A 57671-nucleotide genomic window follows, 5' to 3' on the forward strand; every position below is an offset into this window, starting at 1 on the left:
CGACCGATCGGCGAAGCCGATTCCGCTGGTGGGGGCTCTACACCCAGCGCGCACCTGGCATCGAGGGCGGCCGAACCGCCACGTTGCCGCCGGAAGAGCTCGAGGACGAGCACTTCATGCTCCGCATCCGCATCGACGGAGGGGCACTGACCACTGAACAGTTGCGCGTCGTCGGTGAAGTCTCCCGACTGTTCGCCCGCGACACCGCGGATCTCACCGACCGCCAGAACATTCAGCTGCACTGGATCAGGGTCGAGGACCTACCCGAAATCTGGCGGCGACTCGAAGGGGTAGGCCTCACGACCGCCGAATCCGCAGGCGACACCCCGCGCGTGGTCCTCGGCTCGCCGATGGCCGGCATCGCCGTCGACGAGGTTCTCGACGCCACACCCGCTCTGCGCGAGATCACCCGCCGATTGATCGCAAACCCCGAGTACTCCAACCTGCCGCGCAAGTTCAAAACCGCCATCTCCGGCCTCCAAGACGTGGTCCACGAGATCAACGATGTGGCGTTCATCGGTGTCGACCATCCGGTTCATGGCCCGGGACTGGATGTCTGGGTCGGCGGCGGCCTGTCGACGAATCCGCGGATCGGCGAGCGCCTCGGCGCATGGGTACCACTGGAAGACGTGCCCGACGTGTGGATCGGAATTGTCTCCCTCTTCCGCGACTACGGGTATCGGCGACTGCGGGCGAAGGCGCGCCTGAAGTTCCTCGTCTCGGACTGGGGTGTCGAGAAGTTCCGCAACGTGCTCGAAAAGGAATACCTCGGACGCGCGATGCTCGATGGACCAGCACCCGAACCGCTCGACGAACCCCGCGATCACGTCGGTATCCAGCGTCAGAAGAACGGTCTCAACGCCGTCGGGATCGCACCCGTCGTGGGCAGGGTCGGAGGCACCGTGCTGACCGACTTGGCACGAGCAGCGGAAGCATCCGGATCCCGGCGGGTCCGCATCACCCCGATGCAGAAACTCGTCATCCTCGATGTGCCCGACGAACAGGTCGGCTCACTTCGATCGAGTCTCGACGCTCTCGGGTTCCCGTCGAGCCCGTCACCGTGGCGACGGAGCACCATGGCCTGCACGGGCATCGAATTCTGCAAGTTCGGGATCGTCGAGACCAAGGCGCGAGCCGCCGCACTCATCACAGACGTCGAGAAGCGATTGGCCGACGTCCAGGATCAGCTCGAGCACCCGATCACAGTGCACCTCAATGGATGCCCCAACTCGTGCGCCCGCATCCAGGTCGCCGACATCGGCCTCAAGGGCATGATCGTGACCGATGACGATTCCAACCAGGTCGAGGGATTCCAGGTTCATCTCGGCGGCGGCCTCGGGCTGGATACGAGCTTCGGGCGCAAATTGCGCGGCCACAAGCTTCCAGCCACCGAGGTGCCCGACTACGTCGAGCGGATCGTTCGACGGTACGTGGTCGACCGCGAGGGCTCCGAGAAATTCGCGGCCTGGGTCCAACGCGCCACCGAAGCCGATCTCGCATGATCGGCTGGCACCGCCGGCCACCACGTAATCGCGGCTGAGACCAGACCTCCCGGAGCGCCCGTCAGTCGAGGTCCGCTACTTGCCGGCGTCGGTGAGGGGTCGCGTCAACTCGCCTGCGCGTGTCGGCGGGGAGGAAGCTGGTTGACCAACTGCTCCCACTCTTCGAATCGGGCGGCTTCGGGCGAGCGCAGACGGGGCGAGGGTCCGGCGGCGAGGTCTACCAGGCTCCGGGCAGCGCCGAGGACGGTCAGATGATGACGCCGGGCGACGTCGAGGAGTTCGTCGAAAGCCTGGGCGTCACTGCAGCCGCGACCGGCGATCAGGATTCCCTTCGCCGTGCCGAGAAGTTCACGTCCGTCGGGACGCCTACGAGGGATCAGGCGTGTCGGGCCGGGAGTCGGAGTCAGTAGTTCGGTGCTGTCCTCGATCATTCCGCGATGCTCCTTCGCTCTCGTGCATCGACCGCCGACCCGCCGGTGTGCCGACGATCCAGTCCGGACGCAAAATGTGAGTCACGTCACTGTCGATGCCTCAACAGTTGTAGCCCACGGCGCCGCGCCTGTCATCTAGACGGATGTCCAGCTGTGCCGTCACATGACAAAGCTCTCAGGTAGGGCCACCAACAGGTCTTCTCCACTCGACGGGCGCAGGCCGTCGGATCGATCGGCGAAGTAGCGCTCGGCGAGTGAAGTTCCCGCCACATGCTGCGCGCCGTCGAAGCCGGCCTCGCGGGCCAGGGTCAGCATTTCCGGCGGGGTGTAGAAACTGACGAACGGTGTTCTGGCCGCCCGCGCACCGCTCTCGGACGCCCGGAATCCGGGGCGATCGGCGTCGTCGAAACGAGCACGCGCGACAATGGGCCGCCCGAAACCCACTGGTGCCGGCCGGGTCCATGTCCGGGCGAGCCCGCCAGCCGTCGCCCGGAGACGCGAGCTGCAGGCCGATCTCGTCGACGAGCACGTGTGGCGGCGCGTCGACCTGTACGTGCATCGCCCGCCACAGGGCAACTCGCTCGGCCGTACCGTCCGGTCCGTCCGTCTGCTCGCCTGCCGTCGCCATGACGTTCTCGCTCCTCAGGGTCAGTTCTCGAGCATCCGATGCCACGCCCAGCTAACCCACACCGTTCCCAGCGTATATGCCTCGTATGAAACGTTCAGTGAAGCGAGCCACCAGCCTGTCCACGGCTACAGCAGCCGCTCTCCTCGCGTTCGCAACACCCGCACAGGCAGACTCCCCCACCCCCGTCTACTTCCGTGTGGGGAACTTCAACTGCTCGATCGCACCCGACGACAGCGTGGGATGCGATCTGCCACAACCATTGCCGATGGACTTCCCGATCCTCGGCGAGTTCGGACTGCCGTGGCTGGGACCCGTCCAGTACGTCGTCATCGACCTTCCCTGGCTTCCCGCTCACCCCACCTACCCGCCCGGCACCCCGTTCACCCTGCCCGGCGGCAACCCCGACATCTCCGAGGTCGCCACCAGCCAGAGCTTGTACCAGAAAACGATCACCCACGGGGGAACCACCTGTCTCGCAGGGTTCATGGGAGACGTCACCTGCACCGCCAAGGGACACAGCTTCGTCGTCACCGTCTACGGAATCCACGCCCACTGAACCGGTAGCACACGAACCGGATACCGACTTCGTCGCTCACATGCGCACCCTCACACGGCGAGATGCCGAGCGAGATAAGCGGCGGTGGCGGAGCCGGCCGTCTCGGCAACGACCGTCGGTGGTCCCGAGGCGATGATCCGGCCGCCGTTGTCTCCCCCGCCGGGCCCGAGATCGATCATCCAGTCCGCCGCGGCAATGACCGGCATGTCGTGTTCGACGAGTACGACGGTATTTCCCGCCGCGACGAGCCGTCGCAACACCACCATGAGGCGATCGACGTCGGCAGGGTGCAATCCGGTGGTCGGTTCGTCGAGTACGTAGAGCGTGTGCCCGGATCGGAGGCGCTGCAGTTCGCTGGCGAGTTTGACGCGTTGCGCCTCCCCGCCGGACAGGGTGGTGGCGGATTGGCCGAGCCGCAGATATCCGAGACCGACTTCGACGAGCATGTCAAGGCTTTTCGCCGCCGCCGGGACGTGACTCAGGAAAGCACGGGCGTCGTCGACCGTCATCGCGAGGACGTCGGCGATCGTCCGGCCGTCGACGAGGACCTCGAGGGTCTCCGCGTTGTACCGTGCGCCCGCGCAGGCCGGGCACGGTGCGGAGGCCTCGGGCAGAAACAGCATGCCGATGGTGATCGAACCGGCTCCCTCGCATTCCTCGCAACGGCCGCCACTGACATTGAATGAGAATCGGCCCGGACTGTATCCGCGTTCACGGGCAACGGGGTGTGCGGCGAAGAGTTTCCGGATCACATCGAAGAGGCCGGTGTAGGTCGCAAGATTCGAGCGCGGGGTCCGCCCGATCGGGGTCTGGTCCACGCGCACCAGCCGGTTGATGTGTCCGAGCCCGTGGGCGGCCACGACCGTCGGCTCGGCGTTCTTCTCGCGCTCCTCGGTCAGTACGACCGTGGAGTCGTCGGCGTCGTCTCCCCCGGTGTCGGCGCCGGGTTCGCTGTCGACGCCGAGGTGTTGGGCGACGACGTCGGTGAGAACCCGGCTCACGAGTGTGGATTTGCCCGATCCGGACACACCCGTGACCGCGGTGAGCACCCCGAGCGGGATTCGCACGGTCAGATCCCGCAGGTTGTGCATCGTGATGCCGGCGAGTTCGATCCACCTGCTCGGCGGTCCGGGCTCGGGGTAACTCTCGGCGGTTCCGAAAAGGTATCGGCGAGTTATGGATTCGGGGACGTGCGCGAGACCGTCCACCTCACCGCTGTAGAGTACCCGCCCGCCGTGCTCCCCGGCTCCGGGACCGACGTCGACGATCCAATCTGCCGCGCGGACGACGTCGAGGTTGTGTTCGATGACGAAGACGGAGTTTCCTGCCGCGCGTAGCCGCCGCACGGCGGTGACCAGTGCCTCGGTGTCGGCGGGATGCAGGCCTGCGGACGGTTCGTCGAGGACGTACAGCACTCCGAACAGACCTGATTGCAGCTGGGTGGCCAGCCGCAGGCGCTGAAGTTCGCCCGGCGAGAGGGTGGTGGTCGAACGGGCGAGACTCAGGTATCCCAGCCCGAGCTCCGTCAGACCCGCGAGGCGGCCGCGAAGGTTGTCTACCAGCGCCGCGGATGCTCGTTCGGTTGCGTCGCTTGCGGCGGAATCGCGGGATACGACGACGGCGTCGAGGACCGAGGCCAGATCGGCCAGTGACAGTTCCGTGGCGTCGGCTATGTCGAGGCCGGCGAACCGGACGGCCAGCGCCTCGGGGCGCAGCCGTTTGCCGTTGCAGGCACTGCAGGGCCGGGACACCAGATATCGGGCGACCTTCGCCCGCTGGGTTGCGCTCTTCGTCGTCGCGTAGGTGTGCAGAACGTAGGTGCGGGCGCTCGAGAACGTTCCCTGGTAGTCGCGCACCATCTTGCCCGGGTCGCGCACGGGTGACACCGTGACCGTGGGTTGTTCCTCGGTCGTGAGGATCCACTCACGCTGGTCTTCCGGGAGCTCGGACCAGGGGCGGTCCACGTCGATACCGAGTGTGTCGAGGATGTCGCGGTAGTTCTTGCCCAGCCAGGCGCCGGGCCATGCGGCGACGGCACCGCCGCGGATACTTCGGCTCGGGTCCGGCACCAGGGCATCGATATCGACGTCGTGGGTGCGTCCGAGTCCGTGGCAGGCTGGGCATCCGCCTTCGGGTGTGTTGGGCGAGAACGCGTTCGAGTCGAGGACGGGGGCACCCGGCGGGTAGGTACCGACTCGGGAGAACAGCATCCGCAACACGTTCGAGATGTGGGTGAGGGTGCCGACCGACGATCGGGCGGAGGTGTGACCGCGGGCCTGCTGCAAGGCAACCGCTGGTGGAAGCCCGGTGATGTCCCCAACCCTGGGCGCTCCGATCTGATCCATCAGCCTGCGTGCGTACGGGGTGACGGACTCGAGGAACCGCCGTTGCGCTTCGGCGTAAATGGTGCCGAAGGCCAACGACGACTTGCCCGATCCCGAGACTCCGGTGAACGCGACGATGCAGTCCCGGGGAATGACCACATCGACGTGGGCGAGGTTGTGTTCGCTGGCGTCGAACACTGCGATGCCGTTGAGGTCCTGGGCACGTGGCGCTGCAGCCTGCGGTGCGGGATCGAAGGTGGGCACAACTGCTCCCGGTGTCGGTTCGTGCTCGGACAGGTTACGTCCCAGTCTTACTCGAGGGGTGGAACCATGTGTACTGGCGACGTTCTTTCGGCGAGAGTCCGCCCCGGATTCCGGCCCGACCAATGCCATCAGCTCACCTGTGCCAACTTGATCGCCGCGGCCTCGATGGTGTCTTCGGAGAGCAGGACCCCGAGGGCGGCATCGCCGAGCGGGATGAAACTGTCCTCACTGGCTACTCGCGCGAGACGGCCGGTGAAACCTTCGTCGATCAGGGCGGTGACGACTCCCTCCGCGACGCCCCCGGAAGATCGGGTTTCGTCGACGACGAGCACCCGTCCGGTGGCGTTCGCCTCTCCGAGGATGTCGTGCACGGGTAGCGGTGCGAGCCACCGCATGTCCACCACACGCGCGGCGATGTGTGCCTTCTCGAGCCGGCGCGCGACCCGCAGACTCATGTACACCCCGTTGCCGAACGTGACGATCGTCAGGTCGGTGCCGTCACCGTACGTGCGGGCGGAGCCGATCGGCACGTGATTCTCGGCCCGCTTCACCGGATCCGGATACGCGGCCAGCCACTGCTCGTCACCGTCCTCGTACAGATCCCGGGTGTGATACAGCGCAATCGGTTCCAGATACACACACACCGCCCCCGCGGTCCGCGCGGCCGCCGCGCACGTGTGCATCATGGCCGCGGCGTCGTCGGGGCGCGCCGGCGACGCCACGACGATACCGGGGATGTCACGCAATGCGGCGACGGCATTGTCGTTGTGGAAATGACCGCCGAACCCCTTCTGATACCCGTATCCCGCGACCCGCACCACCATCGGATTGCGATACTGACGGTCGGAGAAGAACTGCAACGTCGCACCCTCCCCGCGGATCTGATCGGCGGCATTGTGCAGATACGCCAGGTACTGGATCTCCGGGATCGGCAACAACCCGGACACCCCCGCGCCCAGCGCCAGTCCCAGGATCGCCTGCTCGTCGAGAAGCGTGTCGAACACGCGCGCCGACCCCGCCTTCTTCATCAGACCCCGCGTCACCCCGTAGACCCCGCCCTTGCGGGCCACGTCCTCACCGAACACCAGCGCCTCGGGGTACTCGATGAGAACATCGAGCAGGGCGCGGTTGATCGAGAGGGCGAGAGTCAGTAGGCCCTCGTGTTCGGGCATTGGGCTGCCGACGATCAGGGCTCGGCGGGCCGGGTAGGTCCGTCGTGGTTCGGCCGCCATCGCCTCGTCGAGTCCCTCGGTCAGTGGCCGCATCACTGCGGCAGGACTGTCGAGTTGCGGCAGCTCGCTGACTTCCTCTGCGAGCGTGGACACCTCGGCGCGCTTGTCGTCGTAGAGCGCGAGGACGTCGTTGGGGCTCAGGTTCCCTCGCTCGATCAGCAGCTTCGCCGTGCACAGCACCGGATCCCGGTCGAAGTCTGCGGTGATCTCGGTCGTGGTGCGATAGGCGGCTTCGAAGTCGGAGCCGGCGTGGCCCATCAACCGCACGGTGCGCAGGTGCAGGAACGCCGGCTTGCGGTGCCTGCGAACCCAGTCGGCGGCATGCTTCGCGGTGGCGTAGGCCATCGGGAGGTCGGATCCATCGACCGTGAAGTACTCGAGACCCTCACGGTTGCCGAAGTTCGCGGAGATCCACCCCTTCGGCGTCCTGGTGCTGATGCCGATCCCGTTGTCTTCGCAGACGAACAACAGCGGAAGCGGAAGTCCCTGGAAGGCCGAGTGGATGGCGGTGTTGATCGCGCCGATCGCGGTCGAGTGATTCGCCGAGGCGTCGCCGAAACTGCATACCGCGATCGCGTCCTCGGGCCACGCGGAGAGCACGTTCAGTTTGGCGGCGCGGGCGATGGAGAAGGCGACGCCGACCGCGCGGGGCAGGTGAGATGCGATCGTCGAGGTCTGGGGAATGATATTGAGGTCGTGGCGGCCGAACACCTTGTGCCGGCCGCCGGACATCGGTTCCTCGGTGGCGGCGACGACGCCGAGAAGCACATCGCGCAGCGGGTTGCTGCCCCGGACCTGCCGGGCGCGTTGGAGGAAGAACGCACCGGAACGGTAGTGCAGCAGCGCCGGGTCGGTGGGTCGGAGGGCTCCCGCGACGACGGCGTTGCCTTCGTGCCCGGACGAGCCGATCGTGTAGAAGCCCTTGCCCTTCGCGCGAAGCCGTCGGGCAACCAGATCCAGGTGCCGACTGCCCAATTGAGAATCGAACAGGTCCAGGGTTTGCTGCACGAACAGGCTCGACGCTGTCTCGACGGGCTGGTCGTGATCGCTCGCTCCCGGACGTGTCGTATCGGCCATCGCGGCGACGGTGGTGGTGAAGTGATCATCGATCTGTTCGGCCATGAGTCCGGCTCCTGAGGGGCAGGTGATCGTCGTCTGCTGGGCGGTGCAACGGGTGGGGTCAGACGATGTTTGTCTCGCCTGCGCCGATACCGGCCTGCGCGAAACGGTCCAGGGTGAACGAGCTGATGTCGTATCCGGGCTCTTTGCTGTGGTAGAGGTCGCGCACGATCTCGCCGGTCGCCGGTCCCATCAGGAAGCCGTGGCCGGAGTAGCCGGTGGCGATGAGCAGGCCCTCGACCTCGGTGGAGCGGTCGATGATCTGGTTGCGGTCGGGGGTGACCTCGTAGAGGCCGGCCCAACCGGTGCTGATGCCGTAGTCCAGTACGGCCGGCACCCGGGTCTCGGCGATGGCGCCCAGTCCCATCAGCCAGTCCTCGAGTTCGAACTTGAGGTTGAACCCTTCGCGCTCGTTCGGGTCGGACCAGCCCAGAAGCAGGCCTTTACCTTCCGGGTGGAAGTAGAAGTTCGACGGGAAGTCGATGGTCAGCGACGGCGAGGATGCGGGCAACTCGGACAGCGGCTCGGTGAAGGCGATCTGTCGGCGGACGGGAACGACGGGGATGTTCACCCCGAGCATGTTGCCGATGCCGGCCGACCAGGCTCCGGCGGCGCAGACCACGGTGTCGGTCTCGATGCGTCCGTGTTCGGTCACGACTGCGGTAATGGTGCCGCCGGTGCTCTCGATGTCGGTGACCGCGCAGTGGCGGACGATGCGGGCGCCGTGTCGACGGGCAGCGGCGGCGTATCCCATCACGACCGATTCTGGGGTGGCCTTGCCGTCCTGGGGTGACCAGGAGGCGGCGAGGAGTCCGTCTGTGCTGATGAGCGGCGAGATCTTCTGTGCTTCTTCGGGGGTGACCATGCGGCTCGGAACGCCGTGGCGGTTCTGCAGTGCGACGCTTTCGGTGAAGATGTCGACGTTGGCCTGGTCCGAGAGGAGATAGAGGTAGCCGTCGCGGCTGAAGTCGATCTCCTGGTGGTACTCCTGCGCGAATCGCGAATACACGTCGAGGCCGCGCAGACCGATCGCGATGTTGGCTTCGTTGCTGAAGGAGGCGCGAACACCGCCGGCGGCCTTGCACGTCGACCCGCAGGCCAACTCGTCCTTTTCCAGGAGGACAACATCGGAGACCCCCGATTCGGCGAGGTGGAACGCAATGCTGGCGCCGATGACGCCGCCGCCGATCACGACGACGGACGCCTGTTCGGGGAGTTCCTTGCTCATGTCGTCCTCTTCTTTCCTTCGAGAGTAGTGATGTAATGCCCTACCGGTTTCGGGGACACCCGACGAACGACCAGGTCGATGCATTTGCCTGAATGAATGGGGCGCGCCCGCTGACCGGAGTGGGTCACACAGTTGCGCGTGGTTGGTGTCGAACCTTCTAGAACGCGGCGGTGTGCGGGGCACGACCGCGGAGCACCATGGCTTCGCGCACGCGCTCCTGGGCGGTGGTGCGGGCTACCTCGTGGGTGGTCCGCCCCTGCACCTTCGACGCATCGAGGGTGTCGATGGTGCTGGCGCGCAGCTTGTTCGAGATGTTGTCGAACACGGCAGCCGGTTCCGGACGGATTCCGGAGTAGCGGGCGTCCATCGCCACGGCTGCGGCAACCACGCCGCCGGCGTTGGCGATGAAATCCGGAACCACGGTCACGCCGCGGTCGAACAGCACCGACTGTGCTTCGGGGTTGCTCGGCAGGTTCGCGCCTTCGACAACGATCTTGGCCGGCAACGTCCGGGCGAGATCGACGTCGATGACGTCCTGCAACGCTGCCGGGATCAGGACGTCCGCGGTCACCGAGAGTTCTTCCCCGGCAGCGAGAGGCTTCGCGTCGGAGTACTGGTCGACGAGACCGTCACCGTACTGATCACGCAGGTCGAGCAAGGTGGCGACGTCGAGCCCGTCCGGGTTGTGGAGGCCACCCTGCGAGGTGGACACAGCGACGACGGTGGCCCCGAGTTCGGCGAGGCGCTTCGCGCTCGCCGCTCCGACCGCTCCGAAGCCCTGGATGGACACGCTCAGCGAACCGGTGGACAGGCCGAGGGTCTGCGCGGCGGCGTCCGCCGACTCCGCGACACCGTGGCCGGTGACCCCGAGCTGGTCGTACGGGAGCCCGCCGAGCGCGTGAGGGGTGCCCACCGCGCCGCCGCGACCGTCGACCTCGTCGAGCATGATCGCGGCGTCCTTCTCGGTCAATCCCACGTCGAGCCCGAAGACGTACTCGTCGGGGACCTCGTTGCGCAGTGCCCGGACGAAGGCACGCAGCACCGCTTCCTTGGAGGAGGCAGTCGGGTCGGCCCAGATGCCGGCTTTGGCGCCGCCGTAGAAGAGGTCGACCCCCGCCCATTTCCAGGTCATGTTGCGGGCCAGCCTGGCGACCTCGCCGACACTGACCGTGGTGGACATGCGGGTGCCGCCCTTGCCCATTCCGCGGGCGGTGTTGTCGATGACCAGAACGCCGCGCATGCCGGTGCGTGCGTCGGAGACACACACGACCTTCTCCGGGCCCCATTCGTCGATCAATTCGAACATCGTCGTTGCTCCTCGTGCGATTCGAAAGGGGGATGTCAGCCGAAGTTGACGCCCTGAGCCAGGGGCAGCTCGCGGGAGTAGTTGATGGTGTTGGTTGCCCGGCGCATGTAGGCGCGCCAAGCGTCCGAGCCGGATTCGCGGCCGCCGCCGGTGGTCTTCTCGCCGCCGAATGCGCCGCCGATCTCGGCGCCGGATGTGCCGATGTTGACGTTGACGATGCCGCAGTCCGAACCGTCGGCGGCGATGAACCGCTCGGCCTCACGCTGGTCGGTGGTGAAGATCGACGACGACAGGCCCTGCGGGACGTCGTTGTGCAGGGCGATCGCCTCCTCGAACGTGTTGTAGGTCAGCACGTAGAGGATCGGGGCGAAGGTTTCGTCCTTGACGATCTCGCTCTGGGCCGGCATCCGCACGATCGCCGGCTCGACGTAGTACGAGTCTTCGCTGCTCGGGCGGCGTTTTCCGCCGACGAGGATCTCGCCGCCTTGCGCGACCGCCTTGTCGAGGGCCGCGGTCATGTTGGCGTGGGACTTGCCGTCGATCAGCGGGCCCACGAGGGTGCCGTCGGCGAACGGGTCACCGATCGGGAGGCGGCCGTAGACCTGGGAGATCCGGTCGATCAGCGCGTCGGCGATGTCCTGGTGGACGATGATGCGGCGCATCGAGGTGCAGCGCTGGCCGGCGGTTCCGGCAGCGGCGAAAACGATTCCGCGGGTAGCGATGTCGAGGTCCGCCGACGGTGTGACGATCGCAGCGTTGTTTCCGCCGAGCTCGAGGATGGCGCGGCCGAAGCGGGCGGCGACGCGGGGAGCGATCTGCTCACCCATCCGCTCGGAACCGGTGGCGCTGATCAACGGCACCTTCGGGCTGTCGATCAGGGCCTGGGTGTCGGCGGCACTCGCCGAGACGAGGACATTCAGGTTGGCCGGGGCGCCGGATTCTTCTGCGGCACGGTCGAACAGCGCCGAGCATGCGGCGGCGGTGAGGGTGGTCAACTGAGCCGGCTTCCAGACCACCGAATCCCCGCAGACGATGGCAAGAGCCAGGTTCCAGGACCACACCGCGGCCGGGAAGTTGAACGCCGAGACGACACCGACGACACCGAGCGGGTGCCAGGTCTCCATCAGTCGGTGTCCGGGACGCTCCGAGGGCATGGTGCGGCCGTCGAGCTGCCGGGACAGACCGACCGCGAAGTCGCAGATGTCGATCATCTCCTGGACCTCGCCAAGGGCCTCCGAGCGGATCTTGCCGACCTCGATGCTGATCAGGTTGGCGACGTCTTCCTTGTGCTCGGTGAGCAGTTCACCGAGGCGTTTGATCAGGAATCCGCGGACCGGGCCGGGAACGGTGCGCCACTGCAGAAACGCCTCGTGGGCGGCATCGATCGCGGCCTCGACGTCGGCGGCGCCGGCGGCGGGATAGTCGAACAGGCGCTCCCCCGTGACCGGGGTGCGGGTGGTGATGGTGTTCTCGACCCCAGCGGTGTCGAGTACGGCCGGGTCGACCCCACATCGCTGCAGGCTGGTGCGTGCGAGCGTGCGCAGTTCGTCGGTGGTGGGCAGGGCGATGGTCTCGGCGACAGCGGTGCTCATTTACTTGACTCCTTGGGTAGCGATGGGTGCCGGTTCTTCGATGGGTCCGCAAATTTCCAATTGGTTGGCAACGTGATCGAGGGATGCGCGGCGGATCCCGTCGTAGAGCGTGTACGGGTCGTGCAGTGGGCGGCCCAGAACTCCTTCCATCCAGGCGGCGTCGATATCGGTCGTCGACTGTGTGGTGTCCTTGTGTCCGTCCGAGGTCAGGTTGGACTGGAAGATCCCGGCCGCGGATCTCGGCAGGAAATCCTCGTAGACGATCGGCTCCGGGCGGACCCAGCCCTGATCGATCAGATCCTGGAGTGATCGCCCGGGCACCGTGCCGTTGCGCTGCTTGTCGGTGTCGACCCGGTAGGTGAAGTACGCCAGATCGTGCAGGGCAAGCCCCTGCTCGGTGGCGGGCACCTGCTGGTTCCACAGCTCGGCGGCGATCTCGTTGCGTACCTCGGCCGACACCGGAGCGGTCGCGGCCGCCTCTCGGACCGCCTGCTCGACCTCGACGGTCAATCGGTCGTAGACCTCGCGGCCGCGGACGGTGGCGGCGATACCGCGGGCCTCCACCTCACCGAAACGCACCCGCAGTGAACCCTTCTCGACGCTGCCGTCGGGTTCGCGGAACACCCGCGGTTCGGCGAGAGCCCGGAACGAGGTCTGCCGCAGCAGCAGATCCGGACCGGCCCACCGCGGCGGACCCTGGATCGTGTCGATCATGTCGATCCGGCGACGCTCCATGCGGGCGTAGAGATCGTCGATGTCGAGCACGCGAGGGGTCAGGTGGTTGATGTGTGTGCTGGTGACGCCACCGATATCGGCGGCCACCGAGGAGACCTGCTCGAGTTCGCGGTACCAGGCGCGGTCGACGGCCTCGGTGGACAGCTTGAATGCCGCGGTGGCCAACGTCAGGAACATCTCGGCGTCACCGGAATTCAGCCCCCGGTACTCGGTCGCCCGGTCGGCGAGGACCAGCAGTTCGGTGGTGAACAGCCTGCGCTTGGCGAGGAAGCTTTCCAGGCGTTGCTGCAGATCGGCGCTGAAGAAGCGGCGATCCGAGGGCACCAGCATGGAGGTGAACACCCGGAAGGGGTTGCGCGCCAGTTCGTCCGGGTCCGTCGGACGGAAAGCCGTCGAGACGACCGGAACCGAACTGGCAGCGGCCTCGCGCAGGTCGTAGAACCCGACCGGGTACATGCCCATAGCCGCGAACACGCGGGCGACCTGGGCCATCTCCTGCGGGGTGCCCACTCGGATGGCCCCGTGACGTTCGGCGGTGACCCGGGCGATGGAACCCAGACGTTCTGCGCCCGCACCGAGATCCGACAGCACGGTGTCGTTGACGGCCTGCGATACCTCGAGCAACGTGGTGTATGCGGGAACTTCCTTCCCGTACAGATGCGAGAGACGGCGAGCGAACTCGGCGCGCAGTTCCCACTGCTGGGTGATCGGCATGGCGTGCAACTCCAGGGTCGATGAGGATCGGGTGAGATCGCGATCGTGGTCGCCGGCCGGCTACGAAGAGCTCCGACGTGTCCGACGTTTCGTTCCGCACGTTCATCGTGGTCCGCGGAAATGAATAGCACCAGCGAAGAAAGTTTGCCACCACCGTTTAGAATCTCTATATGAATATGAGCTTGGCGCACCTCGTGGCACTCCGAGAGCTGGCCCGGCGTGGAACGATGGTCGCGGTCGCCGAGGAACTCGGGTACACCGCGGGCGCCGTATCACAGCAGATCGCAGCCTTGGAGAAAGCCGTCGGCTCCCGGCTCGTCACCAAGGTGGGTCGCAACGTCGTGCTCACCGATTCCGGGACCGTTCTGGCCGAGCACGCGGTGAAGATCTTGAGCGCGGAGCAGCGGGCCCTCGACGCGCTTCGCGCGGTGCACGACGACGTCGCTGCGCCTCTTCTTCTCGGCACCTTCGGCAGTACCGCTGCGGCGTTGTTGCCACCGGTGGTGGCCGCAGCGCAGCGCAAGTACCCGCATCTCGCCCTGAGCAGCCGTGAACTCGACGTCGACGAGGCCGCCACCGCGGTCCAACGCGGTCAGGTCGACGTCGCCTTCGGGCTGGACTACCCCAATTCACCGATGCCCCGCACACCGGATATCGAGATGATCACCCTGCGCAGCGAGCGATTCGGACTCGCCGTCTCCTCCGGTGCCTACGGCATCCGCACCGAAGGCACCATCGATCTGCGCGAGGCCGCGGAGTGGAACTGGATCCTGCCGCCCGCGGAAACCCAGTTCGGTCGCGCTGTTCGTATCGCCTGCCGCCAGGAGGGTTTCGAGCCGATCGTGCGGCACGAAATCGTCGACACCGCCGTGTCTCTGGCGCTGGCCGGAAAGGGGTTGGGGGCGGCGCCGGTCACCGACATGATGATCAGGCTCAACAGTTCGGTGCCGATCATCCGCGTCGACCTGGAGCAGGAGATCGGTCGGCGAATCGTCCTCATACGCCTCGCCGGCTCGGAGACCAGGCCTACGGTGCGGGCCGTCACCGACATCGTGCGCGCCGCGGTCGACCCGGCGGCGACCGAGTAGATCTGATCGCCTGATCGGAGAAACAGCAGTCAGGCCTGCTCGCCGTTGCGCCCCTCTTCGGTGCCGAGATGCTCGAAGATGAAGCGCCCGAGGGTGAGGCCGACATGCAACTCGAGGCGCTGCGCACCCACCGAAAGATCGAGGCCGGTGATTTCCTCGATCTTCGCGAGGCGGTAGTACAGGGTCTGGCGGTGAATGCCGAGTACACCGGCCGTGGCGCCGGTGTCACCCGCCTGGTCCAGGTAGGTCCGCGCGGTGACGAGCAGGTCGATGTTGCGGTGGTCGAGCAGGGCCCGCACGGACGGGGTGAGGACTGCATCGGCGAGGACGCTGGTGGGTCCGCAGGAGGACAGCCGGTAGATGCCGAGTTCTTCCCAATAGGCGATCGGTCCCATCGATTCGTCGTGCCGGGCGACCCGGACGCCGAGTTTGGCCTGCTGCCAGCTTCGGCGCGCAGATCGCAACCCCTGATACGAACCCCCCACACCGACCAGAGCGCCGGCACCCGCGCCGCTCTCGGCAATGGACCGAACGGGGTCGACGGCGCCGTCGCCGGCGGGAACCATGACCGCGGTCAGCGATCCGATCGGTGCCAGCAGGGTGCGGGTGCCGGGGGCGGGCAGGAGACCGTCGACGGCCAGCACGGTCAACGCACTGCCGTCCGGGAAGAGTCCGGAGTCTTCGATGCGAGTAATCGCACGGGCGAAAGCCTTTCGGTCACCCTCGAGGAGGTCTGCGACGGCGACCGCCATATCGTCCCGGCCCCGGGAGGTGTGTGCGAGTTGTGCGCCCGCCTGCCCGGCCAGGGACATCGCGGCGGTGAGATCGCCGTCGGACACGGCGCCGTTCTCATCCGGAAGGACGAACAGATATCCGTACGCCGTGCCTGCGTAGCGGGCCGGAAGGCAGATCCGCGACGACGCCTCGATGTCTGGATTCTCTGGCGTAATTACTGGGCGCGTGGTATCCGCAATCCCGAAACTTTCGTACCACGCACGCGCCTCCGGCGGGCAACTGCGGGCGAGGATCGACTGCACCCGATCTTTGTCGACGTCCGGCGACTGGGTGCTGTAGGCGATCAGCGAAAAGGCCCGGTCGACCAGGACCACCGATGACGACAGGCGTTCGGCCACCTCGGTGACCACTTCATCGAGATTCACTCCACCATCTCCGTGAACAGCGTATTTCGTGAACGATAACTATGGCGATCATTCCGAGTCGGCCATACAAGTGTCTGACTGTCGGGGCGGAAAGTTCTGACACCTGTCCCTAGCATGCTACGTGATCGGCCGTTACGTTGATCACACACGAACGGAAGTCCGCCATCTGGCTGGGCCCTGGACGGCATTTCCGTCCTCGGCCCGTCACGGTATCTCGGCGTCCGATCGCGCCTGCGACCACCGGGGCACAGCTCGCGCTTTCGATCTCGTGTCCGACTCGACCTTTGGAGCGTTTGATGTCCACTCTCGAACAACCGCCCGAGACGTTGCAGAAGTCTCTGAAACAACGACACCTCACCATGATCGCGATCGGAGGTGTCATCGGCGCAGGCCTCTTCGTGGGATCGAGCGCCCTGCTGCACACCTCCGGGCCCGCAGCATTCGTGTCCTACGCGATCACCGGTGTCGTCATCGTCCTCGTGATGCGCATGCTCGGCGAAATGGCCACCACCAACCCGTCGACCGGATCGTTCGCCGGCTATGCACGCAAGGCCTTCGGGGGGTGGGCAGGCTTCACCACCGGCTGGCTGTACTGGTTCTTCTGGGTCGTCGCGGTCGGCGCCGAAGCCGTCATCGGCGGCAAATTGCTGCAACGCTGGATCGACCTGCCCTCCTGGGTGATGGCGGTCGTCCTGTTGCTGGCCATGGTCGCCACGAACCTCCGCTCGGTCCGCAACTTCGGCGAGTTCGAGTACTGGTTCGCAGGTATCAAGGTCGCCGCGATCCTGCTGTTCCTCGGCCTCGGTGCCGCCTACGTCTTCGGGCTGTGGCCCAGCCATTCCGCTGACTTCTCCAACCTCACCGATCACGGCGGCTTCACCCCCAACGGTTGGACCGTCATACTCTCCGGCGTCGTCGTCGCCGTCTTCTCCATGGTCGGCCCCGAAATCGCCACCATCGCCGCAGCCGAATCCGCCGAACCGGAGAAGGCCGTCGCCAAGGCCACCAATTCCGTGATCGCCCGCATCGGGTTCTTCTACATCGGCTCCGTGCTGCTGCTCGCCATCATCGTGCCCTGGACCGACGTCAAGGTCGGCCAGTCGCCGTTCGTCGACGCCCTCACCCACATGGGCATCCCCGGCGGACCCGACATCATGAACGCTGTGGTGCTCGTCGCCGTACTCTCCTGCCTGAACTCCGGCCTCTACACCTCCTCGCGGATGCTCTTCACCCTCGCGCACAAAGGCGATGCGCCACAGAGCATCGCAAAGCTGGACAAGCACGGCGTTCCCCGCAACTCGCTGCTCCTTGCGACCCTCGTCGGCTTCGCCTGCATCGGCCTCGACTACCTCTCCCCCGAAACCGTCTTCGCCTTCCTGCTCAACGCCTCCGGCGCCACCATCCTGATGGTCTACCTGATGATCGCGATGTCGCAGATCAAACTGCGCGGCCTGATGACCCGAGAAGAAGTCGCCCGACTCCGCCTGAAGATGTGGCTGTTCCCCTACCTGTCCATCCTCGCCGCCGGCGGCATCCTCGCCGTGCTGGTGTCGATGTTCTACGTCGAATCGTCGCGCTCGCAGATCTCCCTGAGCGTCGGAGCCCTTGTCGCGACGTTGATCGCCTACCGGCTTCGCCGTCGCATCAACCCCCAGCGTCCGCTCGCGGACAACATCTCCGTTCCCGCTCCTGGGCCGATCACCAGGCCCGCCTCGAAGTAGCACCCGGGGTGGCGGCGAGTGAGACCCACGGTCTCCCGCCGTCACCCCCTTTGTTTGTGTGCACGCCCGAGAGGGGTGCTCCCGCACATGGTGTGCTGGAGCACCCCTCTCGACGTTTCCGATCCGAGGGACCACCGATGGTCAGTCCCGTCGACGCACAGCATCGGCGTCGAGCTGAGCGGCGAGCAACTGCGCCAAGTGGTCACCGCGACGATCGGTCAGATCCGACAACTGGGTCCGGCAGGAGTAGCCGTCGGCCAGGATCGTCGTGTCCGCATCGGCCCCCACCACGGCGGGCAGCAATTGCTGTTCGGCGACAGCCACCGACACCTCGTAATGCCCCTTCTCCACGCCGAAGTTGCCGGCCAACCCGCAGCATCCGCCCAGTCGCTGAACCTGCGCACCGGCCTTCTCGAGAAGCTGCGCGTCCGGACTCCACCCCATCACCGAATGATGATGGCAGTGCGGCTGCGCGACAACGGACTTGCCTTGGAGAGACGGCGGTTCCCACCCTCGGTCCGTCAACAGTTCCGCGAGGGTGCGAGTTGCCTCGGCGACCGGTTCTGCCGCCGACGTACCCAGCAGTTCCGCGGCGTCCGAGCGCAACACACCCGTGCAGGACGGCTCCATTCCGACGATCGGAATTCCGGCCGCGGCACTACCGGACAGTGCGTCCACGGTGCGGCCGAGGATCTTCTTCGCCGCGGTGAGCTGCCCGGTGGAGATCCAGGTGAGCCCGCAGCACTGCTGCTTGTCGGTCAGTTGCGGCCGGTAACCGGCGGCCTCGAGCACCTGCACCGTGGCGTGCCCGACTTCGGGGGTGAAGTAGTTGGTGAACGAATCCACGAACAGCAATACCGGGTCACCGGTAGTGGCACGGTCGTTTTCCGTGGTCTTGAACCAGGACCGGAACGTCTGCTTCGCGAACGGTGGGATGGTGCGGCGCTTGTCCACCCCGGCCGACGACAACGCCAGCGGTCCGATGCCGGGAACGCGCATCGTGGCGTTGACCAGACCGGGCGCGCGGCTGGCGATCTTCGCCCAGCGCGGGAGCCACCCCAGCGAGTAGTGCGAGGCGGGCCGGACGCGGCCCTTGTAGCTCTGGTGCAGCACTTCGGATTTGAACGCGGCCATGTCGACACCGGTCGGGCAGTCCGAGGAGCACCCCTTGCAGGACAGACACAGGTCGAGGGCGTCGTGAACTTCGGGTGATCGCCAGCCACCCTCGATGCCGGTGCCGTTGATCATCTCCTGCAGCACGCGCGCGCGGCCGCGGGTGGAGTCCTTCTCCTCCCGGGTCGCCTGATACGACGGGCACATCACTCCCCCGGTGGCGGTGTTGTCGGCCCGGCATTTTCCGACGCCGGTGCAGCGGTGCACCGCCTGGGTGAAGTCGCCGTCGTCGTGGTGGTAGGCCAGGGCCAGGTTGCGGCGCAGGAGTGGGGCTGCGGGGATGCGCAGGTCCGCGTCGACCGGACGGGGGTCGACCACGACACCGGGGTTGAGGATGTTGTCTGGGTCGAAGACGTGCTTGACGGCAGCGAAGAGATTCATTGCGTCCGGTGAGTACATCAGCGGTAAGAGTTCGCTGCGGGCGCGACCGTCCCCGTGCTCCCCGGACAGGGATCCGCCGTAGCCGGCGACGAGTGTGCTCGCCGAGACCAGGAAGTCGCGGAAGATGCCGCTGCCGCCGGGCTTGTCCAGCGGCCAATCTATGCGCACGTGCAGACATCCGTCACCGAAGTGCCCGTACGGCAGGCCGGTGACGTGGAATTCGTCCATCAGGGCGTCGAAGTCGCGTAGGTAGTCGCCGAGCATGGCCGGCGGTACTGCCGCGTCCTCCCAGCCCGCGTGTGCGGGCAGGCCGGCGGGACTGCGGCCGGCGAGTCCGGCACCATCGGCGCGGATCCGCCACAGCTGGGCGGTACGGCCCGCGTCGGTGACCACGAGGCTGTCCACGGCTCCGCAGTCGCGTCCGACCTGCTGGGCCCTGGCGATCGTCTCGTCCAGGTCGTCGCCGACGACCTCGACGAACAACCAGGCCGCCCCGGTGGGCAACGGCGGAACCGCGTCCGGGCCGCGGCGCTCACGCACGACCTCGACGATCCGGGAATCGATACCCTCGCAGGCGGTCGGATCGAACTTCAGCACCAGCGGGGTCGCGTCGCCCGCCGACGCGATGTCGGCGTATCCCAGCACGACCAGGACACGGTGGGCGGGCTCGGACACCAAGCGGACTGTCGCACGAGTTGCCACCGCGAGGGTGCCCTCCGTGCCGACCAGCATGCGGGTCACGTCGAACCGATTCTCCGGCAGGAGGTGTTCGAGGGCGTATCCGGACACCTGACGGCCGAATTGCCCGAGTTCGGTACGAATGGTCGCCAAACCGGCGCGGGTGACCTGCTGCAATGCACTCAGTGCCGGGGAAGCCGTCACCTCGCCGGCCGAACCCAGGTGCAACGACTCCCCGGTTCCGGTCAGCACGTGCAAACCCGTCACATTGTCCGAGGTCCGGCCGTATCCGAGCGTGCGTGAACCGCAGGCATTGTTTCCGATCATGCCGCCGATGGTGCAGCGGGTGAACGTCGACGGGTCGGGCCCGAATCGCAGGCCGTGCGGTGCAACGGCCTGCTGCAGCACCGTCTGAATCGTCCCCGGCTCGACGGTGGCGGTCTGTGCGTCCCTGTCGATCGAGAGCACCCGGTTCATGTGTCGGCTGAAGTCGAGAATCAGTCCCGTCCCGACAGCGTTACCGGCAACGGACGTGCCGCCACCTCGCGAGGTCAGCGGCACGCCCTCTCGGCGGCACACCTCGAGGGCGGCAGCGACCTCGTCGGCATGGCGTGGCCGCGCGACGACCAGTGGCCGCACCCGGTACAGGGACGCATCGGACGAGTAGGCAGCGCGGGTGGTGCCGTCGGAGAGAACATCGCTCACTCCCGAACTGCGCAGCTCAGCGGCCAGTGATTCAGCGGAGATCATTCGTAGCATGCTACAACCTCTAGCATGCTACGAACAGCCCTGAGTTGTTACAGTGATCGGGTGGCAGACGAAGCGCTCGAACTCGAACCGCTCACCCCGTTCACGGGCCGACGGATGGAGCAGGCGATCGCGGCGGTACGGGCGGCCATCGACGACGGCCGCATGAAACCAGGAGTGAAGTACTCGGTCTACCAACTCGCCGAGGGCCTGGGCATCTCCCGAACCCCGGTGCGGGACGCTTTGCTGCGCCTGGAAGAAGTGGGACTCATCAAGTTCGAAGCACGCCAGGGCTTCCGCATTCTCCTCCCCCGGCCGAAGGAGATCGCGGAGATCTTCGCAGTCCGGTTGGCCCTGGAACTTCCCGCGGTCCGCAAGGCCGCAACCGTGGCCGACTCCACGCTCTCGGACGCACTGCTCCGGCAACGACGCCTGATGCAGGACGCCGCCGCGGGCGGCGATGAACACGAGTTCGCCCACCATGATCTCGGGCTTCACGACCTGATCCTCGACGCCGCCGACAACGCCCGTGCCCGTGCGATCGTCAAGACCTTGCGTGAGACCACCCAGCTGCTCGGGGCCAACACCGCCGACAGGACCCGAACTCTCACCGACATCGACGACGAGCATGCGCCCATCATCGATGCCATCATCGCTGGGGACCCCGACGGAGCCGAAGCCGCCATGCGCGTTCACCTGGTCAACACCGGGAAACTCCTTGTCACCCAAGCTGTTCTCAGCGACGACTCAGGCCTCTCCGTCGACGAGATCTGGTCGGCCGTCATCGCCTGACCAACGCGTCAGCTCGGCGACGGCTTCTCCGGTGTCGTGCGCCGGCGCACGCCAAGTTCCAGCCAGGGACGGGACGCCGGGCAGGCACGACTCCCACCGCATCTCATGCGATGCCCGGTTGCTCCGGCGCGCCTTCGCCCGCGCCACCCGCCCGGGTGAAGAACGAGACGCGGCCCTTGGTCTCGAGCACGGCAAGCTCGATTTCGTCGAACCGGCGGATGCCCTTCTGCCGGGCATCCGACATCAGGTCGTCCAACGACATTCGCTTGGTACCGCACCTCTTCGGAGCCAGGCGACGGCCGGTGTGCGAGCACGCTCCCGGACACCGTCGAGCACCGAATCCGGGACATGGGCGGTGGAGCTCATCGTCCCAACGTCTCACGAACTGGCGGTCCGCGAAGTCCTTCTGCGTGTGCTGCGACATCAATTCGATAACTACGCGACCGCACGGCACACGAGTCGTTGTTTGACTCACCTGCGGCACGGGTAGGCGGAACACGCAGAACCGTCAATGTTTCGGAGGGAGGAACACGAGATGGCACGCAAAGATTCGCAACCCCAGCTCAAAGACCAGGCCATGTACGAGGAACTCCGCGAGAAGGGCGATTCCAAGGAGAAGGCGGCACGAATCTCCAACGCCGCGGCCAGTCGTGGTCGTAAGAACGTCGGAAAGTCGGGCGGGAAGTCGCCGTCATACGAGGACTGGACCGTCGACGAGCTCCAGAAACGTGCCAAAGAGCTGGGTTTGCACGGCTATTCGAAACTGAACAAGAAGGAGCTCATCGACGAGCTTCGCAATCACTAGCCCGGCGCCCGTTCTGCGAGGCCACACGGTCCTGCGTGATCGCGGCCTCGCCAGTTGCAACCAGGAGGACAGGAGAACAACGTGCTGCTCGATGGGATCAACCACATTGCCTGGATCTCCAAGGACGCCGCCCGGTTGGGCCGGTTCTACGCCGACGTGTTCGACGCCGACGTCGGACCCACACGCACCCACGGCGACGACGGCAAAGAAACGATGACCATCATCCGCATCGGCCCGCACACCGAGCTGAACATCTTCGTGATCGAAGGCAACACCGAACCCGAGCGCCAAACACCAATGTGGGGACGGGGACGCATCGATCATGTCGGCCTGCAGGCCGCCTCCCACGAGGCATTCGCCACGATTCGGCAACGTCTCATCGACGAGGCGGCCAGCGACGGAACCGTCAACGACTTCGGCGCCGTCCAGAGCATCTTCTTCCGCGACCCCGACGGACTCGAAGGGGAAGTACTGATCGCCAAGTCCTCCCGGTAGCACCGCCGTGGACGGTCACCGGGAGCTCGATCCCTCATGCCGACGACCCGGATTCCGACCTCGACCGGTGCCGCCCGTCGTAACGTAGGACCTCCATCGACCTTCCAGTGACCGATGCGAGGAGTGCTGAAGATGTTCGATCTCCGACCCGCCGCCGACGTGATGGCCGCTCTCGTCGAGGCCGTGCACGACGACCAACTCACCGCACCGACACCGTGCCCGGAGCTCACGGTCGGTGAACTCCTCGACCACATCGACGGGCTGTCACTCGCGTTCACCGCCGCCGCGACGAAGACCCCGCCGGCCGGGGGCAGCCAACCGCCCTCCGCCGACGCCGCTCGCCTCGGCACCGACTGGCGCACCCGGATCCCGCAGCGTCTGGCCGCCCTGGCCGGAGCTTGGCGCGAGGAGCCGGCATGGCACGGGATGACCCAGGCAGGCGGACTCGACCTACCGGCCGACATCGCGGGCGCGGTCGCGGTGGACGAGATCGTCGTGCACGGCTGGGACCTCGCCGTCGCCACCGGCCAGAACTTCCACTGCACACCGGAACTACTCGGCGCCGCATACGAGTTCGCGAAGTCGTCGGCCGACCAGAACCCCCACGGCACACCTGGACTGTTCGGGCCACCGGTGACCGTTCCAGACTCCGCGCCACTGCTCGAACAACTGCTCGGCCTGACCGGCCGCGACCCACGGTGGGTGCCCGCCGCCACGTAGCAGTCCGCACTGTCCGCCGCGGACAAAGACCGGGGCGAACTCGAGCCCGGCGGAATATTTCGGACCGCACTCCCCCCGCATAGTGTCGTGGATCACACGGCAAAGCGAAGGGGATCGAAACAGTGTCCGACATCGGCTATTTCACCTGGGACCTCGCGACCGAGCACGGTGACGTTCCGTGCCTGCGCGACGACCACCTCGACCTCACGTACCGGCAGTTCGCCGATCGCGTGGATGCGTTCGCGGCACAACTGAGCGAACACGGGGTCGGCAAGGGTCACGTCGTCGCGGTGATGCTGCCGAACCGGGTGGAGCTGCTCGTCGTGCTGATGGCGGCCTGGCGGCTCGGCGCGGCCGCGACACCGGTCAATCCGACCTTCACCGCCGTGGAAGCGGAGTACCAGATCACCGACGCCGGCGCCGTCCTCGTCGTGAACGAGGGACCTGACGCCCCTACCGCCGGTCGTCCGTCGATCGCGGTCGACGAGATGGCCGCATCTCAGCCTTCGGGGCCGACCCCAGGCCTCCGCCCGGCGGGAAGTGACGTCGCACTACTGATCTACACGTCGGGGTCGACGGGGCGCCCCAAGGGAGTCATGCTCACCCACGACAACCTGCAGTTCATGAGTTCTTCTCTGGCCGAGCACCTTTCACTGACCACCGATGACCACTGCCTACTCGTCCTGCCGCTGTTCCACGTCAACGCGATCTGTGTCAGCTTTCTCGCGCCGATGCTGGCGGGAGGGCAATTGAGCGTCACCGGACGGTTTTCCCCGGCCCGATTCTTCGACGACGTCGCCCGGCTGCGGCCGACCTACTTCTCCGCGGTCCCGACAATCTATGCACTGCTCGCGTCGCAACCCGAGGAGATTGTCACCGACACGTCCTCGTTGCGGTTCGCCGTCTGCGGCGCCGCGCCGATCTCCAAGGAACTACTCGACCGCGCCGAACAACGCTTCGGCCTGGTGATCGTCGAAGGGTACGGGCTCACCGAGGGCACCTGCGCATCGGCGTGCAACCCGCCTGCCGGCGTCCGGAAACTCGGCTCCGTGGGGCCCGCACTGCCGGGGCAGACCATCGCGATCATGGACGATTCCGGCGCTCTGCTCCCCCCTGGAGCGGTCGGCGAGGTCGTCGTCCGCGGCGCCAACGTGATGCACGGCTATCTGGGGCGTCCCGAGGAGACCGACCGGACGATTGTCGACGGATGGCTCCACACCGGCGACGTCGGCCGACTCGACGAGGACGGCTATCTCACCCTCGTCGACCGCATCAAGGACATGATCATCCGGGGCGGCGAGAACATCTACCCCAAGGAGATCGAGAACGCACTCGCCACTCACGACGGCGTACTCGAGGCGGCCGTGGTGGGAGCACCCCACGACGTGTACGGCGAGGTGCCCGTCGCCTACGTCGTCACCTACCCCGACAGTCCGGTCACCGAGGACCAACTCACCGAGCACCTGCGCGACCGGCTCACGAAAGTGAAACTGCCCGTAGCCATACACATCGTCGACGCCTTGCCGCGCAACCCCGTCGGCAAGATCGACAAGCCGGGACTGCGCAGCCGTCACCGCCCGCAACCCGCCGCCACGAGGGGATGAGCAACAGGCTCTCACCGCTCACCACAACACCCTGCCGCAACTCGGGACACCCCCGAGGCGATGACACCTACCCTCCACCCGCCCTATCCAGGAGCATCCGATGGGATTCAAAACCGGGAACTTCCCCGAAGTAGACCCCGCAACATTCCTCGACCGCCCCTTCTTCGACCGGATCCGAGCCATGTCGACCCACTGGGTCGACTACGGCTTCGGCACCCCGAAGATGGTGCACACCATCTACATTCTCAAGCTGCTCGTCCTGTACATCGCCGCCGGACTGTCGATCGCGACATTCACGTCCGGATACAACGTGCTCGACGTCGGCGCGTGGTGGAACGCACCCATCGTCTACCAGAAGCTCATCCTGTGGACGCTGCTCGTCGAAACCCTCGGCCTGGGCGGTTCCTGGGGTCCGCTCGCCGGCCACTTCAAACCGATGATGGGCGGCGCGCTGTTCTGGCTCCGGCCGGGAACCATTCGCCTGCCACCCTGGCCAGGGAAGGTGCCGCTGACATCAGGCGACACTCGCACGGTCTTCGACGTCCTCGTCTATGCCGCAATTTTGGTCAATATCGTCCTCGCGCTCGGATTTGCCGGGGTGCACACACCGTCTGTCGACGCGGCGTTGCCCGGCAACCACGGCCTGGTGAACCCCACGCTTCTGTTGCCGCTGATCGCGCTGCTGATCGTGATCGGGCTGCGTGACAAGGTCATTTTCATCGCCGCCCGCGGCGAGCAGTACTTCCCGGCCATTGTCTTCTTCGGTGTCCTTCCGTTCGTGGACATGATCGTCGCGCTGAAGCTGCTCATCGTGTCGGTGTGGGTCGGTGCCGGCATCTCGAAGCTCGGCCACCACTTCTCGATGGTCGTGCCGCCGATGCTGTCCAACACCCCCTGGTTGCCGTCGAAGACGATCAAGCGCGCCCACTACCGCAGCTTCCCGAACGACCTGCGGCCGTCCATCGTCGCCGGCGGCGTCGCCCACGTCCTGGGCACCGTCGTCGAGGTGGTCACTCCACTGGTGTTGCTGTTCACCACGAATGGCACCATCACCCTGCTCGCGGTTGCGTTGATGGTGGCGTTCCACCTGTTCATCCTGTCCACGTTCCCGCTCGCGGTCCCCCTCGAATGGAACCTGCTGTTCGCGTATGCGGCAGTATTCCTGTTCCTCGGTTTCCCGAACGCCGCCGGCTTCGGGCTGGGGGCCATCTCCTCACCGCTGCTGCTCGCCGCGATCGTCGCCGCGCTGGTGTTCTTCCCCGTCCTCGGCAATCTGCGCCCCGACCTCGTGTCGTTCCTGCCCTCGATGCGGCAGTACGCAGGAAACTGGGCCTCGGCGACCTGGGCATTCGCACCGGGTGCGGAGGACAAGCTGGACGAGTTCATCACGCGGCCCAGTCAGAACACCCGCACCCAGTTGCTGGCGACGTATCCGCCCGAGGTAGCCGACGTCGTGATGCACCAGCTGCTCGGTTGGAGGTCGATGCACAGCCAGGGCCGCGCCCTGTTGTCGCTGATGAGTCGGCATCTCGGGGACGACATCGACACCTACTCCCTCCGGGAGGCCGAGTTCAGCTGCAACTCACTGGTGGCGTTCAACTTCGGTGACGGCCACTTGCACAACGAGCACCTCATTGCTGCCATTCAGCGGCGCTGCAACTTCGCGCCCGGAGAGTTCCTGATCGCGTGGATCGAATCGCAGCCCATCCACAAGGGCATTCAGGAGTACAAGGTGATCGACGCCGCCCTCGGTGTCATCGAGCGAGGCACCTACAAGGTCGCCGACGCCATCGCCGAACAGCCGTGGCTGCCGAACGGTCCCATCCCGTTCGATGTGCGGTGGACGTTGGACATCGACGCCGACCGGGCGATCACCGATCCCGGTTCGCTGTCGGAACCGAGGATGCGCAGCAAGCACGCCACCAATTCGTCCCTCCATGGTGACGAGGGCAGCGGAGTGCTGCGGTGACCACCGCAGTCGTGGTCGGCAGCGGGCCCAACGGGCTCGCCGCCGCGGTCCACCTCGCCCGGCACGGCGTCGACGTCCAGGTCCTCGAGGCCGCCGACACCATCGGCGGCGGCACCCGCTCCGGCGAACTCACCGTCCCCGGACTGCTGCACGACGAGTGCTCGGCGTTCCACCCGATGGGTGCCGGGTCGCCGTATTTACAGACCCTCGACCTCGGCCGCTACGGGTTGACGTGGAAGTGGCCGGAGATCGACTGCGCCCACCCCCTCGACTCCGGTGAGGCAGGGTTGCTGCACCGCTCGATCGCGGCCACCGCCGCCGGACTCGGCGAGGACGGCGCCCGCTGGCAGCGCATGTTCGGCGGACTCGCCGACGGCTTCGACGACCTCGCCGCCGACCTCATGCGTCCGATCGCGAACGTGCCCCGGCACCCACTCCGGCTCGCCAGCTTCGGGCCCCGGGCGCTGCTGCCGGCGACCACGACCGCCCGCTGGTGGCGCACCGACAAGGCCCGCGCACTGTTCGGCGGCGCCGCCGCGCACGCCTACTACCGCCTCGACCGGCCCGCGACGTCCGCGGTCGGGATGATGATCGTCGCCGCCGGGCACCGCTACGGCTGGCCGGTCGCCGAGGGCGGATCGCAATCGATCACCGGTGCACTGGCGGCCATGCTGACCGACTGGGGCGGGAAGATCTCCACCGGTGTCCGGGTGAACAGTGTCGCCGATATCCCCCCGGCGGACGTCGTCCTGCTCGACCTGGCACCGTCCGCCGCACTGCGTATCCTCGGTGAACGTGTCCCCGAACGAGTGGCACGGGCGTATCGCCGGTTCCGGCACGGGCCGGCGGCATTCAAGGTCGACTTCGCCGTCGAGGGCGGGGTGCCCTGGCGCAACCCGGACTGCGGCCGCGCCGGAACCGTCCACCTGGGTGGGAATTTCGCCGAGATCGCCGACGCCGAACGCGACGTCGTGACGGGGAAGATGCCGCAGCGGCCGTTCGTCCTCGTCGGACAGCAGTACCTCGCCGACCCCGGACGGTCGAAAGGAACCCTGCATCCGCTGTACGCGTACGCCCATGTCCCGCACGGCTACACGGGCGATGCGACGAAGGCGATCACCGCGCAGATCGAACGGTTCGCGCCCGGGTTCCGGGACCGGGTCGTCGCCACGGTCAGCAGTGGGCCCGTGAAGCTCGCCGAGTCGAACGCCAACTACATCGGCGGTGACATCATCGGCGGAGCCAACAGCGAAACCCAGGTGGTGCTGCGTCCGCGCATCGCCCTCGACCCGTACAGCACCGGGGTACCGGGAACCTATCTGTGCTCGGCGTCCACGCCGCCGGGAGCCGGCGCCCACGGGATGAGCGGATTCAACGCCGCCCAATCCGCACTGCGCCACCTGCGCAGACACGGCGGCGATGTGCTGTGACCGTGGAGAGGTCTGGGAAACGGAATCGCCGTGGTGCGGCGTTCCTGGAGCGGCACGGTCCGATCGCAGTGATAACCCTCAATCGTCCCGAGGTCCGCAACGTCGTCAACTCGGACGTCTCCGCCGCGGTCGGCGCGGCAATGGAAACACTGGCCCACTCTCCCGACCTTCGGGTCGGAATCCTCACAGGTGCGGGAGATACCTTCTGTGCCGGTGCGGATCTGGCCGCCCTGACCGCCGGGCACAGCATCGACGCACCCGGACACCCGGATGGGGGTTCGGCGGCTTCGTCCGACATGACATCGGCAAACCGCTGATTGCAGCCGTGAACGGTTCGGCCTCGGGTGGAGGCCTCGATCTCATCTTGGCGTGTGACGCAGCCATCGTCAGTTCTCACGCCTCGCTCGGGTCGCGGGGAATGGGACGATATGCGGACTGCGATCCCGACGCGAGGGCACTCGGCGGTCGACTCCAGGCCAGGTCGGTGTTCCTTGGCGACGCGCTCGAGCCGGAGACGGCACTGCGTTGCGGAATGATCGACAGGGTCGTCCATCCACATGAGGTACTGCCGGAGGCCATGCGGCTGGCACGTGCGCTGGCAACGACAATCCCGCCCTTGGAAGGGATCGGCGCCGCGGTCATGCGTCGTCGCGCCGGGAGGAACACTTCCGGGCACTGCGAGCGTGACGCGCCACGTCATCCTCATCAGTACCGGCACGGAGCCCAGCGCGTGCTCCGCACCAGTACGATTTGAGGGACGATTCCCCTACCCGACAGCGTTTCCCGGCACCGCGGCGATCCTGCGGTGCCGGGCGCGCGACCCACTCCACGACGAACACGAACTGAGGAACGATGCTGGATCGACTGTACGCAGCCCTCCTGGCGGCAGCCGGATTGTCCTTCGGCGACTACATCGCCCTCGAGGACGCGGTGAGCGATCCCGATGATCCGCCGCGGACGGTCACCGACCCCACCCTTACCGCCCACCCACTCCTTTGACCGTCGGCTCGCCCTTCGCCTGATCCGGCGTCAGGACCACAGGTCCCAGCCATTGGCACACGAGCAGGGCGAGCTCGACGGCGAGGCGATCCCCGGTGAAGTCTTCGCCCCGTTCCTCCGCGGCCCGCTTCACCCGATATTTCACTGAATTATAGTGCAGATCAAGCTGTTTCGCCGCGGCGACATTGCTGAGGTTGCTTGCGAGGTAGACCTGTACGGTCTCGCGCAGGCGGGCGGCGTTCTCATTGTCGGCCGCCAGACCACGCAAGACGCTGCGCACCCACGCCCGGGTCGACGCGACGTCCTCTATCAGCAGTGCGACTGTCGACACTCCCGGTTCGTCGTACGCGGTCACGACGGGGGCATTCTTTCCTGCAGCGATCGCGAGCGCTCGTGCGCGCTGAGCACGCGTGTACGACTGCCGGAATCCCTCCGGGCCGTTGGTGACCCCGCCGACGGCCATGACCAGCCCCGGATGGCGGGCCTCGAGGAAATCGCGCAATTCACCGTAACCTCGCCGGGGAGCCGCGCGCGTACCGAGCGGGACCCATACCCATCCGGTGACGCGGTCGGCCGCCACGAACAACGGATCGGTCATTGCACCCATGAACCCTGCGACGTCGTGCGCCGCCGATTCGATTCTGGCCAGCATGTCTCCCGAACCGGTATCGGGAACCCAGATGATTGCCGCCAGGTGATTCTGTTGCAGAACATAGTTGAGGGCGGCGCTGGCCCCGGCGTCCGGGCGTTCGTTGCCCGCCAGGATTTCCTGGACTCGGACGGCACGAACACTGCTCTGGTGGGCCAGCCACCGCTCCCGTTCACGCTCGTAGACTTCGACCACCTGCTGCGACACCCTGTCGATATACACCGACATCACGGTGATGATGCGCTCGAGCACCGGCACACCGAGTTCCGGCTCGACCGCTTCCCCACCCAACTCGTCAAATACCAGCTTGAGGAGGTTGGTCTGCCCGAGTCGGTATGCGCGTACGAGCGCGTTGACGGGAACCCTTTGCTGAGCAAGACGTCTCGCGTATTCCATCGCCGCAGCGGGCGCCTCCAGATTTTCTGGTGCGATGTTGTGCTGCAGTGTGTGGAAGATGGTGTCGAGGTTTCCTTCGACACTCGCACCGAGTAGGTCGAACAGCTGCCGATCGGCGCGCAGATCGGGAATCTCGCTGTACAGCACATCCGTGATATCGGCGGTCAACGTCACCAGCCGCTGGTTGAGCGAGCCCGCGATTCGTGCGACCAACAGCGCGGCGCGCTCGTCGTGTGAAGCCATGCGAAGACAATAGAGCAGTCGACACCCGCGCATGACGATTTACCCGGAACGCCATCCTCAGCATCCCTACCTGCACATTTCCGCCCAGCCGGCCGTCCAGGTCTCCACTGGCACGAACCGGGCATGTCCCGACAGGACAAAGGGCATCTGTTTCTTGATGCTTCGCGGACGTGGTCACCATTACAGGATTCTCCTATCGTCAAGAGCGCTCGGCCAGCGCCTGCGGACTGCACGATGAGCGACGCACGGCCCCCCGAGACACCGTCGTACGGGGTTGTTTTCGAGCGATCCCGTCCAGTTCGACAGGCGCGAACGGCGTCTCAGCGTCCACAACGAAGGGATCACAGTGAACACCACAAGCTTCCGCGGGAGAACCGCCGTCATGTCCGGGGGAAGTCGTGGCATCGGACTTGCCATTGCCCGCGCGATCGCGAGCCGCGGTGGAAACGTCGTCCTGCTCGCCAAGACCGATACCCCCGACCCTCGACTGCCCGGGACGATTCATACCGCCGTCGCAGAATTGAACGAGCTGGGCGGACACGCCGTACCCGTTGTCGGTGACGTCCGGAACGACGACGACATCGCCGGGGTGGTCGATGCCGCCGTCGACAACTTCGGCGGCATCGACATCGTCATCAACAACGCAAGCGTGCTGGATGTCTCGAAGACCGAGGACCTGCCGCTCAAGAGGTTCGATCTGATGCAACAGGTCAACGTGCGCGGCACTTTCGCCCTGACCCAGGCGTGTCTTCCGTACCTGCAGAAATCCTCCGCCCCGCACGTACTGACACTCTCACCACCACTGAACATGTCGCAGCACTGGCTGGGCGCCCATCCGGGCTACATGCTGGCCAAGTACGGGATGACGCTGGCGGCGTTGGGCATCGCCGCCGAACACGCGAATCTACCCATTTCCAGCAACTGCCTGTGGCCGCAGACGATGATCGCGACGGCAGCGGTCGGGAACCTGCTCGGCGGCCACGACAGCCTGGAGCACTCCCGCTCCCCCGAGATCATGGCCGACGCCGCGATCGAACTGCTCGGCCGTCCCGCAGGCACCGACAACGGTCGCACCGTCCTCGACGTCGAAATTCTCACCGAAGCCGGCATCACCGATTTCACGACATATGGTGGAACCGCCCCGTTGACGATCGACATCTTCGTCGACGCTGCTGCGGGATGACATCGCACTCTTCGACGTCAGGCGTCGTAACCGCCCTCGACGCTGACCTCCTCCGTGTCACCCTCGACCGGCCGGCGCGCATGAATGCAGTGCGGATCGAAACGCTCGACGCGATCACAGACGCCCTCGAGTCGCGTGCCGGCGATTCGGCGGTCCGCGCGGCCGTCCTCACCGGCGCCGGGGGCGCGTTCTGCACCGGTGCCGACCTGTCGACCACGACGACGAACGACCGGCCGACAGCGGCCACCATCGATGCCGCGACCATCGACGCCGCAAACCGAACCGTGGCCGCGATCCGCGCGTTTCCCCGTCCCGTCGTCGGTGCAGTCAACGGACCCGCCGCGGGTGTCGGCGTATCCCTGGCACTCGCATGCGACCTCACTGTCGCTACGAAGTCCAGCTACTTCCTTGTTGCGCTCACCAAGGTCGGTCTCATGCCGGACGGCGGAGCCACCGCCCTCGTCGCCGCGTCGATCGGCCGCGCCCGTGCCATGAAGATGGCTCTCCTCGCAGAACGACTCCCGGCGCGTGAAGCGCTTACCGCCGGGCTCATCGCCGATGTCTACTCCGACGACGAATTCGACTCTGCCGTAGAGAACCTCACGTGCCGGCTCACGAACGGCCCCGGCGACGCCTTCCGCTGGACGAAAGACGCCGTCAACGACGCCACACTCACCGAACTCGACAATGCGTTCGCACGCGAACGGAACGGGCAACTCGAGCTACTCGCCTCCCCCGACTTCGAGGAAGGCGTCACCGCGTTCCGGAAGAAGCGTCCCGCCGCGTTTCGCCGGACCTGAGAACCATCGGGACCGCCACAACATCCATCACGAAGAAGGCCGAAGTGACCTGTCGGCGAGCGAGGGCCTCGAGGATCAACGCCCGTGATGCCGGGGTAGCCGAGAGTTTTCGAAGCGCTCCCGGGTAGAGCCGTTGCGGCCGCGCAGGGCGCCGACCAGTCCGCCGGAGATCACCACCACGCTCTGTATGCGGCCATCGACGGGCGGCGGCGGCAGATGGTCGACCATCTTGGTTTTCGGACGTTCTGTTGGTCGTGAGCGGCGAGACAGGCCGTGCGGTGGTTACCCTCGGGTGATGAATGCATTCCCGAACTCCACGGTGGGCACGAACACAGCGGTGGCCGGCCTCGAGAGCACCTTTGCCGACGAGCTGGGCGCCTTGACGGTCCCCTGGCAGGGTGCGCATGCGCCGGACCCCACGTTGCTGGTGCTCAACGAGCAGCTCGCGGCGTCGCTGCGGTTGGAAGTCCGGGCACTGCGAAGCGAGGACGGAGTCGGCGTGCTGTCCGGATCGACGGCGCCCGCCGGGACCAAGCCGGTGGCGATGGCATATTCGGGCCATCAGTTCGGCGGATACGCACCGCTCCTCGGGGATGGTCGGGCGTTACTGCTCGGCGAACTGGTGAACAGTGATGGGCAGCGGGTCGATCTGCACCTCAAGGGCTCGGGGCCCACGCCATTCTCCCGGGGCGGCGACGGGTTCGCGGTGGTCGGCCCGATGCTGCGCGAATATCTGGTCAGTGAGGCCATGTACGCCCTGGGCATCCCCACGACGCGCGCGCTCTCGGTGGTCGCGACGGGCCAGCACGTTCGCCGATACGGCGCCGAGCCCGGTGCCGTGCTCGCACGGGTCGCGGCCAGTCACCTGCGGGTGGGCACCTTTGAATACGCGGTGCGGCAGGGTGATGTCTTGCAGCCGCTCGCCGACTACGCGATCGCCCGCCACTACCCGCAGCTGACCGAACTACCGGCGGAGCGTGAAAATAATCGCTACCTGACGTTCTTCGAGGCGGTGGTGGAGGCGCAGGCCTACCTGATGGCGAAATGGATGCTCACCGGTTTCGTGCACGGGGTGATGAACACCGACAACACGACCATTTCGGGTCAGACCATCGACTACGGTCCGTGCGCCTTTCTCGACGCGTTCGACCCGGCCGCAGTGTTCAGTTCGATCGACCACGGCGGCCGCTATGCGTTCGGCAACCAGCCCGCTGTCCTGAAGTGGAATCTGGCGCGCCTCGCGGAAACGCTACTGACCCTGATCGATTCCACGCCGGATGACGCGATCACCGCGGTCTCGGCGGTCCTCGACACCTTCGACGAGCGTTACGACGGCCACTACGCGACCGGTATGGCGGCAAAGCTCGGTTTGGCCGGCACGCTCGTCGAGCGAGCGCTGATCGACGACCTGCTGACGTTATTGGAGGAACACGGTGCCGACTGGACGGGCACCTTCCGTGCTCTCGCGGACGAACTACGCGGAAACTCGACGCCGCTCGACGGCCTCGTACCGCGCGAGCACATCGGGCCATGGCTGGAACGCTGGCGCGGCGCCCTGACCAACCATGGGCGCGGGGCGGCGGAGACCGCGAACGCAATGGACCGCGTCAACCCGCTGTACATCCCCCGCAATCATCAGCTCGATGCGACTCTGCGCGCCGCGACCGACGGGGACCTCGCTCCGTTCGAGAACCTACTCGAGGTCGTCACGCATCCGTTCGACCGCCGCGACGAGTGGTCCGACTACACCACGCCCGCTCCACAGTCGTTCAACCAGACCTTCCAAACCTTCTGCGGCACTTAACTTCCAAGTGGCCATAGGCTACGTTCGCGTCGAGTGAATTCGGGGCGGCTGTCACTGAGCTGAAGAAGGCTGTCCAGCTACCCCAGCGAATGACACCTAAATGCACAGGAACGCAGCGGGCAGTCTGCGTAGGCGAGATCCGCCCGGAGGCGTGGACTCAGCCCGGGCCAACCAACCACCCTTGCGCGCCATCGGATGGCGGTCAGCGCCGGCTCCGGAGGGTTATGACGACCACGGCGCTGCGGTGGGCAGGGCGTGGACGCGACGAGGGAAGGCGACCGCACCCTCAACTCCGCCATCCATGGCGTCGCGATGAGCCAAGCCAGGGTCCACGGCAACGAGGGCGAGCCGGGACTGTCGGTGCGGTGCCGGTATACGCGAAACGCGGGCTCGGGGATGCCCGAGAAGACTCGGGGAGTCGTCTTGGTGGCCCCGGCGCTGCCGAGGCGCCGGACGTCACCAGCCGAGGCGCTCGAGTGGCAGACACTGGGACGCCTCGTCGTCGCGGCTGGCCCGCCAATGACACGCGCGGTGCTGCGACTGGCGGGCCGGCGAATACTGGACGCCAAGCGAACCGCGATCAACGACGCGGGCTCCATCTCGGGTAGCCGGACCGACCTCATCGGTGGAGACCCGGGCCGTGTCTCACGAGCGCAGGTCGACCTGTGGCTCGATGCCCTCGAGGCGGCCCGCGAGCACCCGGAACGGCTCGCCGGCACGGCTGCCGCGTTCGCGTCGATCGTCAAGGCCATGTTCATCACGCAGAGACCGACGAACGAGGCACTCGATTCCGTGCAGGTGCCCGTCTTTGTGCTGTGGGGAAGGGACGATCACGTTGTCGACCCCACGTCGCTCACGCAGCACGCCCGACGGCCGGGCTGGACACCCCGGCCCATCGATGACGTTGGCCACCTGCTTCCCGTCGAGGCGCCCGACCTCTACACGCAGGCAGTCTGCCAGTGGCTCGCCGTGATTCCCGGATTCGGACGCCCTACGTAGATGGCATCTTCCCGACCCCAGCAGATGGGCCCAGCGGAGGCCAGTTCCTCGCCGCTCGGGGATCCCCCAGTGGGACGGCCGGATGACGTCATCGCCCCAGATTCCGCCTGATTTCACCGGCGAGTTGCGCCGGTACCCGGACGAAAGGTGCGGGTCTGCGGATAGCCGCCGCAGCGAGCCGAGAGTGTCCAGGAAATCGGATGTTCTGCCCTCGAGGAAGTGCTCAGTGCGCGGTCGCCCCACCGCACGCGCGTCAACGCGGTGCGCGCGGCGGCGAAGCCGCATAATTGAGGGTGCGAGGTGAGACCGTTGCGGCAGACACCCTGGTTGACGACGACGATATTCGTCGGGTCGGTTGTTCTCCTGCTCGCAGTCCACACCGGCGGTGGTGCGTCGAGCGAACCCGACACGGAAGCGACGCGCAGGCTCGACCCCGCCGGGCCGGTACTCACCCTCACTCCGCCCCGCGGGCAGCCGGGCGACCGCATCCAGTACCACGCGGCGAATCTTCCGACCTGCGGCGGACCGTGGGCGGTGGAGTTCGGCGATCGTGTCCTGGGTGAGACCCGGCAGGTCGGCAGCGTCGCCGACTTCCGCGCCGCGGTGCCGAACCGCGGCAGTCGCGGTTTCCAGGTGGCCGGGCTGCGGTGCCTGCCGATCCCGTCGATGGTGGTGCAGACGACGTTCGAGGTACTCCCGGTGACACGTTCGTCGGAGCCGACCACTACCTGGATACTGCCGCCACCACCAGAGCTACCGACGCGGACGAAGAGACCCACACCGACGACCCCCACCACCACGCCCACAGCTCCTGCTGACGCGGGGCGGTAGCGGCGGCGGCCGGAGAAAGAACGGCGGCGCCTGCGGAAGCTGCGCCGCTCGAACCGACGTCGTTCACGGGTCCCTTACAGCGGCGGGGCCGCGTGCTCGTCCGCACCAGCCCAGGTCGAACTTCACCCACCGCTGCCAGGTCTCCTGAAGGACGTCCTCGGCGTCAGTTGGCGAGCCCAGCAACATCCACCTCCCCGCTCATGCCAGTCTGCTCGGCTTGGACAGCGATCGACCGTGCTCAGCCTGGACCCGCTGCCGCCGGGAGGCGTCGTTGACCGGCCACGTGTGCGACCCAGGCTTTCGCGCCTCGTCCGCCAGCTGCTTGACGGGACTCACTGCCGCGGCTTCCTTGAGCTTCGCACCGAGGCGGCCCCGCAGATGAAGCCGCATCGCGGTGTCATCCCTGTGTGCGAGCTGGAAGACGCCGTCCTTACGCCCCAGGCTGACGCACATGGCGGCGATCCCCTTGCCGAAGTCTGCGGGCCGTTCCCCCGTTATCCGGCTGAGCACCGTGTCAGCGGCATGCGAACCAAGAGGAAGCGCCGCTTGGCAACTCATTCGCAACGGCAGGTTCGACGGGGCCGCGGCATCACCGGTCGCGACGATGCGTTCGTCGTCCACGCTGGTCAGCGTCTCGTCGGTGAGGAGACGGCCTACGGCGTCGGTGCTCAGCCCGCTGCGGCCGGCCAAGTCCGGAACGCCGAAGCCGGCGGTCCAGATCGTCACCGTGCTCGGGAGCACACGGCCGCCGCTGAGCTCCACGGCGTCACGTGTCACCGCGGCCACCGTCGCACCGGGGCCGTCGAACACGGCCACACCAAGATTGGACAACCCCCTGGCCACCGAGCGTCGGCCCCGCGGGTGCAGGTACGGCCCGAGCCGGTCGCCGCAGACCAGAGTCACAGTGCGCCCGAGCTCCGCGAGCTCGGCGGCCGTCTCGATGCCGAGCGGACCGCCACCGACGACCGTCACCGGCGCCATCATGGGGGCGTCCTCGAGGACCGACCGAAGCCGCTGCGCCTCCTCCAGGCTGGCGGTCGGATGGGCGAACTCGGCCGCTCCGGGTACGCCGGCCGGGTCGGCGCTGCCACTGCCGACGGCGTAGATCAGGTAGTCGTATCCGACGGTCTCGCCGGTCTCCAGCTTCACGCCGCGCTCGGCAGCATCGATCCTCGTCACGCTGTCCACCAACAACCGGATGCCTCCGGCCAGCACGTCGGAGTAGTCGACCACCGCGTCGTCGGACCCGCCCACCAACTGGTGCAGACGGACCCGCTCGACGAAACACGGACGTGGATTGATCACCGTCACCGCCACATCGTCGCGCTTGGTGAGGCGATTCGCCGCCATCACGCCGGCGTACCCGCCGCCAACCACGACCACATCGATCTTTCCGGGGCGCACAGAGTTCGCATTCATGATGTCTCCTCGAGATTGGGGTCGCACATAAGACACCGCCCGCTCCACCGTTGTGACAGCACAGGACCCACGCCCCCCACATCGGGCGTCGGCGCTCCCCGAAAACCAGATGTGACCTGCTACCGATCAGTCAACGACAAGGCTCTGCGGCGGCGAAGGAGAGCGTCGGCGTGCGTAGTTGGACAGCGCGCCCACGTCCCCTGTCCGACAGATAGCGGCCTGCAATCGGCCGTGCCGTCAAGGGACAGAAACCTCGGGGCCGCCGGACGCCGAGCTCCCACGAGGTCGCGCCTCGTCCGTGGTCCGGCTCCGGCCGGTGCACGCCGAGACGGCAAGCGCACGCCCAGTTCACAGTCGACGCGTCGGCATGACACTGCGGGGGGCGGTCCGGACAGACCCGAACCGGACTCCGGCGCACCGTCATACACCAGCCGGCGCCACCGCCCGAGATCACAGCCCTTCCACTCAGGGCGTGCCCTCATGAAGCACGCGGAGCCCTCGAGGCAGAAGTTCGACCCAGTGTCACCAAAACAATGCCAATCAGTCGGTTTCTCCTGCACGATTTCACCCAGCACCACCCACACCCGACGAACAGGACCACCACATGCGCATGATCGCCCGAACCACACTTCTCGCCGCAGCGGCCATCCCACTCGCCATCGCAGCCACCGCGCCCGCATCAGCGACCGCGCCCACCGACGTCACCTACGCCTTCGGCGTCACCGGATCGACCGTGACCAACACGATCACCAACAACACCGGCGACACCATCGGCTGCACCACCTCCCTCGCCCCCGCGCCCGGCGGCGTGCTCCCACCAATTGACGACCTCATGCGTAACGGGCAGTCCCTTTATCAGCAGGACGACATACCGCCCGGCACCACAACCCAGTCGGTCACCGATGTCCCCGACGGTTCCTACGTCGCCCTCGCCTCCTGCGGGCGTGAGGGCACCGACCCCGCCATGTGGGTCTCCGACTACCCCGGCATCGAGCAATACCTGGTCCAGTTCCCGATGACCGCCTACACCGTGCGACAAGCCTCCACCGTCGTCATCGTGCCCAGCGTCGCCCCCGCACCACCCGCCGCCGCCAATACCCCCGATCTTGACGATCTGGGCACCCTCTTCGGCAGCTAACCGCCATCGGCACAACAAGACGCCTGGCCCCCCGAACCCGGGTTTGGGTGCCGGGCGGGTCGCACCCGGGAAATCCCACCTCCGCCACGACCACACATTCACCGATCCGGCGCACCGTTCCGTCCGTCACGTCACACTCGGCGCCACATAGGCGACAGTGGGTTCAGTCAAGCTTCAGAGCGGGTTCCACCAACGGACGAAGTTGTTCCACTCGAGAATCAGAGGCCACACGCCTTCCTCGAGAGGATTCGCGAAGAACAGGTCCGGCAGCAATCCCATCATCACCACATCCGCTCTAGAACTGATTCCACCAGGTCGCGAACGAGTTCCACCACGTCAGAACGTCGCATCCCCGATACCTGCCGGCAGGTCGAACACAACACCGATCATGACTGCACCTTTCGGGATATAGCTCCCCGACCATCCTGTGTATCGGTGCCGCGGCCCTCAGCGCTACCGGCGGCACTCAGCCACAAGTACAGAAGCAGCGACCCGACGCGGCCGGGTGTCGTCATACGGGGCGTTGACCTGCGATAACGGCCTTCGAGGTAAGCGTTGGTCGCGAAAACCGCACTGCCCACAGGCGTGAGGGTCCCGATTGACGGCCTGCCACGCGCGGACCCACCCATGGGCGGGGCTACCCCGCAGGCCGATGCACCAGTGATGAAGCTGAGATCAACTGCGTCGGAGGTACGGGCGAGGTTCGTGTGCGAAGGAATCAGGCCCTGGCGGCAGGGTCCTCCTCAGACCCCAGGTTCCGCACCAGCCACCGATCGCCGACGAGATGCATCAGGATCGGAAACACCGGCCGGGGAATGTTCGGCTCCCACACACCGCTCTCGAGGGTCGACATCTCGTGCACATAGAGCACCTCCACACCGGGGCCGACGATCCTTGTGCCGGTACCGATCCCCCACCTCGCCGGATCCGGCAACATCGCCCGGAACGACCGCACGTGCACACGCTCGAAATGCACCCACAGCGGATGCTCCGGCGCCGGCACCGCGAGGGCCGAAGCGACCGCCTCTCCCTCCCAACCGTCAATCGTCATCTGATAATGGTTGTCCTGCACCCACCGCCAGGCGAGGACCGCCCGGAAGTCCGGATCCACGTTCGGCCACACCGACAGCAGATCCCCGTCGACGCATACCGACATCAAGAACGCCCACGCCGCACTCACCAGCCGTGTATGCCCGAGGAACCGCAACAATTCCGCCGGATCCATTGCACGAAGCTCGAGGTAGGCCTCCCGCATCTCGGCCGGCACGGCGCTGATCTGTTCGTCGGTCAACTCCGGAAGGGAGGACGCCGCCGGCACCGTACCAGCGTCGGGAACCTCGCCCCGGGCGACGAGCAATGCCCGGACGGCGTCGACGAACCGCGGCGTCAGCCGCTCCAGCGACGCCAACAACTCCCCGACCGTGCGCGGCGGGAACATAGTGCGGTCCACCAGTACGTGCAGGCACTCGAACACCGCGTCCGGGTCCAGATCGAGTTGATCGCAGAGGAATTCGTCGGGATGGATCGCTTCGACGTCGAACGGATCGAGGGCCGCCTGCGGGAAATCCGCCAGGGTGGCGGTCACGATCACACCCGCACCGGAGCGTACAGCCGCAGCCAGGACGTGCCGGTCCTTCGGCTCGGTGGTCATCGCCGGGATCAGTTCCCGGTAGCCACGTGACTCCTCCTCCGCGAAGGGAAATGCTCTGCGCATCTGCTGCACTCGCCGCGCCGCCTGCTCCGGCGGCTTCCCGAACCGTCCGCCGGACAGGTTGCGCTCGACCTCGTCGAGCAGATCCGGCGTCCACACCGGCCGGAACACCTCGGCATCGGCCAGGGTGAGCAGCAGATTGCTCAGGGTCTGGGGAAGCATGACGCATCCGTCCAGAACCACCCGAAAGACAGCCATAGGGCGACCTCACCCCGGATCGGCGGGTCGAGACACGAAGCCGTCAGTGGCGTCGCCGGGGTCCGGGGTTTCCTCGTGCGCCATCTCCTCGAACACCTGGCCGCGGCGCGCACGCTCGCGCTGTCGGAATTCGAGCACGTCCGCCAACTCCACCCGCCGATGACGGCCGGGCGAGGTGTACGGGATCTTCCCCGCCTCCAGCAGCCGCACCAAGGTCGGCCGGGTGATGCCCAACAGTTCCGCGGCCTCTTGCGTCGTCAACACGGTGCGATGTGGCTCCACCGTCACAGCCTGCCCCTGATCCAGGGCGGTGACCGCGTCGACGAGCAACCCCCGAACACTGTCCGGCAGCGGCACGGACTCCTCCGGGGTCGAGATCGACACCTGCTCTTGACCAGCGAGAACGGCCCTCAGCGCGGCGAGAAGATCCCGATCGTCGGCGACCGGCAACACCGTGTGGCTCATCCCAGCACCCATACCCCACCATAAAACGAAAAAAACGAACACACAATGCCGGTGAATGGTTCGGGGACGGTGGGTAACGGGCACCCGACCACGCCGCGCAAAGTCAGCCGCACCGTGGACCCGTGCAGCTAGATCGACGGATTCCGTCATCGTGTTTGTTTCACAGCAGGGCTGACGCCGGGCCCCCCAGTGGGTAGTCGGACGCTGTTTCGGGTAACCGGACCGCAGGCGACGACGCGGGTAGCCGGTGACGGTGGCTGACGTCGAACCAGCAAAAGGATCGCGGTGCATTCGACCGACCGGATGCGTCTGACCGAGAGGGTGTACAGATCGTGCCTCGCATCGAAGAAGAAGGCCCCTGTAGCGGCAGCGACTTTGAGTTCGGATCGGAAGACGATCCGATTCGGTGGCCGGATCCGAGTCCGTTGGACCTGTGGTGGCAACGGGTGATGTCCGAAAGCCTCCGCCGGTCCCGGGGACCGGGGACCCGGCCGGTGGTCCCGCCCCTGTCGAGGGACTCCCGGAATCGACATCTCCGTCCGCACGCGAGTTAGACCGATCGGACCCGACCCCAGATCAAGTCCGTGGGAGGGGCGTTCGGCAGCGCCGGTATAGAACTCCTCAGCGGCAGCAGCCCAGTCTCCTGACCCTTCCACCCGAACATAGAGGCCTCATGAACATCATCACCGCACTCCCCCTGGCCATACTGCGCGCGCAGTACACCATCGTGCGCTACCCGCTGCGCCTGGTCGACGAACAGGTAATCGCACACCTGGCACCCGCAACACCGGCCCGACGGCTGTACCGGGGCAGCCTCAGCCTGCTCGATTGTGCCGTCGGCACCGTTCTCGGTCACCAGGACCGAGCCCACGATGCCGCCGACACCGCACCCCGCGTCACCCTGGTCTCCGGTACTGCATCCGACACCGATCACGATCCCAGCGCACCGGATACCGCTGCAGCTGACGCCGAGACCGCCCCTCGGTCCGCGACCGTCGAGAACGCCGAACTGAACGAGAAGGCGGCCCACCAACTCGACACCGACTTACTCGCCGAGCACCTCGAAGACATCGAGACGCAATATCAACTCGAGCACCCCCCGACCACCGGCACCGCCGAGCCGACGACCGACACCGTCATCACCCAGCTCGAGGACGCCGCGAGCACCGAACCCGACACGACACTGTCCGGAGAACTGGCCGACCGCGTAGCCGAACTCGCTCGCGCCGAGACCCCGCCGCCGGGCACCCGAACAACACCGACCGGCAAACGTCACTAATGAGCGCGATTGCCACCAGCAGCGACGACCCACTCGTCTTCGGGGTTCGGATGCCGGCACCGTCCCGAACTGCACCCGATGGTCGACCACTTCGACACCGATCTCGTCGACCACTTGCTTTCCGCAGACGTCACGCCAACTGGGCGGCCCAATCGGCGAAGCTCTGCCACCCCACCTCGGGGTAGAGCCGACCCAGTTCGCCGATCTTCGCGTCGTACCCGGTGTCGGTAAGGAAGCGGAACATAGCGCGCATGTCCGGCGATGCGATGGCGTCCGCGTCGGACGAATGGGCGTGAACCGGCGTGCCCAGCACGTTACTGAGCACCTCGGCCATCCGACGTGGCGTCGGATCATCCGACGCCAGGTCGATTCTTGTCCGGACGAATCGATCCGGATCGTCGAACACGAGCGCGACGAACCGACCGAGGTCCCGGCGCGACAACTGCTGCAGCGGGGTATCGACTGGCAGAGGCAGATCGAGCCGGCCTCGGCGGATGCCATCGAGTCCACCGAGCAGGTTGTCATAAAAGTAGGTCGGCCCGACGATCGTGTACGGAAGGGACGATTCTCGCAGCAACGACTCGGTTGCAGCCTTCGTGTCGAAATGTGGGATCCCAGTGCTCTTGTCTGCGTCCGCCACCGAAGAAAACACCACGTGTGGAACACCGGAATCACTGAACGCGCCGACAAGCGCGGCACCCTGAGCGATCTCCGCTTCCGGGCCGTCTTCGAAAGGTGTGGTCATGGCAAACACGCCCGCGCACCCATCTATGGCAGACGCGATCGCCGCCCGATCGGTGATATCGGCCACGGCAATGTCGACGCCTCGCAGGCGCAACGCCTCTGAGCGAGAAGAGCTTCGACGGACAAGCGCTCGGACTTCCCGCCCTCGTTCGAGCAGCGCGTCGACGACGGCGCCTCCTTGACCACCCGTCGCTCCGACGACTGCATACGGCTCACTCATGGGCACAACACCTCTCCTTGTCGACCGCGCCAGCGTACTCGCAGGCTCCGTCCGCTCACCAAGACGTGTGTCCCTCTGCGCGGCCATCAGTGGGCCGACAGATGACAGCGAGCGACCCTCGGATGGGAGACGAAACGGCACGATCACGAGAACGCATGGAACCAGACGATGAAACTCGACAGATGTCGAAAACTCTCGTTACGGAAATCCGTTCGGGACTCCGCCATGTTCGCTGCACGACCCGTCGAGGACTTCGACGATCTACACTGCGATCAGCGGAGGGTGGGGCGGTTCTGTCCGGCGGGACGTCGCAAGAGCGCAAGCTGGATTTCGATGAGCAGCCGATCGGATGCGTCCTGCAGATTGACGCCAACGATCTCTTCGACGCGCCGGATACGGTAGCGCAACGTATTTGGATGAACCTGCAGGACGGCGGCAGCGTTGCGCACGTCCCCGTGCTCGGCAAGGTACGCCTCGGCACTCTCGCGCAGATTCGAAGCGTGCTTGTCGTCGTATTCGACGAGGGCATCGAGCCGCGGATCACGCAGCTCGCTGTTTCCCCCGACGAGGTCGAGGATCTCGCCGAGCAACACCGCAGTACGGGATTCGGCGAGCGTGGTGACCCGTCCCTCGGGGTAAGTCGCGGCGGTCCCGTCAAGGACCCGATCGACCTCGGTCCGGGCTCCCGCAACCTGCCCGAGACCCGAAACGGGCATAGCGATGGCGGCACGCAGGAGTATCAACCGCTTCTGCTCGAGTTGCTCGACCAACTGGCGGGTCCACGTCGCGATGATGTTCGCCGACTTGTAACGAGGAAACAGGACGTAGGCGCGGTTGCCGATGATCGTGGACACCGAGTCACGTCGGAGCGCGCTCGCATGCAGACTGATCATGCTGCCTACACTGGTGACAATCTCCGACGGCGGTTCGGGCTCTCCTGCGGTCACGGCAAATCCGACCACGGCGGCCGATCCTGAATCCGGCAGGTTCAGGGCGCTGGCCACCGATGGGGCATCCACCCCTCCCCCGCGCGCACCGAACAGCCGTTGAATCAGCACGCCCTCCGTCGAAGGAGCATTGAGACTGCGGGAAATGATCCGCGCAGCGATCGCGGAGGCGCCCCGCAGTACGTCGGCGGCGTTATCGGTGAACGGGGCATACCCTTGTTGCACCCAGATCGATCCGAGCAGCCGGGGCGCGGCCGAGCCGTCCTCAACGGTTTGACGGATGCTCACCACTAATCGTCGCTTCGTGCCGAGCTCGTCGTGTGCCGGGACGTCGACGACCTCATCGCTCTCACGCAGCCGGTCGTAGACGCCCCATTCCTGCATCGCCTTCAGGTAGTCGCGCGGGCCGATCCTGCCGAGGATCGACAGCGTCCGCAATTCGTCGGCCGCTTCGTCCGACGCCGAGTACGCGAGCACGCGCGCTTGCGCATCTTCGATCGAAACCATCCCGCCGGCGTTCTGCGCGATGGCCTGCGCGAGGCCGAACAGGTCCGTGTCCACGGCCAGCAACTCTGGGTCACCCAGCCTGTCGTACTGCTGCCGGGAGCGGTCGAGCATGCGCTGAATGAGGGGGAAAACGTGGTCCCACCGAGCCTTCGGGTGTACGGCGACCAGTGCGACGCCGGCGCTGCGCGCCGCGGACTGCAGAGCGGTCGACGATGCCGCCGACTTCGACATCACCGCGCGCGGCCTGTGGTCGGGGGCTCGTTGGGCGACCTCCTCGAACCACCGCACGGCCTCGGCCTTCCTCACGCCGACGTGTAGGTACAGATCTGGCGACGGTGACTCGACCTCTACCGACAAATCGGAGCTGTCGATTAGGGCGACGGAAGAGATGGCGACCGAATCCCCCGCGGGTGCCTCTATCAACTCGACCACGGACGTATCAAGTGCGGCGAGAAGTTCACGCAGGGTAATAGTTTCGCTCGATTCCGCTTCTCGGCCTGCTTTGGCGACGGCACGTTTACGAGACGACACGGCTGGTCTCCCTGTCCCGATAGATTGATCCGAAGGATGCGATTGGCCGATCATACAATCTCAAGCCTGATTATTCGTCTGACTGGCTGATAGTTTTCCGTGGGTGTTGGTGTTGACTACGGGTAGTGCTTTGCAGCGGCTCCGTCGCCGCCACACCCCTCGTAGGAGGTTTCATGGACGCCATCACCACCACCCCGCAGCCGGTCAACGAGCCGGTGGGCTCCTTCGCCCCGGGCAGCCCGGAGCGGGTGCGACTGCAGGCGAAGCTGGCAGAGCTGGGGTCCAACCCCACCGAGATCCACAACGTCATCGGCGGTGCGCACCGGCGAAACAACGGCCCCGCGATCGACGTCGTCCAGCCGCACCGGCACGCCGCGGTCCTGGGCACCTTCACCAACGCCGGCCCCCAGGACATCCAGGACGCCGTCACCGCCGCCACCGCCGCCGCCCCGGGCTGGCGGGCACTATCGTTCGAGGACCGCGCCGCGGTGTTCCTCCGTGCGGCCGACCTGCTGTCCGGACCGTGGCGTGAAACAATCGCCGCCGCAACGATGCTCGGTCAGTCCAAGACCGCGTACCAGGCGGAGATCGACAGTCCGTGCGAGCTGATCGACTTCTGGCGCTTCAACGTCCAGTTCGCCCGGCAGATCCTCGCCGACCAGCCGATCTCCTCCCCCGGCGTGTGGAACAAGCTCGAATACCGCTCTCTCGAGGGCTTCGTCTACGCGATCACCCCGTTCAACTTCACCGCCATCGCCGGCAACCTGCCCACCGCCCCCGCCCTGATGGGCAACACCGTGGTGTGGAAGCCGTCGCAGACCCAGGCCGTCGCCGCGTATTGGACGATGAAACTGCTCGAGGCCGCGGGCCTGCCCCAGGGTGTGATCAACCTCGTCAACGGCGCCGGCGCCGCGGTCTCCGACGTCGTTCTCGCCGACCCCCGCCTGGCCGGGATCCACTTCACCGGGTCCACCGCCACGTTCCAGCACCTGTGGCGTCAGGTCGGCAACAACATCGCCAACTACAACAGCTACCCGCGCTTGGTCGGCGAGACCGGCGGCAAGGACTTCGTCCTCGCCCACAGCTCCGCGAACCCCGACACCCTGACCACCGCCCTGCTGCGCGGCGCGTTCGACTACCAGGGTCAGAAGTGCTCCGCGGCCTCCCGCGCGTTCGTCCCGAAGTCGGTGTGGGCGAAGATGGGCGACGACTTCATCGAGAAGGCGTCGACGCTGAAATACGGGGATGTCACCGATTTCTCGAACTTCGGTGGCGCCGTCATCGACCGGCGGGCCTTCGACCGCAACGCCGACGCCATCGCCCGCGCGAAGGCCACCTCGAGCCTGACCATCGCCGCCGGCGGCCACGTCGACGACAGCATCGGGTACTTCGTCGACCCCACCGTGCTGCTCGGCGACGACCCCACCGACGAGGCCTTCCGCACCGAATACTTCGGACCGATCCTGTCGGTGCACGTCTACGACGACTCCGCAGCCGGGTCGTTCGAGAAGGTCCTCGACCTGGTCGACAAGGGGTCCGCGTACGCGCTGACCGGGTCGATCATCGCCGACGACCGCACCGCGATCGCCCAGGCGACCGACGACCTGCGATTCGCGGCCGGCAACTTCTACATCAACGACAAGCCCACCGGCGCCGTCGTCGGACAACAGCCCTTCGGTGGCGCCCGGGCGTCGGGCACCAACGACAAGGCCGGCTCCCCGCAGAACCTGCTCCGCTGGGCCTCCGCCCGCACCATCAAGGAAACATTCGTCCCGGCCACCGACCACCGCTACCCGCACCAGGGCGCCGACACCTTCGAGAACATCTGATGGCGGCCGCCGACCTGCTGCGGCCCGCCCTGCTCGCCGCAGCCCGCTCCCCTCGCATGGAACGGACCATCAGCAAGGTCCCGGTGACCCGCAATCTCGTCGACCGGTTCGTCGCCGGTGAAACCGAGAGCCAAGCGATCACCGCGACCACCGGAATCCTCGACTCCGGCCGATACATCACCATCGACTACCTCGGTGAGGACACCACCGATCTCACGCAAGCGAACAACACGGTGTCCCACTACCTGGTTCTGCTGTCGAACCTGTCAGCGCTCGCGACCAGCGGGGGCACTCCGGCGACCTTCCCGCCGTCGCCGGTGCGCACCATCGAGGTATCGCTGAAACTGTCTGCCCTGGGCCAATCCCTGGCCCGAGACGGGCACAAGGTTGCCCTCGAGAACGCGCACAAGATCTGCACCGCTGCGGAAGAAGCCGGCGCGTGGGTGACCGTCGACGCCGAGGACCACACCACCACCGACTCGACCCTGTCGATCGTGCGCGAACTGCGCGAGGACTTCCCCACCCTCGGCACCGTGCTGCAGGCGTACCTGAAGCGCACCGAGGCGGACTGCAAGGATCTGTCCGGCCCCGGATCGCGAATCCGGCTGTGCAAGGGCGCGTACAAGGAACCCGCATCTGTTGCCCATCAAGAAAAGACCGCGGTCGACGACGCATACCTGCGGTGCCTGCGGATCCTGATGAACGGTCAGGGCTACCCGATGGTCGCCTCCCACGATCCGGCCATGATCAGTGCGGCGATGCAATACGCCGAAGCGAAGGGCCGGGCGGCAGACGAGTTCGAACTGCAGATGCTCTACGGCATCCGCGATTCCGAACAACTTCGGCTGGTCGGCGAACAGAAGCACGTACGTACCTACCTGCCCTACGGTGAACAGTGGTACGGCTACTTCATGCGCCGCCTCGCCGAACGCCCCGCCAACCTCGCCTTCTTCCTCCGCTCGCTGGCATCACGCAACTAGCCGTGAAGGACACAGGATCCCGGCTCGACCCCCGGTCAGGCCGGGATCCCCACTCGCCCCCGCCCACAACCAGGTACGGACACCGCCCGATCGTCGGCTGACCGCGCAGGCGGGGGGCACCGTCGGTATCCACTATCAGGAATGAACACACGACGACGTCCCTCTCGACGGCAGTGTCCCGCACCGGCATCGATGCGGGACACTCGCTCTCCCGGGAGCAGGGGAAGGGAAGACCTGTGGCCTATCCGCGTGACAGTCCGGGCTGAGTCTGGATCTGTCCGGGGCCACCCTTGAATCCGCCGGCCTTGCCCACGGTCCATTCACCGTCCGCACCGCAGACCAGGGCACCATTGCGATCACCGGGCTTGCCGTACGTCACTGTCTCGTTTCCGTTCGAGTCCGTGTTCACGATCGGACACTGCCCACCGGTGGGACCGTTCGGGCCGATCGGCTCGGCATGAGCGACGGACGCCGCCCCGAAGGCGCTCAGGATCGGAAGAGCGGCGAAAGCGGCGGTGGCAAAGGTTCGTCGGGCGTTGATCATTCAGTTTCTCCAGAGTGTCGGGGAAGTGTTTCGGTGACAGGTACAACTCTGCCCACTCCCGTGCCCGATCTGAAGCAACCCCAGGGGTCCGTTCGCCCACCCCAGGAGGAGGGGACCTACTCCACCCCGACGTTCGCACCGGGCGCACACCGGACCACGCCCTCAGCACGATTCGCGCCCGGCACCCGCCCGCCTTCAGCCCGCCGCAATCCCCTCTCCGGCGGTGTTGCCACAGGAAGAGGCCCCACCAATCGGTGAGGGCCTCAAACCTTGGTTGCAAGTAGTCAATCTCGTCCGAGCTCCTCGTGCGAGTCACCGTTGATCGATGCCCGGTAGCGAGGACGGGTGGCCGCCACGCTCCTCGATGACTGCGGGCCTCCGTGCGTACCCGCTGCCGTCTTCAGGCATGGGCCCACCTTCGACGTCCCCGCACACAGGTCTCCCCGAGCGGGTCGTCCTGGACATGCCCGAAGGTGTAGTCCAGGCGGTCAGCTCGGCCATCGTCCGACCGTGCGTGCTCGAGCAGAAACTTCTCGGGGAGCGGTCGCGGGCCGACGTCTCAACCGCACCTCCTGCACCATCCGGCTGACCTCCGGTTGCGTGACGGCCAGGTTTCGCGATCACCCGATGCGGCACCTGATTGTCCGTCGCGTGCGCCACCGCACGAAGAACGAAGGTCGCGAGGGCGTGACGTGGAGCGGTCTAGTGAGCGTGTTCGTCGGGGGTGCGCTGATCTGCGGTGCAACGGTGTGACTCAGCTAACCTTTGACTTCAAGTACTTGAAGTTCATAGCGTCGATGGTGTGAGTGCACAAACCACCCGACACGTCTACACGATCAAGGACGCCGCCGCCCTGACCGGACTTCCGGCCAGCACACTGCGCTACTACGAGTCGGTCGGGGTGATCGCGCCGATCAGCCGCGGGGAAAGCAGTAAACACCGGGTCTACGACGAGCACGACCTGGGCCAGCTAGTGGCCATCGCGTGCCTGGCAGCGACCGGGATGTCGGTCAATGACATGAAGGAGTACGTCGCCAACGGACAACTCGGGGCCGAGGCCGCCCCCGCACAGATCGCGTTGCTGACGGAACGCCGGCAGCAACTTGCACTCGAGGCCCAACAGATCGCCCTTCGTCAACGCTACGTCGACCTCAAAATCGACTACTGGCACGCGATCGACGCGGGCGACGAGCACCGTGCCGCGCTCCTCGCGGCCGAGGCGAGCGCGCTGGCCGACGAACTCCACAACGCCAAGAAGCGATAACCCTCACCCACCACACCCCGGTGCGCTCACCGACTCGACCGATGCGGCACCGGTCACTCAGCCCTGTCCTGCTCACCACCACTGTGACCATCACAGAAGTAAGGAAGTACTGCCATGCGCGTCAACGCGTACGCCGCCCCCGCCGCCGGCCAGCCACTGGCCCCCACCACCATCGAGCGCCGCGACGTCGGCTCCCACGACGTCCTCATCGAGATCCAGTACGCCGGCATCTGCCACTCGGACATCCACACCGTCAACGGCGACTGGGGCCCGCAACCCTTCCCGGTCGTGCCCGGCCACGAAATCGTCGGCATCGTCGCCGAGGTCGGCACCGACGTCACACGCCACAAAGTCGGTGACCGCGTCGGCGTCGGCTGCCTGGTCAACTCCTGCGGTCACTGCACCAACTGCCAGGGCGGCGACGAGCAGTACTGCGCCAACGGCATGGTCCCCACCTACGCCGGCGTCGACCGCGACGGCACCACCACCCAGGGCGGCTACTCCACCCATGTCGTCGTCGACGCCGACTACGTCCTTTCCGTCCCGCAGAGCCTGGACCCGGCCGCCGCAGCTCCCCTTCTGTGCGCCGGCATCACCACCTACGCCCCGCTGCGCCGCTGGGCTGCCGGTCCCGGCAAGAAGGTCGCCATCGTCGGCCTCGGCGGCCTCGGGCACATGGCTGTCAAGATCGCCCACGCCCTCGGCGCCGAGGTCACCGTGCTCTCCCAAACACTGAAGAAGCAAGAGGACGGCCTGCGCCTCGGCGCCGACGCCTACTACGCCACCTCCGACCTCGACACCTTCGAGCAGCTCGCCGGCCGATTCGACCTCATCATCAACACGGTCAGCGCCAGCATCGACCCCAACGCCTACCTCGGCCTCCTCGCGATCGACGGCACCCTCGTCAACGTCGGCGCCCCAGCCGAGCCGCTCAGCCTGAACGTGATGTCGCTGATCGGCGGCCGCCGTAACTTCGCCGGATCGATGATCGGTGGCATCGCCCTGACCCAGGAGATGCTCGACTTCTGCGCCGACCACGGCATCGGATCCGAAGTCGAGGTGATCCCGGCCGACCGGATCAACCAGGCGTACGAGCGGGTCCTCGCCTCGGACGTCCGATACCGGTTCGTCATCGACACCGCCAGCCTGAACTGACCCCACCGTGAACGCCCGCCGCAGACCGGCGAGCGTCTGAATACAGGGACCGTCAGCGATATCCTCAAAGCGCGCTATCGACAGGTGCATCCACGGTTGTATCTGAACTGGTCATGCCGTCGGGACCAGTGCGCGGAACGCCCACGGAGTGAGTAGACCGTCCGATGTGCGACTCCTTCGGGGTGAAGGAGCCGCACCTGCGCTTGTGGATCAGAGGGTGAGCAGCACTTTGGTCGCGCGGTAGCCTTCGGCGGCCTGTTCGAGAGGCAAGGTCAGGTCGAAGACCTCACCCGGGTCGATCTGACCGTTGATGATGAGCTCGATCAGTTCGGGGAGGAACCGGCGTACCGGTCCGGGGCCACCGTGCAGGTGCACACCGGAGAAGAACAATTCCAGGTCGGGGAGTTCGACTTCGTGGGGGACGCCTACGTAGCCGACGTGACAGCCGGGGCGGGTCGATCGGATGGCTTGCATCATCGATTCCTGGGTGCCGACGGGTTCGATGACCGAGTGGGCGCCGAGGCCCTCGGTGAGCTCTTTGATCTTCGCGACGCCGTCGTCGCCGCGCTCGGTGACGATGTCGGTGGCACCGAACTTTCGGGCCAGGGCTTGACGGTCGGGGTGTCTGCTCCTTGCGATAATGCGTTGCGCGCCGAGGTGTTTGGCGGCGAGAACGGCGAGCAGTCCCACCGCGCCGTCTCCGACGACTGTGACGGTCTTCCCCGGGCCGGCCTCGGCGGCGATGGCGGCGAACCACCCGGTGCCGAGGACGTCGGAAGCGGCCAGCAGATGGGGGATCTGCTCCGGGGTCGGCTGTGTCCGGGTGGCCACGAGGGTGCCATCGGCCAGCGGGACACGCACGTACTCCGCCTGGGTGCCGATCGATCCCCTCGGGACGGCGTGCACGCAGCGGCTCTGGTAGCCGGATCGGCAGATCTGACCGGTGTTGTCGGAGGCGAAGGTCGACCCGACGACGAAGTCGCCGACTTTTACGCTCCTAACCTCGTCGCCGATCTGCTCGACGATGCCGACGGACTCGTGGCCCATCGGTTGCGGCCACTCCGGCTTCTCGATGCAGCGGTAGGGCCACAGGTCGGAACCGCAGATGCAGGCGGCGGTGACGCGGATGATCGCGTCGGTCGGTTCGAGGATGGTCGGGTCGTCACGCTCGTCGACACGAACGTCGCCGGGGCGCGCATCACAACTCCACGCATGAGTGGATCCTTTCCACGTTGGTCTGCTGATGGTGCCGGTGTTGGGTGAGCACCCAGGTGCGCCTAGCGTTCTCCCTCATCGGTGTGTGGGTTACCGAGGTTGTCCTGGAAGAACGTGGTCAACTTGTCGAAGGGGATGAGATTGACGCGGTCATAGAGATCCACGTGACCGGCGCCGGGAACGATCACCAGTTCCTTGGGCTCACCGGCAAGCTGGTAGCCCTCTTCGCTGAACTCCCGGGAATGAGCCTCCTCGCCCGCGATGAAGAGCATCGGACGAGGAGAAATCGTCTCGATGTCCGCGAATGGGTAGAAGTTCATGAACTTCACGTTGCCGGTCAGCGTGGGATGCGTTGTGGTGGCCGGACTGTGCCCACGGGAGGTGCGGTAGAAGTCGTAGAATTCGCGGTCGATCGCGGTTGACTGGTCGTTGAGCTCTTCAGGTGTTCCGCTGGTGTACTCGGTTTGGCCACCCGCAAACTCCACGTCGCGCTGTTGCGCTGCCTGCGCGAGGATGTCCTTCCGCTGCTCGACGGTGACGGAGTGTCTGAGCCCGTTCCGGTTGGCGGTGCCCATGTCATACATGCTGACTGTCGCGATGGCTTTGATACGCGGGTCGATCTTGGCTGCACTGATGACGAAGCTGCCGCTCCCGCAGATCCCGATCGCGCCGATCGCTTCCTTGTCGACGTAGGTCTGGGTGCGCAGGTAATCAACTGCGGCGCTGAAGTCCTCGGCGTAGATGTCCGGTGAGACGGCGTTGCGGGGCTGACCTTCACTCTCGCCCCAAAACGACAGGTCCAGGGACAGGGTGACGAATCCCTGCTCGGCCATCTTCGTGGCATAGAGGTTTGCGCTTTGTTCCTTGACCGCACCCATGGGATGTCCGACGACCATCGCAGGATTCGTCGCATTGCGGTCCAAGTTCTTGGGCACGAACAGGTTGCCCGAGACATTCATCTGGTATTGGTTTTTGAACGTCACTTTCTGGGCGCTGACCTGGTCGCTGGTGTAGAAGTTGTCCGCGCCGTCGGAGGTGTCCCCCGGGGCCAGGTTCAGTGTCGCCTGGGTCGCCGAGGCCGCGGACGAGGAGGACCTGGTGGTCGGGGACGGCGTGCAGCCTGTTGCGGCGAGTACGCCGAGTACGGCGGCACCCGCAACAGCCATCTTCAGCAGGCCACGGCGTTTGAGGTCCCGTCCCGCAGAAGCTGTCGCTCTCGTCCGCCCAGCGGTGTCAGGGTCTGTGTTCATCGTTGATGCTCCTTGTCGTATGCGACGAAACGCGTATGGCTGCAGGCGCATTACCGCAGCTCGGTGATGAGGTTCAGGTGGATCAGAGTTGCCCGGTGTCGCACGCGCTCGACCTCTCGTCGTACGGTGCGGCAGACAACCGACGTGAGAGTGCTCGTGGATCCCTTCGCTGACGGGAAATTCACTGTCCTGTCTGATCAACGGCCGTCGCCGTCGAGCCCCGGTGTCCGGCACCCATACAACACCGCAGAGCACGAATGTGGGAGGCGCTGATCAGGGGGGTGCTGCCGGCACCCCTCTCACGTCCCTCGCAGCAGTCCGTCTCCGCGACCGCATCATCGCGGTGTTCTCTGGGCCATCCTTGCCGTCCACCATGGCGTCGCCGGAAGATGCGAGCGTCGTCGTGGTCTCGTTCTCGCTGACGCGGAGCGCCGATCACCCGCGCCGATAGGGCGTCTCACGGTGGCGGCGTCTCGAGTTCTCCACACGGATGCCGTACCGGCCGAGCTGAGCGGTCCGGCGGTACCGACCCGGCGCGGTCATCCGCACAGCGAGTCCATGTAGGTGGTGACAGCGAGGATCACGAGAACGACCGAGAAAATGACTGCGTCGGCGCGGATGTATCGCCCTTGCGGACTGCGGTTCTCATCGTCTAGCAATGTGGCCGACCAGCGCAATGAGCAGTGCGGCCGATCCGGCTGCGAGAAGGAGTACGGCGAGGGCAAAGATCCACCGACCGACTCCCAACCCGTACGCGCTGATGGTCGATTCGAGTCGGGTATCGGTAACCAGGACAGCGTGCGCGTCGAGGCGGAGGAACAAGGTGAGGGACGTGACGGTGCAGAATCCCTCCACGGCAATGTGGGCTAGCGGAGCTGGCGGGGTGGCCAGCGCGCGAGTAGGTGGTTGTGTCACAGTGCGATCCCTCCTCCGGAGGGTAGGCAGTGTGGGTCAGCGCACTGCGGTGAAGTCGCCTCTCTGATCATCGTGGCGGCGGCTTCTCATGTCGTGGATGGTTCGTCGTGTGGTGGTCGCAAGCAGGGCGATCGGCGCGAGCGCGGATCCGGTCAGGACCGCTCCGAGCACGGCCGGGCCGACCAGCCCCAGCGACGTCGACAGGGTTACCCCGGCCATGGCCGATCCGGCGGCGGTACCGAGATTGAATCCGGCGGTCGCCAGCGACGACGCCAGCGCCGACCCATCTCCGGCGAAGCGCAACGTCTGCGCGATCAGCACGGGATTGGCCCCGAGACCGCACGCACCCAGAAGGACGACCAGCATGACCACGATCGCCGAGTGATCGGCTGCGGCGGCGAGGACCAGCAGCGCCGTCGCGGTGAGCGAGACCGCTACGGCGATCGTGACCAGTGGGTACCGGTCCCCGACACGACCGCCGAGCGCGGTGCCGGCGAGTGCACCGATTCCGAACCCGACCAACACCAGGGGCACCATCGGTGCTGGAATGCCGGCGCGGTCCGTGAGCAGGGGGCTGATGAAACTGTAGGCGCCGAGGAACCCAGCCTGGGCGAGCACGATCGCACCCAACGCAACCCACACCCGCCACGGCCGAATCGCCGAAAGTTCGGCGCGAACCGAGACCTCTGCCCGGTGGCCGCCGACAGCGGCCGGCACGAATCGCAGCACAGCTCCGATCGCGAGCAGCGACAATCCGGCCAGCATCCAGAACGGGCCGCGCCACCCGGTGGCCTGGCCGGTGAAAGTGCCCAACGGCACCCCGGCAACCACGGCCAAGCTCAGTCCGCCCGACATCACCGCCAGTGCTCGCGCGCTCGCCCCGGGTCCGGCGACCGTGGTGGCGACGACCGCACCGATCGCCCAGAACGTGCCGGTGGCCAGCGCGGTCACCACCCGTGAGGCGGTCACTACTGTGAACGAGTCGCTCACCGCGGCGACGACGTGCCCAGCGGCGAACACGGCCAGCGCGCATACCAGGGTGGCCCGCGCGGGCAGCCGTAGGGTGGCCAGCGCCATCACCGGCGGTCCGACGATCATGCCGACCGCGAAGGCGGTGACCAGCAACCCGGCTTGCGCGACATCCACACCGAGATCAGCGGCGGCCTCGGGCAGCAAGCCTGCGATCATGAACTCGGTGGTGCCCATCAGGAAGATGCCCGCACCGATCACGTACACCAGTCCGGGCAGCCGAGGGGTCGGCGTCGTCCGGTCTCGCTGCTTCATCATCACCTCTTCGTTTCGGGATCGCTGTCCATCGAGGCGATTCGGGTGCCTCGATGTCCGACACTCATGCAACGCCGCAAAGAGCCCCCGTGGGAGGCGACGATGACAGGGGTGTCGGCAGCACCCCCCTCGCAGAACCTGGCAGCCGCCGACGGCCGGGTCGTACCCTCACTTCTATGGAGTCCACCAACCGAGCGGCCGAGATCGGCCAGTTCCTGGCGTCACGGCGGGCCAAGATCACCCCCGACCAGGTCGGGCTTCCGGTCTATGACGCCGCCAAACGCCGCGTCCCCGGTCTCCGCCGCCAAGAAGTCGCCACGCTCGCCGGGCTCTCGGTCGACTACTACACCCAGATCGAACGCGGCAAAGTCACCGGTGTCTCCGAATCCGTGCTCGACGCCATCGCCCGCGCGCTCGAACTCGACGAAGCGGAACGCTCCCACCTGGTCGACCTGCACCGTGCCGTCACCACCGGCCCGCAGCGAAGCAGGCCCCGCCGCACCAAAACCATTCGGCCGATGGTGCAGCGCCTGTGCGACGCCATGACGGTGCCGGCGTTCGTGCGTAACGCCCGGCACGATTTCGTATGCGGCAACCAACTGGCCTACGCGTTCTACGGCCCGCTCTACCCCGATCCGCTGCACCCCGACCCCAGCAAGCCGGTCAACTTCGTCCGGTTCTGCTTCCTCGACCCCCGCGCCCACGAGTTCTACCCCGACTGGGACCAGATGGCCGACAGCGCGGTCAACCTCCTGCGCACCGACGCCGGCCGCGACCCCTATGACCGCGGCATCTCCGACCTGGTCGGCGAACTGTCCACCCGCAGCGACGAATTCAGGACCCGGTGGGCCAAACGCAATGTGCGCCTGCACTACACCGGCACCAAGACCTTCCACCACCCCCTCGTCGGCGACATCGAAGTCGGCTACGAAACAATGCCACTACCTGCCGACCCCGGCCTGGTCCTCACCATCTACAGCCCCGAACCCGGAAGCCCGTCGGCCGACGCCATGACCCTGCTCGCAACCTGGGCGACCACACACCTCACCCCCGCTCCCGATCAAGCGCTACCCCACCACCCCCAATAGGCCCACAGCACCTCGGGACCAGACCCACCAACGACTGAACACACCGCATCGTTGCGGAACTTCGGGTGACGACCGCCGTGTGGGGACTGGCGTTCATCCGCAACCAGGCGGTCGTACGAGATGCGGTTGGGGGAATGCCGCGCCCGCCCTCGGAAAAGGCCAGCGCGAGAGCGATGGTGCCGAGTTTGTGCAGCGCGTCGCATCCACCCGCGTCCCGTCCCCCACAACCATCCGACGATCATCCCGACTCACGGCGCAGTTACGTTGACGAGGCCCGCCCAGCGCACCCAGTACAACTTCGCCCGCGCACATGGGAGAACGGCAATCTCTCATTCGGGACGACCCCGACGTCGGCCATGTCATTCGGAGCAGGGCATCGGTCAACCCTCGTAGGCGGCAGCCACCTTCTTCGGCACGCACATCCGCCACGCGTCGACGAGCAGCTCGCGCAGCTCCTCGACGTCGAGGGCATCGAGCCGTACGCAGACCCACCGGTACCGCATGTCGGAGGGGCGGGGCATGAGGAACTTCTCGGGCTCCGAGGCCACCAGCGCCGCCCGCTCTTCCCTGGGGAAGCCGAAACCCATGACCGTGTCGTCCTGGTAGAACGCCGCGTAGACCAGGCGTCCGACCCGGAACCTCACCTCGTCGCGTACGAGCGCCTCATAGGAACGAGGCAACGTGGCGGCC

At 66.4% G+C, this 57671-nt stretch carries 47 protein-coding genes and 2 pseudogenes (2 of these 49 cut by a window edge); 26 read left to right on the forward strand and 23 right to left on the reverse strand.

Annotation, left to right across the window (positions count from 1 at the left end):
* A protein-coding gene (locus HGB39_RS26965) for a nitrite/sulfite reductase (RefSeq protein ID WP_064080036.1) crosses the window boundary here: on the forward strand, positions 1 to 1502 show its 3' portion. It extends 181 nt beyond the left edge of the window; the window shows 1502 of its 1683 coding nt (coding positions 182-1683); its start codon lies beyond the left edge, outside the window; it ends in the stop codon at positions 1500 to 1502.
* Between the two features lie 104 nt (positions 1503 to 1606).
* Here the strand turns inward: HGB39_RS26965 and HGB39_RS26970 are convergent, their stop codons facing one another.
* Both HGB39_RS26970 and HGB39_RS39960 read right to left on the reverse strand, forming a co-directional pair.
* Positions 1607 to 1933: an ANTAR domain-containing protein gene (locus tag HGB39_RS26970; RefSeq protein WP_005571774.1), complete on the reverse strand. Its 327-nt coding sequence runs from the start codon at positions 1931 to 1933 to the stop codon at positions 1607 to 1609.
* 159 nt (positions 1934 to 2092) lie between these two features.
* A complete protein-coding gene (locus tag HGB39_RS39960; protein WP_312029814.1) occupies positions 2093 to 2248 on the reverse strand; it encodes a hypothetical protein in 156 nt (51 codons plus the stop codon).
* A gap of 410 nt (positions 2249 to 2658) precedes the next feature.
* Here HGB39_RS39960 and HGB39_RS26980 point away from each other — a divergent pair, with 410 nt between their 5' ends.
* Positions 2659 to 3117, forward strand: coding sequence for a hypothetical protein (locus tag HGB39_RS26980; RefSeq protein WP_005571776.1), 459 nt, complete (start codon positions 2659 to 2661; stop codon positions 3115 to 3117).
* Between the two features lie 50 nt (positions 3118 to 3167).
* Here HGB39_RS26980 and HGB39_RS26985 read toward each other — a convergent pair whose 3' ends face one another.
* The 6 genes from HGB39_RS26985 to hglS form a co-directional block, all read right to left on the reverse strand.
* The gene (locus HGB39_RS26985) at positions 3168 to 5705 is read right to left on the reverse strand and encodes an excinuclease ABC subunit UvrA (RefSeq protein WP_005571778.1); all 2538 of its coding nucleotides are present in this window, start codon (positions 5703 to 5705) and stop codon (positions 3168 to 3170) included.
* A gap of 128 nt (positions 5706 to 5833) precedes the next feature.
* Positions 5834 to 8059 carry a thiamine pyrophosphate-dependent enzyme gene (locus HGB39_RS26990; RefSeq protein ID WP_064080037.1) on the reverse strand — a complete coding sequence of 742 codons (2226 nt, stop codon included), beginning with the start codon at positions 8057 to 8059 and terminating at the stop codon, positions 5834 to 5836.
* Positions 8060 to 8117: 58 nt separating this feature from the next.
* On the reverse strand, positions 8118 to 9284 hold the full coding sequence (locus HGB39_RS26995; RefSeq protein ID WP_005571347.1) for an NAD(P)/FAD-dependent oxidoreductase: 1167 nt from the start codon (positions 9282 to 9284) through the stop codon (positions 8118 to 8120).
* 157 nt (positions 9285 to 9441) lie between these two features.
* Positions 9442 to 10590, reverse strand: a complete 1149-nt coding sequence (locus tag HGB39_RS27000) for a Glu/Leu/Phe/Val family dehydrogenase (RefSeq protein ID WP_005571349.1) — start codon at positions 10588 to 10590, stop codon at positions 9442 to 9444.
* Between the two features lie 35 nt (positions 10591 to 10625).
* Positions 10626 to 12182 carry an L-piperidine-6-carboxylate dehydrogenase gene (gene amaB / locus HGB39_RS27005; RefSeq protein ID WP_005571351.1) on the reverse strand — a complete coding sequence of 519 codons (1557 nt, stop codon included), beginning with the start codon at positions 12180 to 12182 and terminating at the stop codon, positions 10626 to 10628.
* Positions 12183 to 13631: a 2-oxoadipate dioxygenase/decarboxylase gene (gene hglS, locus HGB39_RS27010; protein WP_005571352.1), complete on the reverse strand. Its 1449-nt coding sequence runs from the start codon at positions 13629 to 13631 to the stop codon at positions 12183 to 12185.
* Between the two features lie 170 nt (positions 13632 to 13801).
* Here hglS and HGB39_RS27015 point away from each other — a divergent pair, with 170 nt between their 5' ends.
* Positions 13802 to 14719, forward strand: a complete 918-nt coding sequence (locus HGB39_RS27015; protein WP_043792434.1) for a LysR family transcriptional regulator — start codon at positions 13802 to 13804, stop codon at positions 14717 to 14719.
* Positions 14720 to 14748: 29 nt separating this feature from the next.
* Here the strand turns inward: HGB39_RS27015 and HGB39_RS27020 are convergent, their stop codons facing one another.
* Entirely contained in the window at positions 14749 to 15879 is a 1131-nt protein-coding gene (locus HGB39_RS27020) for a PucR family transcriptional regulator (RefSeq protein ID WP_043792437.1), read from the reverse strand.
* 296 nt (positions 15880 to 16175) lie between these two features.
* Here HGB39_RS27020 and HGB39_RS27025 point away from each other — a divergent pair, with 296 nt between their 5' ends.
* The gene (locus HGB39_RS27025) at positions 16176 to 17600 is read left to right on the forward strand and encodes an amino acid permease (RefSeq protein WP_005253123.1); all 1425 of its coding nucleotides are present in this window, start codon (positions 16176 to 16178) and stop codon (positions 17598 to 17600) included.
* A gap of 141 nt (positions 17601 to 17741) precedes the next feature.
* On the opposite strand, the gene HGB39_RS27030 is transcribed toward HGB39_RS27025, so the two are convergent.
* Positions 17742 to 20591: an FAD-binding and (Fe-S)-binding domain-containing protein gene (locus HGB39_RS27030; RefSeq protein ID WP_064080729.1), complete on the reverse strand. Its 2850-nt coding sequence runs from the start codon at positions 20589 to 20591 to the stop codon at positions 17742 to 17744.
* 51 nt (positions 20592 to 20642) lie between these two features.
* Between HGB39_RS27030 and HGB39_RS27035 the strand changes: the two genes are divergently transcribed.
* Positions 20643 to 21371, forward strand: coding sequence for a GntR family transcriptional regulator (locus HGB39_RS27035; RefSeq protein ID WP_005560849.1), 729 nt, complete (start codon positions 20643 to 20645; stop codon positions 21369 to 21371).
* A 103-nt stretch (positions 21372 to 21474) separates the two neighbouring features.
* On the opposite strand, the pseudogene HGB39_RS27040 reads toward HGB39_RS27035, so the two are convergent.
* Positions 21475 to 21651: pseudogene (locus HGB39_RS27040) on the reverse strand (YetF domain-containing protein); the annotation flags it as partial.
* Between the two features lie 255 nt (positions 21652 to 21906).
* Here HGB39_RS27040 and HGB39_RS27045 point away from each other — a divergent pair.
* From HGB39_RS27045 to HGB39_RS27080, 9 genes are all read left to right on the forward strand, one after another.
* Entirely contained in the window at positions 21907 to 22176 is a 270-nt protein-coding gene (locus tag HGB39_RS27045) for a DUF7218 family protein (protein ID WP_005560851.1), read from the forward strand.
* 81 nt (positions 22177 to 22257) lie between these two features.
* Positions 22258 to 22671, forward strand: a complete 414-nt coding sequence (locus HGB39_RS27050) for a VOC family protein (RefSeq protein WP_005253117.1) — start codon at positions 22258 to 22260, stop codon at positions 22669 to 22671.
* Between the two features lie 132 nt (positions 22672 to 22803).
* Positions 22804 to 23391: a TIGR03086 family metal-binding protein gene (locus tag HGB39_RS27055; RefSeq protein WP_043787002.1), complete on the forward strand. Its 588-nt coding sequence runs from the start codon at positions 22804 to 22806 to the stop codon at positions 23389 to 23391.
* Positions 23392 to 23513: 122 nt separating this feature from the next.
* On the forward strand, positions 23514 to 24995 hold the full coding sequence (locus tag HGB39_RS27060; protein WP_005560855.1) for a class I adenylate-forming enzyme family protein: 1482 nt from the start codon (positions 23514 to 23516) through the stop codon (positions 24993 to 24995).
* Positions 24996 to 25095: 100 nt separating this feature from the next.
* Positions 25096 to 26964 carry a DUF3556 domain-containing protein gene (locus HGB39_RS27065; RefSeq protein ID WP_005560857.1) on the forward strand — a complete coding sequence of 623 codons (1869 nt, stop codon included), beginning with the start codon at positions 25096 to 25098 and terminating at the stop codon, positions 26962 to 26964.
* The gene (locus HGB39_RS27070) at positions 26961 to 28394 is read left to right on the forward strand and encodes a phytoene desaturase family protein (RefSeq protein ID WP_005560859.1); all 1434 of its coding nucleotides are present in this window, start codon (positions 26961 to 26963) and stop codon (positions 28392 to 28394) included. The genes HGB39_RS27065 and HGB39_RS27070 overlap by 4 nt, the downstream gene beginning before the upstream one ends.
* Before the next feature lie 68 nt (positions 28395 to 28462).
* The gene (locus HGB39_RS39655) at positions 28463 to 28711 is read left to right on the forward strand and encodes an enoyl-CoA hydratase-related protein (protein ID WP_265146010.1); all 249 of its coding nucleotides are present in this window, start codon (positions 28463 to 28465) and stop codon (positions 28709 to 28711) included.
* An 8-nt stretch (positions 28712 to 28719) separates the two neighbouring features.
* Entirely contained in the window at positions 28720 to 29148 is a 429-nt protein-coding gene (locus HGB39_RS39660) for an enoyl-CoA hydratase-related protein (RefSeq protein WP_267204540.1), read from the forward strand.
* A gap of 98 nt (positions 29149 to 29246) precedes the next feature.
* Positions 29247 to 29393 carry a hypothetical protein gene (locus HGB39_RS27080; protein WP_155756079.1) on the forward strand — a complete coding sequence of 49 codons (147 nt, stop codon included), beginning with the start codon at positions 29247 to 29249 and terminating at the stop codon, positions 29391 to 29393.
* Here the strand turns inward: HGB39_RS27080 and HGB39_RS27085 are convergent.
* Positions 29371 to 30681 carry a PucR family transcriptional regulator gene (locus HGB39_RS27085; protein WP_005560865.1) on the reverse strand — a complete coding sequence of 437 codons (1311 nt, stop codon included), beginning with the start codon at positions 30679 to 30681 and terminating at the stop codon, positions 29371 to 29373. The two genes, HGB39_RS27080 and HGB39_RS27085, sit on opposite strands and share 23 nt — an antisense overlap.
* 346 nt (positions 30682 to 31027) lie before the next feature.
* Here HGB39_RS27085 and HGB39_RS27090 point away from each other — a divergent pair, with 346 nt between their 5' ends.
* From HGB39_RS27090 to HGB39_RS27110, 5 genes are all read left to right on the forward strand, one after another.
* Positions 31028 to 31864, forward strand: a complete 837-nt coding sequence (locus HGB39_RS27090; RefSeq protein WP_043786996.1) for an SDR family oxidoreductase — start codon at positions 31028 to 31030, stop codon at positions 31862 to 31864.
* Positions 31861 to 32664 carry an enoyl-CoA hydratase gene (locus HGB39_RS27095; RefSeq protein ID WP_005560869.1) on the forward strand — a complete coding sequence of 268 codons (804 nt, stop codon included), beginning with the start codon at positions 31861 to 31863 and terminating at the stop codon, positions 32662 to 32664. Before HGB39_RS27090 ends, HGB39_RS27095 begins: the two co-directional genes overlap by 4 nt.
* A 295-nt stretch (positions 32665 to 32959) precedes the next feature.
* Positions 32960 to 34468 (forward strand): protein adenylyltransferase SelO, encoded by a 1509-nt coding sequence (locus tag HGB39_RS27100; protein ID WP_005560870.1) that lies wholly within the window; start codon positions 32960 to 32962, stop codon positions 34466 to 34468.
* Positions 34469 to 34723: 255 nt separating this feature from the next.
* A complete protein-coding gene (locus tag HGB39_RS27105; protein ID WP_043787000.1) occupies positions 34724 to 35467 on the forward strand; it encodes an alpha/beta fold hydrolase in 744 nt (247 codons plus the stop codon).
* A 309-nt stretch (positions 35468 to 35776) separates the two neighbouring features.
* Positions 35777 to 36298 carry a hypothetical protein gene (locus tag HGB39_RS27110; protein ID WP_064080730.1) on the forward strand — a complete coding sequence of 174 codons (522 nt, stop codon included), beginning with the start codon at positions 35777 to 35779 and terminating at the stop codon, positions 36296 to 36298.
* A gap of 198 nt (positions 36299 to 36496) precedes the next feature.
* On the opposite strand, the gene HGB39_RS27120 is transcribed toward HGB39_RS27110, so the two are convergent.
* The gene (locus tag HGB39_RS27120; protein WP_005573391.1) at positions 36497 to 37717 is read right to left on the reverse strand and encodes an NAD(P)/FAD-dependent oxidoreductase; all 1221 of its coding nucleotides are present in this window, start codon (positions 37715 to 37717) and stop codon (positions 36497 to 36499) included.
* Positions 37718 to 38321: 604 nt separating this feature from the next.
* Between HGB39_RS27120 and HGB39_RS27125 the strand changes: the two genes are divergently transcribed.
* The gene (locus HGB39_RS27125; RefSeq protein WP_005573390.1) at positions 38322 to 38855 is read left to right on the forward strand and encodes a hypothetical protein; all 534 of its coding nucleotides are present in this window, start codon (positions 38322 to 38324) and stop codon (positions 38853 to 38855) included.
* Positions 38856 to 39573: 718 nt separating this feature from the next.
* Here HGB39_RS27125 and HGB39_RS27130 read toward each other — a convergent pair.
* Together HGB39_RS27130 and HGB39_RS27135 are read right to left on the reverse strand one after the other, a co-directional pair.
* Complete coding sequence (locus tag HGB39_RS27130; RefSeq protein ID WP_043787531.1) at positions 39574 to 40764, reverse strand: VapC50 family PIN domain-containing toxin; 1191 nt, start codon at positions 40762 to 40764, stop codon at positions 39574 to 39576.
* Positions 40765 to 40773: 9 nt separating this feature from the next.
* Entirely contained in the window at positions 40774 to 41229 is a 456-nt protein-coding gene (locus HGB39_RS27135) for a helix-turn-helix domain-containing protein (protein WP_005562133.1), read from the reverse strand.
* A 673-nt stretch (positions 41230 to 41902) separates the two neighbouring features.
* Between HGB39_RS27135 and HGB39_RS27140 the strand changes: the two genes are divergently transcribed.
* Complete coding sequence (locus HGB39_RS27140; protein ID WP_005562135.1) at positions 41903 to 42508, forward strand: hypothetical protein; 606 nt, start codon at positions 41903 to 41905, stop codon at positions 42506 to 42508.
* Positions 42509 to 42638: 130 nt separating this feature from the next.
* Here HGB39_RS27140 and HGB39_RS27145 read toward each other — a convergent pair whose 3' ends face one another.
* The gene (locus HGB39_RS27145) at positions 42639 to 43472 is read right to left on the reverse strand and encodes an NmrA/HSCARG family protein (RefSeq protein WP_043787534.1); all 834 of its coding nucleotides are present in this window, start codon (positions 43470 to 43472) and stop codon (positions 42639 to 42641) included.
* Between the two features lie 272 nt (positions 43473 to 43744).
* Positions 43745 to 45511 (reverse strand): PucR family transcriptional regulator, encoded by a 1767-nt coding sequence (locus HGB39_RS27150; RefSeq protein WP_210753006.1) that lies wholly within the window; start codon positions 45509 to 45511, stop codon positions 43745 to 43747.
* Between the two features lie 119 nt (positions 45512 to 45630).
* Between HGB39_RS27150 and pruA the strand changes: the two genes are divergently transcribed.
* Both pruA and HGB39_RS27160 read left to right on the forward strand, forming a co-directional pair.
* Entirely contained in the window at positions 45631 to 47286 is a 1656-nt protein-coding gene (pruA, locus tag HGB39_RS27155) for an L-glutamate gamma-semialdehyde dehydrogenase (RefSeq protein WP_064080727.1), read from the forward strand.
* The gene (locus HGB39_RS27160) at positions 47286 to 48266 is read left to right on the forward strand and encodes a proline dehydrogenase family protein (RefSeq protein ID WP_005567766.1); all 981 of its coding nucleotides are present in this window, start codon (positions 47286 to 47288) and stop codon (positions 48264 to 48266) included. The genes pruA and HGB39_RS27160 overlap by 1 nt, the downstream gene beginning before the upstream one ends.
* 241 nt (positions 48267 to 48507) lie before the next feature.
* On the opposite strand, the gene HGB39_RS27165 is transcribed toward HGB39_RS27160, so the two are convergent.
* Positions 48508 to 48810, reverse strand: coding sequence for a hypothetical protein (locus HGB39_RS27165; RefSeq protein ID WP_005265032.1), 303 nt, complete (start codon positions 48808 to 48810; stop codon positions 48508 to 48510).
* A gap of 802 nt (positions 48811 to 49612) precedes the next feature.
* Here HGB39_RS27165 and HGB39_RS27170 point away from each other — a divergent pair.
* Together HGB39_RS27170 and HGB39_RS27175 are read left to right on the forward strand one after the other, a co-directional pair.
* Positions 49613 to 50074, forward strand: coding sequence for a MerR family transcriptional regulator (locus HGB39_RS27170; protein ID WP_005567765.1), 462 nt, complete (start codon positions 49613 to 49615; stop codon positions 50072 to 50074).
* Between the two features lie 114 nt (positions 50075 to 50188).
* Positions 50189 to 51229 (forward strand): NAD(P)-dependent alcohol dehydrogenase, encoded by a 1041-nt coding sequence (locus HGB39_RS27175; RefSeq protein ID WP_005567764.1) that lies wholly within the window; start codon positions 50189 to 50191, stop codon positions 51227 to 51229.
* A 210-nt stretch (positions 51230 to 51439) separates the two neighbouring features.
* Here the strand turns inward: HGB39_RS27175 and HGB39_RS27180 are convergent.
* From HGB39_RS27180 to HGB39_RS27195, 4 genes and pseudogenes are all read right to left on the reverse strand, one after another.
* Positions 51440 to 52443: pseudogene (locus HGB39_RS27180) on the reverse strand (zinc-dependent alcohol dehydrogenase family protein).
* Positions 52444 to 52506: 63 nt separating this feature from the next.
* Positions 52507 to 53610 carry an alpha/beta hydrolase gene (locus HGB39_RS27185; RefSeq protein WP_005567762.1) on the reverse strand — a complete coding sequence of 368 codons (1104 nt, stop codon included), beginning with the start codon at positions 53608 to 53610 and terminating at the stop codon, positions 52507 to 52509.
* Positions 53611 to 54339: 729 nt separating this feature from the next.
* On the reverse strand, positions 54340 to 54609 hold the full coding sequence (locus HGB39_RS27190) for a hypothetical protein (RefSeq protein ID WP_247607514.1): 270 nt from the start codon (positions 54607 to 54609) through the stop codon (positions 54340 to 54342).
* A gap of 36 nt (positions 54610 to 54645) precedes the next feature.
* Positions 54646 to 55896 (reverse strand): MFS transporter, encoded by a 1251-nt coding sequence (locus HGB39_RS27195; RefSeq protein WP_005567760.1) that lies wholly within the window; start codon positions 55894 to 55896, stop codon positions 54646 to 54648.
* A 173-nt stretch (positions 55897 to 56069) separates the two neighbouring features.
* On the opposite strand from HGB39_RS27195, the gene HGB39_RS27200 reads away from it, so the two are divergent.
* Positions 56070 to 56981 (forward strand): helix-turn-helix transcriptional regulator, encoded by a 912-nt coding sequence (locus HGB39_RS27200; RefSeq protein WP_005567759.1) that lies wholly within the window; start codon positions 56070 to 56072, stop codon positions 56979 to 56981.
* A gap of 380 nt (positions 56982 to 57361) precedes the next feature.
* Here the strand turns inward: HGB39_RS27200 and HGB39_RS27205 are convergent, their stop codons facing one another.
* Positions 57362 to 57671 carry the 3' portion of an MmcQ/YjbR family DNA-binding protein gene (locus HGB39_RS27205; RefSeq protein ID WP_005567758.1) on the reverse strand. 32 nt of this gene lie beyond the right edge of the window, so 310 of the gene's 342 nt are visible here — the last part of the coding sequence; the start codon falls outside the window, past its right edge; the stop codon is at positions 57362 to 57364.

This window comes from Rhodococcus opacus (assembly GCF_012396235.1).
Lineage (GTDB): Bacteria > Actinomycetota > Actinomycetes > Mycobacteriales > Mycobacteriaceae > Rhodococcus_F > Rhodococcus_F opacus.

Coding starts and splice junctions, on each gene's coding strand:
- HGB39_RS26990 (WP_064080037.1), bottom strand. CDS start 8,059: ATGGCCGAACAGATCGATGATCACTTCACCACCACCGTCGCCGCGATG.
- HGB39_RS27080 (WP_155756079.1), top strand. CDS start 29,247: ATGCTGGATCGACTGTACGCAGCCCTCCTGGCGGCAGCCGGATTGTCC.
- HGB39_RS27175 (WP_005567764.1), top strand. CDS start 50,189: ATGCGCGTCAACGCGTACGCCGCCCCCGCCGCCGGCCAGCCACTGGCC.
- HGB39_RS27045 (WP_005560851.1), top strand. CDS start 21,907: ATGGCACGCAAAGATTCGCAACCCCAGCTCAAAGACCAGGCCATGTAC.
- HGB39_RS39960 (WP_312029814.1), bottom strand. CDS start 2,248: ATGCTGACCCTGGCCCGCGAGGCCGGCTTCGACGGCGCGCAGCATGTG.
- HGB39_RS26995 (WP_005571347.1), bottom strand. CDS start 9,284: ATGAGCAAGGAACTCCCCGAACAGGCGTCCGTCGTCGTGATCGGCGGC.
- HGB39_RS27195 (WP_005567760.1), bottom strand. CDS start 55,896: ATGATGAAGCAGCGAGACCGGACGACGCCGACCCCTCGGCTGCCCGGA.
- HGB39_RS27135 (WP_005562133.1), bottom strand. CDS start 41,229: ATGAGCCACACGGTGTTGCCGGTCGCCGACGATCGGGATCTTCTCGCC.
- pruA (WP_064080727.1), top strand. CDS start 45,631: ATGGACGCCATCACCACCACCCCGCAGCCGGTCAACGAGCCGGTGGGC.
- HGB39_RS27125 (WP_005573390.1), top strand. CDS start 38,322: ATGCGCATGATCGCCCGAACCACACTTCTCGCCGCAGCGGCCATCCCA.
- HGB39_RS26970 (WP_005571774.1), bottom strand. CDS start 1,933: ATGATCGAGGACAGCACCGAACTACTGACTCCGACTCCCGGCCCGACA.
- HGB39_RS27150 (WP_210753006.1), bottom strand. CDS start 45,511: ATGATCGGCCAATCGCATCCTTCGGATCAATCTATCGGGACAGGGAGA.
- HGB39_RS27100 (WP_005560870.1), top strand. CDS start 32,960: ATGAATGCATTCCCGAACTCCACGGTGGGCACGAACACAGCGGTGGCC.
- HGB39_RS27015 (WP_043792434.1), top strand. CDS start 13,802: ATGAATATGAGCTTGGCGCACCTCGTGGCACTCCGAGAGCTGGCCCGG.
- HGB39_RS27200 (WP_005567759.1), top strand. CDS start 56,070: ATGGAGTCCACCAACCGAGCGGCCGAGATCGGCCAGTTCCTGGCGTCA.
- HGB39_RS27000 (WP_005571349.1), bottom strand. CDS start 10,590: ATGTTCGAATTGATCGACGAATGGGGCCCGGAGAAGGTCGTGTGTGTC.
- HGB39_RS27145 (WP_043787534.1), bottom strand. CDS start 43,472: ATGAGTGAGCCGTATGCAGTCGTCGGAGCGACGGGTGGTCAAGGAGGC.
- HGB39_RS27160 (WP_005567766.1), top strand. CDS start 47,286: ATGGCGGCCGCCGACCTGCTGCGGCCCGCCCTGCTCGCCGCAGCCCGC.
- hglS (WP_005571352.1), bottom strand. CDS start 13,631: ATGCCGATCACCCAGCAGTGGGAACTGCGCGCCGAGTTCGCTCGCCGT.
- amaB (WP_005571351.1), bottom strand. CDS start 12,182: ATGAGCACCGCTGTCGCCGAGACCATCGCCCTGCCCACCACCGACGAA.
- HGB39_RS27165 (WP_005265032.1), bottom strand. CDS start 48,810: ATGATCAACGCCCGACGAACCTTTGCCACCGCCGCTTTCGCCGCTCTT.
- HGB39_RS27065 (WP_005560857.1), top strand. CDS start 25,096: ATGGGATTCAAAACCGGGAACTTCCCCGAAGTAGACCCCGCAACATTC.
- HGB39_RS27055 (WP_043787002.1), top strand. CDS start 22,804: ATGTTCGATCTCCGACCCGCCGCCGACGTGATGGCCGCTCTCGTCGAG.
- HGB39_RS27095 (WP_005560869.1), top strand. CDS start 31,861: ATGACATCGCACTCTTCGACGTCAGGCGTCGTAACCGCCCTCGACGCT.
- HGB39_RS27140 (WP_005562135.1), top strand. CDS start 41,903: ATGAACATCATCACCGCACTCCCCCTGGCCATACTGCGCGCGCAGTAC.
- HGB39_RS27025 (WP_005253123.1), top strand. CDS start 16,176: ATGTCCACTCTCGAACAACCGCCCGAGACGTTGCAGAAGTCTCTGAAA.
- HGB39_RS27120 (WP_005573391.1), bottom strand. CDS start 37,717: ATGAATGCGAACTCTGTGCGCCCCGGAAAGATCGATGTGGTCGTGGTT.
- HGB39_RS27185 (WP_005567762.1), bottom strand. CDS start 53,610: ATGGCTGTTGCGGGTGCCGCCGTACTCGGCGTACTCGCCGCAACAGGC.
- HGB39_RS27130 (WP_043787531.1), bottom strand. CDS start 40,764: ATGGCTGTCTTTCGGGTGGTTCTGGACGGATGCGTCATGCTTCCCCAG.
- HGB39_RS27030 (WP_064080729.1), bottom strand. CDS start 20,591: ATGCTACGAATGATCTCCGCTGAATCACTGGCCGCTGAGCTGCGCAGT.
- HGB39_RS27085 (WP_005560865.1), bottom strand. CDS start 30,681: ATGGCTTCACACGACGAGCGCGCCGCGCTGTTGGTCGCACGAATCGCG.